The following is a 49,977-nucleotide window of genomic DNA, read 5'->3' on the forward strand; positions in this document are numbered from 1 at the left end:
AGGGGACCGCTGTCTCGGCCTTGGCTCCGCAGTCAACGTCGTCTTCCTCGCAGTCCTCGTCCGCCTCGTCGTCGCCTGCCTCGGCGGCTTCGTCGGTGCGGGTCAATACGGAGAAGCTCGACTCGCTCATGGATGTGGTGGGCGAACTGGTAATCGTGCAAAGCCAGTTGCAAGAGTCGGCGCGCGGGGCGGTCGGAGGCACGGCGGGAGGAGCGTCGGGAGGGGATGGCTCGCCATTGACGCGCAATCTCGCGCAACTGGGCCGGATCACCAAGGAGCTTCAGCGCACGGCGATGGCGTTGCGCATGGTGCCGATCAAGCCGATGTTTCAGCGCATCGGGCGCGTGGTGCGCGATCTTTCGCGCGAATGCGACAAGCGGGTGCGGTTCACGACGAGCGGCGACGAGACGGAAATCGATCGCACGGTGGTCGAGGAGATTGTCGATCCGCTCGTGCACATGGTGCGCAATGCGGTGGACCACGGGCTGGAGTCGGCGGAGGCGCGCGTGGCGGCGGGCAAGGACGCGGTGGGCAAAATCTCGCTGGGGGCGGCGCACGAGGGGAGCACTTTGGTGATCGAATTGCGGGACGACGGGCGCGGGCTCGACTTGGAAAAAATCCTCGCCAAGGCGCGCAAGCAGGGGTTGGTGGCCGGGGATGCACGGCTGGCACCGGAGGAGATCACGAGCTTGATTTTTCTTCCCGGTTTTTCGACGGCGGAGAAGGTCACGTCTGTGTCGGGGCGGGGCGTGGGCATGGATGTGGTGCGGCGCAACATCGAGCGGCTGGGCGGGCACATCACGATTGAGTCGGCGGCGGGCGCGGGTTCGACGTTTCGCATCCGGCTGCCGTTGACGACGGCGATCATCGACGGGCTGCTGGTGCGCGTGGGGCCGGATCACTTCATCCTGCCGAGCACGTCGGTGCGCATGGCGTTGAGGCCGGTGCGCGCCTCGCTCGCCTCGATCCAGGCGCGGGAGGGGCGGCGCGAGGCGCTCGATCATCGCGGGAAAATCCTGCCGCTGCACCGGCTGCACCGGCGGTTTGGCATTGTGGACGCCGTGGAGGACCCGACGGCGGGCATCGTTGTCATCGTGGAAAATGGCGACCGGGCCTATGCGCTGCTGGTGGACGAATTGGTCAACAAGCAGGAGGTGGTCGTGAAAAATCTCGGCGGTTTTCTCCAAAACCTGCCAGGCGCGGCGGGCGTGGCGGGCGGCGCAATTCTGGGCGATGGCAACATCGCGCTCATCCTCGACCCGGCCTCGCTCTACGCGGCATGAGCGCGCTTGCATGGACATGCCAGAAGAACACGCGATGCCCATGAGTCCGCTGGACCTGTCATTGGAGGAGGTTTGCGAACGGGCGTTGCGGCTGCCGTGCGCGCCGACATTGCTGCCGCGCCTGCTCGGTGTGCTGGGGCGCGCGGAGTCGAGCATCGAGGACATGGAGGAGGTGATCCGTCTGGACCCGGCGCTGGGCGGCGCCGTGCTGCGGCTGGCCAACTCGGCGCATTTCGCGGACGCGGGGGCGGGCGTGGATTCGTTGCACGAGGCGGTGCTGCGTCTGGGACAAAAGGAGATTTACCGGCTGGCGGCGTTGTCGATCGCAAGCCGGTGGGCGGCGTATGAGGATTTTGGGTACGAGTGGAATCCGGGGGATTTTTGCCGTGTGTCGCTGGTGACGGCGGTGGCGGCGGAGGTGCTGGCGGAGCGGAGCAGGCGGGTGTCGCCGGAGGTGGCGTACACGGCGGGACTGGTTCAGGGGTTGGGCAAGCTGGCGCTGGCCTACAGTTGCAGCCGGGCGTTCCCGGCGATCCGGCGGCGTCAGCGCGCGCTGGGTTGCACGTGGCTGGAGGCGGAGGCGGATGTGCTCGGGTTCAGCCACGCGATGGTCAGCGCCGGGTTGTTGCGGCGGTGGCGTTTTCCCGAGGCGTTCGCGGTGGTGGCGGCCCACAATCCGCCGACAAAGGCGATCCCGGCCGAGCACCTGCCGCTGGCGGTGCATGTGCATGCGGCCAATTATCTGGCGGCGAGTTTTGGCGTGGGGCAGGGGGAGGAGGGACTCTTGATGGGGCTCAATCCGGAGTTGCTGCTGGAGTGGTCGTTCACGCCTGAATTTTTGGAGGCGGCGTTGCCCGAGGTTTTTTCTCGGGCCACGCGCTTGATGCGTGATCGGTTGCACGAGAAACGGGCGCTGGATGCGGGCTGGTGAAGCCGGCGCGGACGGCCCGGCCCGGTCAGCCCATGGCGGCGGAGCCCCGGCTGCCGATGCGGGAGCCGGGGAAGGCGGTCAGAAAGCGTTCTTCGTCCGACACGCCGCCCACCAGGATGAGTTCGTGATGCGGCTCCAGCAGGGTGTCGGGGCCGGGTGTGATGCGCGTGGATTCGCCGTCCTGAAGCGCCACGACAAAACAGCCGGTGCTCTCCCGGAGGCGCGATTCGGCGAGCCGCTTGCCGTGAAGGACCTTGGGCGTCTTGACGCGAAAGGCATGCACGCCTTCGGCCACCATGGTGAGGTCGCCGCCGGTCAGGAAATTGCAGACGGTGCCGACGGCAATGGTCGTGTAGGCCATGACAAAGTCCGCCCCGGCGCGATGGAGCGTGGCGACGTTGCGCTCGTGCGTGGCGCGGACGATAATCTGGAGATCGGGGCGGATGCGGCGGCAAAAGACAGTGAGGTAGATGTTGGCGTCGTCGTCGTGCGAGGTGATCACGACCGTGCGCGCGCGCAACATGCCCGCGCGACGCATCACGGCCATGTCGGCGGCGTCGCCGATGACGACGCGTTCGGGGTCGAAACCGGAGTCGGGGATGCGGGCAGGGAGGCGTTCGATGAGTTTGCTGTTGATGCCGAGGCGGTCGAGCGTGCGGGCGGTGGCGCGCCCCACACGACCGGCGCCGACGATAATGACGGGGGCGGCAGAGGAGGGCGGAGTGGTCACGGATGCAGGCTCCGATGCGGGCGCAGCCGGGGGCGCGGGGGGGGGCGCGGGGGGGGGGGCGGGGGGGCGTGTGTTGCCTTTCTGGATACGGTCGAAGGTCTGGAACTGGTCGCGCGAACCGGCGAGGAGGATCATCATGTCGCGCTGGATGAGGAGGTCGGGCGAGCCGGGGAGGAAGGTGCCGCGGCTCCAGCAGCCGATAATCATGAGGCCGGTGCGGGCGCGCAGGCCGCAGTCGCGGATTTTTTGCCCGCTGAGGCCGGCGTCGCTGGCGGTGGCCTCGGCGATGAGCAGGGGGCCAAATTCGGCGACGACGTGGGCTCTGGGCGCGCTGGATTCGACGCAGCGGGCGAGGAAGGAGCCGAGCAATTCGTCGAGCCGGAGGATGTGCGTGGCGCCGGCCATGGGGAGGATTTCGCAGGAGGGCAGGTCCTTGGCCGTGGCGATGATGGGCACGTCGGGAGCTTCCTGGCGGACGGTGAAGGTGGCGTTGGTGTTGGCGACGTCGCCGCCGGTGGCGAGGACGAGGGCGGCGTGGCGGGCGCGGGCGTTGGTCCAGGTGGCGGGTTCGTCGGGTGTGCCGAGCATGACCTTGACGCCGAGTTCGTGAAGGCGGGTGGCGGCTTCCTGGTCGGGCACGAGGACGAGGTAGGGTCTTTGGTATTTTTCAAGCCGGGGGATGAGGGCGGCGGTGACGGGGTCGTAACTGGTAAAAATGACGTGGCCGGAGAGGTTTTCGGGAGCGCGTTTGGGGGTCTTGGCAGCGGCTTGGGCGGCCATCCAGGGGGCGTAGAAAAATTCGATGAACGTGAAGGGCAGCAGCATCAGCAGGAAGACGAGGCCGGAGAGCATGACCGTGACGGAAAACATGCGACCGAGAACGCTGTTGAAGGTGATGTCGCCAAAGCCGAGGGTGGTCATGACGGTGAAGGTCCAGTAAACGCCGTCGAGCATGTGAAAGTCCCGCCCTTCGTGCGCCATGATGAAGTGAAAGATGACGCTGAATCCGAGGACCATGAGGGCGAGGACCGCAATGAACTTGAGGAGGAGCCGGACGTTGCGCTGGCGCGGTTGGGTCTGGCGGACGATCTCGGTGATGGTGGCGGGTAGGAATTTCACGTTGGGATGCAGATACCAAAAAGCCTCGCAATTCAGATGAATTGCGAGGCTTTGTTTGAGAGTGGCTGCCCGGGCTGGGATTGAACCAGTGACCAAGTGATTAACAGTTATCTTGTATGCCTATTTCCATCTTTTCTTTTTTCTTCCTAACTATTCCTAATTATGATCCTGTTCTCATAGGTAGAATATTTTGTAACTTATGAATGAAAAAGGAAAGATGGGAAATTTTGAGAATCCAAAAAACGGGACAGTAACGGGACAGTCAAATCTGACTGTCCCGTTTTTTCGTTCCGCCAAGACCCATCAGGATTACTGGAAAAGTCGTATTATTCGCCGACTGTTCGCCACCCGTGACGGCAAACAGGGAATTCCTCCCGAGTATTCAGTCAGAATGCGTCACCTGAAACATGACGTGTGGTTCAATCTCGAAACCGCCAACCAGGCCGTCGCCGCCGGTCAAGGCCCGCGACATTTACCTGTCCCTTGTAAGCGCCGGATGGGATGCCACTCTTGCGAAATACAAACCTTCGCCTATCGCAAAGGCTAAGATCTGCACGGTAGGAGAGTTCCTCGTCGAAGTTCGTGCACGTTCCCACCTCAAGGCTATGACCGTCCGGCGGTATGCCGTGAAACTTCGCAAGATGGTTGCCGACATCGCGAAGATAGACGCCAACGCCAAGAAAAAGCAGCGGCGGGTAAAATATGATCACGTGAGCGGTGGACATGTAGCGTGGCTTGCCAAGGTGGACGGACAGTCACTGGGCCTCCTGACTCCTGAAAGTATCAATGCATGGCGTAACGCCTACATAACCAAGGCTGGCAACAATCCGGTAAAAAGGAAATCGGCAGAGCGCTCCGCGGCATCCTACCTTCGTTGTGCTCGTTCGTTGTTTCGGGAAGAGGTGACTGCTCTCCTGAGAGTCAAATTACCTCCCAATCCCTTTGCCGAGGTGAAAATCAAAGATCCCGGTCCGCAGCGCTACCACTCGGAGGTTAACCCGGAATGGCTCCTTGCATGCGCAGAACGCGAACTGCGCAATGATCCGGAGAGTCGACAACAATACCTTGCATTGTTGCTCTGCCTGTGGGGAGGGCTTCGCCGGAAGGAAGCCGACTTGCTAACTTGGAAGCAAATCGATTTGGCCGAAGGTACTCTCCACATCCGACGGACTCCATATTTTGAGCCCAAGACAGAAGAGAGTGAGCGAGTGGTTGATCTCTCTCCCGGTGCTGTTAAGATGCTGCGTTCGTTCAAGATGCGAGCCAAGGGAGAATTTGTCCTGACAGGCTCTGATCCGCATCCGGAGGCGACTTACGATTATTACCGGTGTGACTGCACATGGCGCAAACTCATCAAATGGATGAAGGGGAAAGGGATTACCCAGACCAAGGCGATTCACTCGCTCCGCAAGGAAAGCGGCAGTCTTATCGCTTCGGATTTCGGCATCGAGGCGGCCCGCCAACATCTCGGACACCGTGACATTAGCACAACCTCCTCTCATTACGTCGCGAAAAAGAAACGGATTGAAGTCAGCCTTCCGACAGGAAGCGCTATAACACAACTGGCAGAAGCACCGGCAGAGAATGCGTCATGAAAATATGGCATTTTCATACCGTTGGCATGTGCCCAACTGCATGGTGTCCGGTGGCATGCCTGCGCTCCGTCTGGTTACCCATGACGGACAGACAAGGCTTGCTGCTAATTCGATGCCAAAGGAAGCTCCAGTTTAAAGAGATAAAACATAGCTTACACCTGAAACATCAACGAATAAGGCTTCTGCCACCATCTGCACGAATCGGAGCACTCCCTTTCTTCATGCACGCTTTCGTCGCCAGCGTTTTTGCGGGAGAGGAAAGCGGGGTTTGGCTAAGCTGGTGGGGTCAGGAACCGCGTCATCGATCAGTGCCGAAGGTTTAATGGTGTAAGCATCGGCAAGACGGTCAACGGTTTCCAACAAGACCTGTTTCTTTCGCCCGGATTCAATTTCCTGATAGTATTTGTAATTGAAACCGGCAATGGCGGCGAATTCCTCCTGCGTCAGTCCATGCTGCTGCCTGAGCAATTTTAGATTTTCGACGAGGCGATGTACGGAACCCACCTCACAAGATTAACAGAAATGAATTTCTTCATTACACCCGGTTATCACTGGTGGCACTCAAGCGCAGGCCATTGAATTAAAAAAATGATCACATGCTGAAATAAAGACCTTTTGCCAATTCCATGGACGATTGATTGGTCGCGATGGAGAGTGCAGACACGGCATGAGATAACATAATACAAATAAATGGATTACATCATTCACAGGTGCCAGTGAAGCACTGGCACAGATTAGGGATGGTGTTTCACACTTTACGCCCTGTCATCGATGGTGCTATTTGGTGTAATCAATCCTCATCTATGAAAATCCATACCCACTCAGGAGGGATACTGCTCCGTCCAAAACCAATAATATCAGTAATTGTTACCCTTATCATGGCGTTTTCATGTCTGACTCAGGCGGCAGTCTCCGCAGACGTAAAGTTTACGTCCATCGCAGCCGGTCATGGTTATAGCCTATTTTTAAGGAGCGACGGAAGTGCTTGGGCTGTCGGCAGAAATAACTATGGCCAGCTTGGAGACGGGACGACGGTTGACCGAAGCAAGCCGGTAAAGGTGATGAGCGAGGTCCAAGCTATCGCAGCAGGCGCGTATCACAGCTTATTCTTAAAAAATGATGGAAGCTGCTGGGCAGTAGGAAGCAATGAATCTGGTCAGTTTGGAGACGGGACGACAGTTGACCAAAGCACCACTCCAGTAAAGGTGATGAGTGGGGTCCAAGCTATCGCAGCAAGCATGTTTCACAGCTTGTTTCTGAAAAGTGATGGCAGTGTTTGGGCTACTGGTTACAATGGATACGGGCAGCTTGGAGACGGGACGACGATTGACCGGAGCACTCCAGTCAAGGTGATGAGTGGGGTAAAGGCGATCGCAGCGGGCCGTGTTCACAGCTTGTTTTTGAAGAATGATGGAAGTGCTTGGCTTGTCGGCGACAGTGGATATGGCAAGCGTAGCGACGTGACGACCACTCCAGTCGAGGTGATGAGTGGGGTAAAGGCGATCGCAGCGGGCACCTCTACCTGCTTTTTCTTGAAAATCGATGGAAGTGCCTAGGCTACTGGTTCCAATGAATACGGGCAGCTTGGCGACGGGACGACGGCTAATCGGAGCACTCCGGTTAAGGTGATGAGCGGAGTCCAGGCTATCTCAGCGCGCGGGGCTCACAGCTTTTTCTTGAAAATCGATGGAAGTACCTGGGCTGTCGGCAGAAATAAATATGGCCAGCTTGGAGACGGGACGACGACTGACCAGAGCAAGCCGGTAAAGGTGATGAGCGAGGTCCAAGCCTCAGTCGCCACAACAATAGAGACCGAAGGGAGCACTCCGATAGAGGCGATGAGCGGATTACCGGCTGTCGCAGCGGGCACGTTTCACAGCTTGTTTTTGAAAAGTGATGGAAGCGTTTGGGTTGTCGGACTCAGTGGATTTGGCCAGCTTGGCGATGGGACGACGGCTGATCGTGGCACTCCAGTCAAGGTGATGAGTGGGGTAAAGGCGATCGCGGCAGGCGGGGCTCACAGCTTGTTTTTGAAAAGCGATGGAAGCGTTTGGGCTGTAGGCCTCAATAATTTGGGCCAGCTTGGCGATGGGACGACGGCTAACCGGATCACTACGCCAGTAGAGGTGATGAGTGGGGTAAAGGCGATCGCAGCAGGCATGGGTCACAGCTTGTTCTTGAGAAATGATGGAAGTGTTTGGGCTGTAGGTCACAATGAATCTGGTCAGCTTGGAGACGGGACGACGGTTGACCGGAGCACTCCAGTTAAGGTGATGAATGGAGTGCAGGCTATCGCAGCGGGCGTGACTCACAGCTTGTTCTTAAAAAGTGATGAAAGTTATTGGACTGTCGGCGACAATGAATCTGGTCAGCTTGGAGACGGGACGACGACTGGCCGGAGCACTCCAGTAAAGGTGATGAGCGGAGTGCAAGCAATCGCCGCAGGCGAGGCTCACAGCTTGTTTTTGAAAAGCGATGGAAGTGCTTGGACTGTAGGATCAAATGGATCTGGTCAGCTTGGAGATGGAACGATGACTGGCCGGAGCACTCCAGTAAAGGTGATGAACGGAGTGCAAGCAATCGCCGCAGGCGAGGCTCACAGCTTGTTTTTGAAAAATGAGGAAGTGCCTAGACTGTAGGCGACAATGGATTGGGACAACTTGGCGATGGGACGACGGTTGGCCGGAGGAGCACTCCGGTAGGCTACACGATCTTGGAACAGAGGCACGCCGGATAACCCTTCCCTCGGAAGACAAGAGAAACCCCTCTTGCTTTTTGTGAGATACCCTCCCTCGTCCACATAGGAGGTAAATATGGCAGAATGGTATCGAAACTGTCCCCCCCCCCCCATTGACCCAACAAGGGCCCAAAGAGGGGTCTCTCTTGCCCATCACAATGGTAAACCCTCCCTCATTTCAAGGAAGGACCCTTCAACAAAAAGAATGCTCCCCCTCCTCCCCCCCCCCCCACACACACCGACATGTCCCTCGTATGCCTCTTCGACACGAACTATTTGCAACTCTTTCATAGATGTAGGATTGAAATGTTGGTGGCCGGGAGGACCCTCCCTCCCTTCCACTGTCCCGATGGAGGGTAGCGTGACGGCAAAGGAGGGTCCTCCCCCAGAGACAGTCCAGGAAAGAGGTGGGGAAGGGTGTACCCTCGCCTGCGCAAGCCACAACCAAGCCCTTCCCCTTGCCGCATACCCCTCCAGTAACTTCTCCCTCCTTGCCTGCCGACACCTCCGTCTCCCACGGCTGTCACGCTTCTCTTCCCATCTCCTCCTCCCGGAGGGTTCTCGCTTGGAAAGGTGGCCCAGATACGAACACCAAATAACTCACCGGTATCCCGTAAACCTATGTGTGGAGTTCAGCTATGTGATCGAGGACCCTTCTCCCGCAGCTTTCGCAAGGGTTTACTTGGCCGACGATGGTGCAGGATTTGATCAAACCCTCCCTCAGCCTCGCAACAGAGACCGGGAGGGATTACCTTTTCCCAAAATCTACGAGGGTATCTTTCGCTGGGGGGGCCAAGGGAAGAAGAGATACCCTCCTGATTAGCACAACATTCTTCTCACTCTTGCCCTCGCACACATCTTTCTCCCATGCAGCGGCTGCGGCATAGACGCCAAACGTGCTCCCTCTTGACCTCACTCTGGCTGACCGTTGGGCGTCTTTCAGCAGCCGGTGCACCCGCGTTCCCTCGGGCAATGACGGGGTGGGATCACAGCCCAGGTAGTCGTCGTAGATGGCTTCCAACCCCACAAAAAAAAAACCTGTTCCGGGCAAGATCCACATATCCTCTGATTTGTTCCTCCATCCGGTGGCCTGGCACCACCCTCGCCATCAGATAACCGGCATCCAGTGCATGCCGATCCTTCACACGATCTTTGTTCCGAGCCTTCTTGGACGAGTGGTAGGACCGACTATTCACTTCGATAATCAGACTACGTTCGGGAAGCACAAAATCGTAGACAAAGCTGCCGAGGACAAACTCCTGCTGGAAGACCTCTCCCATCTGGCGGAGACATCTGGCTGCCTTTTTCTCCACAGGTGAAACCTTGTCCCGTTGGGAGCGATCTATCTTTTTCGTCAACGATTCCTCCTCCAGAAACTTCAGGTGGCTGACACACGGAACGCACAGCCATTTCCTGCAAAGGGTACCCGGCACCACCACACCGCATTTGGCAGCAATGAGGCGGTCACACCGGGAGCATCTCTGTGGTTTCAAATTCATAGAAATGGCAGAACTTGGTCTGCTGGTCAGGAGATTTCCTTCCGTGAGCTGCGCAGTATCACCGCGCACCTGTTCCACATTATGGAAGGGCGGTATGCTCTGCCACGATGAGGGTGAGTTCCCGGGCCACCTTCAACTGAGCCTTTACACTTTCTGCCAGTTTCAGTGCTTTTTTCAGCTTTTCCTGTCCGGTCAGCGGTTCTGCTAGAGCATGTAGTCACGAGATTGAAGCCCAGAGGATGGCACACCTGAATTGGACGGCAGCGAGGAAAGAGGAGGCTCGTTTTGCGTATCGGGTTGCGATGCCGCGCCATTGCTTGAGTCGTAGGAATGCATTTTCTACCAGATGCCTGATCCGATAAAGATAAGGGTCATATTCGCGTTGTTCTATGCGATTGGTCTTTGGAGGAATCTGCGGGCAGATGCCTGCGGCCTGCGCCATTTCGATGATGGCGTTGGTGTCATATCCCTTGTCGGCGATCAGATGGTCTGCGGCAATGCCTTCAATCAACCTGCCAGCCTGTGTGCAATCAGCCGTGGAACCCGCTGTAACAATGACTCGCACCGGCATACCATGCGCATCCACGGCCAAATGTAGTTTGGTGTTTCGCCCCCTTTTGTCAGACCGATCGCCTCGTTTCCACCTCTGGCTCCCGCCGCATGCGGATGGATTTTGACATGACTGGCATCAATCATCAGCCACTCAAAATCGGGCTCGTTCATCAGTTCCGACAACAGGCGCTCCCAATGCCCCTTGTCTCTCCAGCGACAAAAACGCCTGTGCGTGTTGCCCCACCCTCCGTAATCCTCTGGAAGATCCCTCCAAGGCGCACCAGTGCGTAAAATCCACAGAACCGCGTTGAGGAACTTGCGGTTGTCCTCCGCCACCCCTCCCCACGCTCCTTTCCTTCCAGGTAGCAGCGGCTCCAGAACGCTCCAAACTCGGTCCGAAATGTCGTGACGGTGTTGATCTTTCGCCATGCTGACATTCTCCATCACAAAAAAACTCAGTCAATCTTATCTCGTGACTACACGCTCTAGAGCAGAACCGCTGGAAACCGCCTCCGTTACTTCAAAAGCTCCTCCACTGTCCAGCCGCCCCAAGTCGCTGATGACGCCGATCTCCCACCCATTCGACTGCGAACTCTCCTGCGGAGAGTTCCAAGGCATTCGTAACGGCATCGACGAGACACCCGATGAGCTGGTGGCGAACATCGACTGGTAGAGCGAACACGGTGACCCGGAGAGGAAATGGGCCAAGGACAAGGCCGGGGGCAGTGGAAAAGACCTCATTCGGTGCCGCCACCGCCAACCTCCCTGACGTGGAAACTCCCCCGTGGGTGCCCCCGGGCCCCTCCCTCCCTTCGTTCAGCGGCGGCTTCTGCGTTCACTTCTCCGACTTCAAAAATAGTGACGCGAGTGAAGGTGAAGAAGGTGAGGATGCGGAGGAAAACGAAGATTTCCTCGCGGGACCCCCTGCTGAAGAGGATGGTATGGGTGTCGAGGGTCTTCTATCCCCTAGGGGGAACCTCTGGCGGTTTGAAACCGCCAGAACAGGAAACGGAAGGGTAGGAAGTGCATCATGAGAACTTTTGTCAGTGGAGGTGTTGGGCGGGGCAGGGTGTGCCCGCGTCCACGCAAACCACAACCACGCCCACCGCCGTACCATCTCCAGTTCTTCCCTTGCCGTACGGGGTCTGCGGCCACAGGCTTGCCAGATGTCCCCGGGACGTTCCGAGCGCGGGGACTTAGGTGTCCTTCCCGAACGACCCCCGGGCACAGTGCTGACAGGAGAGTGTGTGCCCAGCAATTACCCTGCCCGTAGCCAAGCGTTGAAACACAGGCACTCCAGAATCTAACCGTGAAGTAAACGCGCAAGGTGGCCAACCTTGCAGGTCCGGACAGCGCACCTTTTCACACGAGGGGGTGCGGTGAGAGCCCTATTCGCCTCCAGACTGAAGCCTGGGTATGATCCATGGGAATACCGCATACTCAGGGCAAAACTTTGCGGACGCGCACGCATTGTCACACACGCTGTTATGCCCTGTGATACACCTATGAAGCCGTCTGCATTGTTATAGCTGAACCACTTCCACACCGCCCGGAGGACGCGCCTCGTGTATGCGCTCTGTTCATCGCTCCTGAAGGTAGTTTTACCTAATGCAATGACTCCTTTTAATACGACGCAGCTTCGAGAAAGGGCGTAGTGTAGGCTCTTTAGCCGGAACGAAGCTGCCCGTTGAACATGACCACGTCGTGTGTCCACACACATCGATCCTGTGCTCATGTGGAATCTTTCATGCATGAATAAAAAATATTGAAAAATTGGGAGATTGCCTCTCCCCCGACGAAGATTACCATTCCTCACATGTGCAGGCTACCGCCGAATTCAGAAAACATAATGAATGTTCATATGGAAGCAGCACGGACTGCCCTCGCCGAGTGGCGGCGGATTGGACAGGAGTCCCGTGCGACTTTTGTCGGCGGAGAGTCACATCCTGACTACGCCAGCTTGGAGCTAAGATGGAGGGAACCAAGAGGTTTCGTTTATTTTTCGGTTTACGTTGATGCAAGAGAAACAGATTCAGGTGTCTGTGTGATATTGACAGATTCAGTGGGCGGAGTTGCAAGACAGAGACGGGAGCGCGGTAGTCTCGCCGACTTCGCGAAAGTCGTTCACCAATTTATGAGAATAATTTTCATAGAAGAGTGGCCGGGGGTGGTCGGAATATGGGTCGTCGGGAGCGCTCTCGCTGCCATAGGAGACGTCGACAGGATAGGAATGAACCTCCTGCTTGCGAAGGATGATGAGTGAAAACCATAGGAGTGTTCGACGTAGAGGGCAGGTGCCTCTCTTTTCGATCTGCGGAGAATACCACCCGGTCTGCGGAAAGCGGTGAGGGCTCTTTCATGGAAACTCGGATACCGGAGGACAATTTCAGCGTTTACACCCTTACGTCGCAGGTGCTAACTTAAGGTATCTCCTGTCCTACGCTGGTACCTTCGCCATGCTGGTAATCGGAGACAACGCGCATCAGCATTCATCCGGCTGGTAAAAAATCAGAATAACCTGAAAATCAATAAAATGCCACGACTTGTACGAACTCCAGAAGATGTGCTCAAAGACAGTAAGCGGGATCTCTACTGTATCCGTTTTCATGATGCGCCGCTCATCGTTTCTTGGGAGGACGAGCCCGAAATACCGGGATACCGCGAACTGTGTGACTGGTTCGCACATGAGTTGCCGCATGTCATCATGGAAGACCTTTATCCTCCTCTGAGCATGATTTCCAATTGCGTGGGAGCTTTCCTCCGGGTCGATTTCGACGAGGAGTCCCTCGTCCGGTACTGTGCCGCATGGGAGAACGAGGACGGCTCGGGGAAGGACCCTCGCTGGACCTGCTATTTGTACCCCTATGCGATCTATCTAGAGAAGGTGAAGAGGGTACCCTCCCAGAAAGAGGAGGAAAGCTGGCAACCGGGTTCGGAGGAGGACCCTCCTACTGACCTGCCAACCGTTTCCGAAAGCCCTTTTTCTTTTCTCACGGAGGGTACTCGCAGGCTCGGCAACGAGGGTGTGGCCCTGGTCGCTTGGGCCACAGGCCAGATTCTGGCGGATGCGAGTCTCTCCTACATGATCGTTGGCGGATTTGCCGTCGCCCGGCACGGCTGGATGAGGTACACGAAAGATTTGAATATCGTCGCTGGCGATGCCGGCCTTGTCCGCGAGGCCCTGACTTCATCGGGTCGCTTTACCCTTCACCAGAATCGGCCCATGACCGTGGTATACCCTCCTGCAAATGTCGAGGTGACCATTTTTCAGGCCGGTGCCCAAGATTCCCGTCATGCCCTTCCCCTGCCATCCGCTGACTGTTGTGAGGAGGCCACCGGCATCCGGTTCGTAACCATCGACCAACTCATTAACATGAAGCTGTCCGGTTACCTGTCTTCTCCCGCCTGGTGGATGAAGGACAAGATGGACGTGGTTGAACTCCTCAAACTGATGCCGGAAGGCATTGCCCGTGCTCTCGTGAAGAAGATGCATCCCGCTGTGCGTGAAGAATTCGCAAGTATCGTCAACGGACTCTTCGACGGTGAAGAGTGACTCCTAACCTTAATGCCTTTCGTGGTTAGAGGCTGAGAGCATAAGGTGATTGACTGAAGAGTCTATTGATGTGCGTCAAACAAAGCAGCGAATAGGATTGGAGAAGCAAAGGTAGGGCAGAGATGTGCTGGAGATTATGTCGATTTGTATCGACGGATTTTTACTCCGGGCAGGATGGGAGCGCTGGCGGTCGCCGGCCTCGGTTTCGGCCAAATGCCGCAGGAACTTGCGGTAGCCCCAGTTTTACTGTTCTGCCTGAGTGATGATGCGTTCGTGCTCGTCGGCCATGACGCCGAGGTTGAGGGCGCGCAGCAGCACGGGCAACGCATCGTGCGTTTCGTTTGGTATCTGTTTTTTCATGACGCCACCTCCCTGCAAAGCCGGTCATAGCTGGCCAGTTCTGGGGCAAACTGCTCGCTGCCGGGAGCGCCGCCGGGAACGATGCGCGTCACGAGCCTGTAGCGGCACTCCGCCAAACTCCCACAGCGCCGCCTGCAATCCGGCCTTCAGCGACAGCAGCGACCCCGATGCGCACGGGATCACCCACTCCATGTTGCTGTAGGGCAACACCGCATGGCACAGCCGGTGTGCATACCCCTGCCCACGGATCATCACCCCGAACTCGTCGGCGTGCGTCCAGTCCACCTGCACCGCCTCCCCGGGCTCGCGCACCTGCGGGGAAAACACCTACCGGTCCGTTGTGCTCCCTCCACTCCGCTGGAACGTCCTGATCGCATGGCCCGCAGCTTCCTCTCCGCTCAGATATTCATACAGCGCCTTCGCCCCCAACTCCGGTGCTTCCCTCAGATACCGCTCTTGCACGTTATCACAAACAACCAAACGACACAAACTCCCACGAAGTTGCCCCCCACAAGGTTCGTCAACCCGTCAAACAGTGGTCCCGAAAAACTCAGAACGAGTTCCGCCAAGGTGACACTCGATTCAACATCATCAGCTCCGACTCTTGATTCCACGAAAGGCATTAGGCTCAGGTGTGAGCTCAGGGAATCACTGTGCGATTGGAGAGAGGGAGCCCGTGTTCGTCCACCTCGATTTCAACAGGGATCTGGATGATGCGGCCATCGGCGGTCTGGACGGTTTGCCATTGGCGGACGACGCGGCGGTCGTTGTCGAAAACTTTTATAGACTGGGAGGCAAAACCCTCGCCAACCCCGACTACCGCGCCGGCAACGTTGCCAGCGACAGCTCCGCTGACTGCGCCCACTGCGTTGCCCAGCACGGGACCGGGCTGGCGGGGGTTGGTGAGGCGGGCGTCGCTATTCGACATGCAACCGGTGGTGAACAATGCGAGGAGAGCACTCGCTGCAAGAGGGACAAGAGCGCGGCGCGCGAGATTGTATCGGAGTTTCGGATTCATGAGCCGGTCAAGAGAAGAGTGGGGAGACGATTACCAGCCGACGCTGGCGCGTTTGCCCTGCTTGGTGATGGATTTCTCACCCTCCCAGACGCCAAGGCGGTCCTTCACGGTCGTGAGTGTGAGCTGAAAGACATAGGTGGTCTGCTTCAGGCTGCCGTCGCTGGCTCTTTCCTCAATGATTTTGCCGGAGAGCGTGTAATAGGGATCGCTGCGTGTGGCTCCGGTCCTGCCCATGAAGATTTCCTTCTCGTTTTGTGCGGCGGCTCCGGGGTCGTTGCTGATGGTGACGACCTTGCCGGTTTTCAGGAGAGCTGCGCTGACTTTTTTCGTAAGCAGACTCATTTCGAAATTATTGCTCGTCGCGTTCTTGAAGGAGCTGATCGCCATGATCGCCGGTTGTTGCGGTGCGCGTTCGAGGACGCCGGAGGCAAGGATGTCGGCGACCATGTCGTCGGCGGCCTGATAAAAATCCTGGATGTTGATTTTGTTCAGGGAGACGATGGTGTCTGGCCCTGTGGAATCGACATAGTGCGCGGGTGTGGAGGCGCAGCCGGAGATGAAGAGTGCGCCGGAAAGAGCGGCGGCAGCAAGCAGGAGCTGGCTGAATTTTTTCATAATGGTGATGGTGTAATTGATTTTTGGATGCAAAATTGGATGGGAATATTTTTTGCGATTAGAATCGTCTCCTCGTAGTCATTGTGCCTCGAATTTGAGGCGAAAGTCCGCGACGCGGGGAGTGGTGGCGATGGCGGAGACGGTGGAAATCTCGCGTCCACGCAAGTGGAGGAGACGCCAGCCGGTGCCGCCGGCGGCCATGCCGTTTTCGTCAATCCAGTCGAGTTTGTAACGGTAAGTTCTTTCACCGCTCTTCAGGTTTTCGATAGTGGCCTGTATTTGCAGCAAGTTGCCGCTGGCGAATCCTTGATTGACGGATACGACGCGCAAGGCGCGGGCGAGGGTGGAATCAGTGGCGACGCGCTGGTCGCTCACGTAATTGGGGCGGGACTCGGGCTGTGCGCGCTCAATCGAGTTTACACTCGTGGCGCAGCCGCCCCAAATCGACAAGACGCCAAGAACAAGCGTGGCAGCAAGACAGGTGGATGACTTTGTTTTCATGGCGTGGTTCAGTTGGAATTCCTTTGGGTTTAGGAATGCAATAACGCGTAATATAATGGATTGCGTGATTTTATCGGGAGCCACTGGATTGCGTGTCTGCCATGAGTTGCTCCATCTTCTCGGCAAACAGTTTTACGACCTCGGGGGTACGTTGTTTCAGCGGAAGCGCGTTTAAGGCCGCAACGACCTCCCGCGGTGTTTTCGCTTTTGATAGAGCCAAGCGGAACATTTCCTGAGATGAACCGACGGCGGGTTGCGATGAGGCGGCGGCGGCGAGCTGACTGGTTTTTTCGTATAACAAGTTGCCCGCCATGTCTCTGTCAACGGCGGGAAGCGAGCCGAGTTTCCCGAGCAAGTTCTCGATCTCCGCCGGGGTTTTTATTTTCTCGATGGCGACGCGAAATTCGTCGAGCGACAAGAAGGCAGGTTGCGGAGTAGCAGCGGGCGCGGGTTGGACGGCGGTAATAGAGGGCGTGGCAGTGGCGGAGATAACGGCGGATTGAGCGGTGGCTTGCTCCACGGGCGCGGATGGACTGGGAACGTAGCCGGGCATTGCGCCGCGTCCTCTTAATGTGAACTGGCTGATGAGCGGCGTGACGCCGGGAGCAATGCTTTTGACGTACACGACGTTGACGTTGCCTTCGACGAGTTCAACTTGGTGGGGATTACCGTCTCCGGCGTTGATGAGGAGCGTCCGGTCAGCGGGCGTGGGGATGCGCGCATAATAAAACTCTTTCGGTAGACTGCGCCATTGGCGCGTGTCGGCGATGGTGACTGCGGTTTGCGCGGCGAGAGTTCCGAATTTTGCGAGGAGTTGGAGAGTCCCCTGACCCTTGACGGCCTCCTGTGTCGCGGCATCAAGGATGGCCTTCACGGCGGCTGAGATAATGGTTTTGGTGAGTATCGTAGGCCACTCGTTTTTGAAATCGCGGGCGATGACCGAGTCCATGTTGCAAACAAGCGCCGGCTGGATTTCTCCGCCACCTGCGCCGATACGGATCAACGGAGGTTTCATGTCGTAAAATTTCAGGTAAGGGAAAGCCACGACAACATTGGGGACGGAGCTCTTCGCGAGCAGGGAGATGGGCAATACGAGCTTATACTCCTCGCGGAATGGCGCGGAGCCGCTTTCGTAAATGACATAAGTAAGCCCTGTCGCTGGCGCACCTGCGGTGATATCGGAGAGATCCTGACGGGCGAATGGGTTGGCAGGCACCATTTGAGAAACGCGTTCGAAGGACTTGCGGGCATGTTCCATGTCGTCGTCGTCCAACGCGCAAGCAGAGAAGAAAATGCCGTCAATCAGCACGGAGAAAGGGTTCACGTAGTTGGCGTAGGGATTCGCGGCAGCGGCAGCATCCAGCGCCGCCATGTTCAAGTTTTTCGGGGTATCGGCCTGATTCGTGAAATCGGAAATCGTCTTCGAGGCATCAAAGCCCGTGCCTTTGGTGTCCGCTCCGGAGCGGGCTTTCCCGATTTCCGCCTCGTTCTCCTCAATGCGTTTCGCGTTTTCATCGACGGCGTCACGCTGGCGCTGAAGGGACCGGTTCAACTCGACACGGGCGGCCTCCAAGTCGCCAAGCTGCATGTGGTTGAGCGCCTTGTAGGTATTGAGCATGATCTTATCGTAGGCGCGTCCGCGATATGGGAGGTTGGCGAGGTTGGTGAAGCTCGCGCCGATCTCGGAGCCGACCTTCACTTTTGCCTGTTCCTCCCATTCGTTGATGCGGGCCTCTGCCAGATCAAAGGCTGCATTGGATTTTTTTAGAAAATCCTCAGAGGTGAGGGGGCCAGAGGAGGGTGCCTCATCGCCTTTTTTCGGTTTAAAGGCCGCCGCGTTGGCGACAGACGAGGGGCTGCTGGCGGCGGCGCGGAGGACGGCACCCTGCTCAAGATGCCAGATGATGGAGTCTTTTGGACTGTCGGCGTTTTTCTCCGCCATTTTGTCTGCCTCCTTCACGGCTTCCGTCAGGTTCCCGGCGCGGAAGACCGTGTCGAGCGGAGCGCTTTTTTGGGAATGGGTCTGGCAGCCGGAGAGAATGAGCGCACAGGCGGCGATGGCGGCGACGAGGAAGTATTGGGGAAGCGGATTCTTGAGTCGTTTCATGTGGAGGGAGACGGGTTTTGTGAGTTTTATCTGGATACGAAGTTAAATGAAGGGAGGGAGGCTTACGGAGCCACCTGGCGGGCGATGTTGAGCTTGGCGATGCCGAGGTTTTCGCCCTCGATCTTGCCGGTGGAAAATTTCGGGTTGACGCGGGTGATGCGGATTTTGCCGACGCTGACTTCCTCAGCGCCAAGCTCTGCACCGGTGTCGGGGTCGATGAGTTTTTCGCCGAGCGCGAAGATTTCCCAGAACTGGCCGACGGCGATGCCGGAGCCTTCGCCACGCGCAATGGTGACTTGCGGACCGGTGACACTGAGGACGCGGGCAGGATAAACGACATCCACGACTTTGTTGGCGATCTTCTCGGCGATGCCGCGCGACATTTCGACGAGGAGAGAGTCGGAGAGGTCGCCGTCCTCGGTGACTTGCGCCTGCTTTTCCTCGACGAGGTTTTTCACCTCCTGAAAGTTCGCGGTTTCGATGAGTTTGTTGGTTTTCGCGTCATGAATTTTGCCGACGGCGGAGAGACGGATAACTCGCTTGGTGACCTTGCCGGCCCAGCCGAAATCGCCGGTCTGGGCAACGTCCTGAAAGTCGTCCACGGTGACGGTGAGGAGGTAGTCGGCGTTCCCGAAGGCAAAGGCGCGACCTGTGGCGGCGGCTTCCTCGACGAGGTGGGCTGAGTCAGAGCGAGAGATGACCTCGAAGCGGCGGGTGTTGTGGACGCGGTCGGCGAGTTGCGCGTCGAGGGACTGGGTGACGCGTTGCATGGAGACGCGCTTTTTCGAGGCGGCTTCGGCGGCGGCAGGCGTGGCGGCGATTTTGCCGATGGCGAGCACTTTGAGGCCGAGGGGTTGTGGCACAGAAGTGGTGGCGGGTGCGGATGTTTGCGCGAACAGAGGAATCGGCACAAGGGCAACGAGGAGGAGGAGGAGGAGGGCTGAGCGGAGCGGTTTCATGGCGTTGGGAGAAATTTTTGGATGCCGAGTTTTTGTCCGGTTGCTTTCAGAGGAGGGACTTTTGGGTGACGTTGGGCAGTTCCTTAGCGTCCACTTTGATGTCTACCTTGTAGCCGCTCTGGCGGAGTTTTTGTGCCTCACCTCTGAGCACCTCGGCCTGCGCGTCGGTGAGTTTTTCGCCGTTGCGAAGTCCGCTGACGAACTGGCTGACTTCCTTCCAGCGCTTGAGGCCGGCCTCATCCATTTGCATCGGAGCAACGATTACCTGGCTGTCGAATGCGCTGATGAGGCGTTCCCAAGGCTTGAAGCCTTCACGGGTGAGCCGCAGGCGGCTGAAGCCGCGCCGGAGTTGGAGTTTTCCGGGCGCAGTGCCAACGACCACGCCGTCCACCTCGACGGTGACGTTGAGGATGGAGACCTTGTTTTTGCCCTCGGATAGGGAGACGGTGTTGGTGTTGTCTAGGCGGACCTCGGGCAAGAACACGTCGGCGACGTCGGGGATGAGGGTGATGGTGGCGAGCGCGGCGACGGTGTCGGGCGCGGCGATGCGGTTGTCGGCGACGCGGGCTTGCAAGCCGGCGGTGATTTTTTGCGCGGCGTCGTCGAGTAGTCCATCGAGGATGGCGGCGGCGGCGAGGTCGGCGGAGGCATGGGCGTTGGCCTGCTCAAGGCGGACGGGCTTGACAGTGTCGCCGCTGAGCGCGGCACCGGTGAGGCCGTCGAGGATTTTGTAGGTGACGAGGGCGCTGTATTCGTCGTTTGTCACCTCGACGCCGTAGGCTTTGACGCGGCGGGTTTCCTTGGAGAGGCCTCCGAGGGAGATTTGCAGGAGGTAGTCGGCACCGAGGTTTTGCGCGAGGCGGAGCGCGGAGGACTCGTTGGCGAGCAGGGTGTCGAGGCTGTCCTCGGGGCGGAGGGTGGAGGCAAGTGCCGGATTGAAAGCACGGGCGGCGTCCACGGTGGTCTCGCGGGCGATGACCTGCACACCGGTATCGGCAACGCGGGCGGAGACGAAGTCTTCCAACACACGGATTTTGTCGTCGTATTTTTGTCCGGCGCGATTGGCGACGAAGATGGCGGCACGGTAGGTTTTGATTTCGCTGACGGTCTCGGTGACGGCGTGGGTGGTGATCGTCTCGGTGACGGTTTTGCCGTTCTTCACGTAGGTGCGCGTATCGACTTGGGTAGGGGCGGCTTCGACGGTTTTGGTGGTGGTGACAGAGGAGCGCATGCCGCCAGGACCGTTGCCAACGCCGCCGCGGAGCGCGGGAACTGGTGACGCGTCGGGCGCGGATTGAGCGGAAGCGGGTAGCGATGCCACGAACGCGATGGCAGCGGTGGTAAGCAGATGGCAAAGGAGGGCGGACTTCACCGGGCTCAGGCGGGGGCCGGATGTTTCGTTTCGTTGGATGCGGGAAGCGTAATAAGGGTGCATAATATTATTTTACAGACGGTCTTATGTCAGAAAACAGGGCACACGTCGGAGGGATGGCACGGATGCGTAGGTCGTTTCTTTAACGCTAGGGCTTGCCCTTGGGAAAAGGCTGCATGGCCACTCGTACACGATCTACGACAATGGCGGAAGGATTGCTGGGGATTGGATAACGAGGAACGTTGTAGAGGAACATTCCCCTTCTCGTTAAGGCTTGGCATGCTCATCCAGCATGGAAATAGCACCAGTGATAGCAAGGTGTAAAATCGCAACAGATGAACTTATCTCACTTTGGTTACGTGAGACCCTCTCATTTCTGTTCCAAATTTCCTATGTCGGAGATGACGGTGTGCAGTTCTTCTCTAGAATGGAGAAAAATCAACTTGTCACGTCTGCCACCGAAGGGCTCCGGTATGTCGGAGCCAAAATCCTAGCCCAGCGGTATTCACTCCACCCCAAGACCATCCTTCTCTGGGGACGTCGAGGATGGATTACGCCTCACAAGCTCAATGGTCGTGTCGTCCGGTTCAACGTAGCTGAAGCCGATGCATTCATGAACCAAAATCGAATCGATTGAATTTCGTGTGCGGAGAGATAACCAGCGCTCATGAAGCCAGATGCTGATTGACGGTGATGGTAAGCTTTCCGTCAGTAAGGCTGTACCGTGAGAATCTCCACCACCAACGATTCGATCCGATTGTTTCTGGGCTCTCCAGTCGTCCCCTACATCCGGGTTGGTTGCACCTCAATCTATTCCTTCATCTAATTCCCGGGGCCAACTTCGCTACCAGATATTCAATACAAACTCCCGCAGTTGGTTGAGGCATTTTGAACCTTCCTTTTGGCTGGAGAGGTGCGTTGGGCGTATCCCTGCCCATGATGTTCGGGCAGCATGCCGTCGTCAGTGCCTTTCGGCGGGTGGGTAATTGCACGGGCACGGATATCCGCGGAGGTCGGAGGGAAGTCGTGAAATGGACGTGACAGAGAACAAAATCAGTTCCGTTCGCATGAGCCATCAAAATCCATCTGCGCGATCATTATTCCACGGACATAATTGAGTTATCCCCCCTCTCCTCATCGAATCTTGATCTCCAATAGGGAAAGTCGGGGTAAGACAGGACTCAAAAAACGGGACAGTAACGGGACAGTCACTTTTAAAATAACCCAAAAAAAGGCCTCAAAAACTTTTGTAAGTCTTTGAGGCCAAAATGGCTGCCCGGGCTGGGATTGAACCAGCGACCAAGTGATTAACAGTCACCTGCTCTGCCACTGAGCTACCGGGCAAGGGAGGGGCGAATCAAAGGGGATATCTCGTAAGGTCCACTCTTTTTTTCACCGAACTTTGTTTTTTTGATGTCAGGCGATTTCCTCGTTCGAGAAGACGTGTTGCACATCGTCGATCTCATCGAGGGCGTCGTGCAGTTTTTCGATGCCGGAGGCCACGGAGGCGTCAACGGGGACGGTGTTCGTGGGAATGTAGGCGAGTTCGGCGCTCTCGGTCTTGATGCCGGCTTTGTCGAGCGCGGTCAGAACTTTGTCGAAAACATGCACGTCGCAGCGCACTTCAAATCCGTGTTCGCTGGTGAGCACGTCGTCGGCTCCGGCGTCGAGCGCGACTTCCATGAGGGCGTCCTCGGTGGTCTGGTCGCTGGCAATGAGAAACTGGCCGGCGTGCGTGAATTGGAAGGCCACGGCTCCGGTGCTGGCGAGGTTGCCGCCGTGCCGGGCAAAGACGGAGCGCACTTCCTGGGCGGAACGGGTTTTGTTGTCGGTCGTGACTTTGACGATGAAGGCGACGCCGCCCGGGCCGTAGGCTTCGTAGGTGATGTCTTCGTAAACGACGCCGGGGAGTTCGCCGGTGCCCTTCTTTATGGCGCGGTCAATGTTGTCCACCGGCATGTTGGCTTCGCGCGCCTTGAGCAGGAGGGTGCGCAGGCGGGCGTTGCCTTCAGGGTCGCCGCCGCCGGCTTTGGCGGCGAGGGTGATGTCGCGCGAGAGGCGCGAGAAGACTTTGCCCTTGCGGGAGTCGGTGATGGCTTTCTGGCGTTTGACTTTGGACCATTTGTTGTGACCGGCCATGGCGGGGGGATGGGTTGGGTTGGTGTGGGTTGGGTGAGACTCTGAATTTTTTAACCACTAATGCACACTAATGGGCACTAATGAAAAGCATAACAGACCGAGGTAACAGCTGATTCCATTAGTGTTCATTGGTGGTTAAACGCGGGGGGGGGGGGGGAGGATGGCTCAGAAGCGTTTTTTAGATGGCGTTACGTTTTTGATTGTTTTGCCGCCGATGGGACGGCTGCCGGGGCCGTTGCCTTTGGCGGCGGCGGCGGGGCTGGCAGGGTCGTCGTCCTTGGTGAAGCGGTTGACGGCGAGTTGTTGTACGATCGTGTAAAGGCCGTTGATCGTGGAGTAGAGGGCGAGGGCACAGGAGAAGTTGTAACAGATGATGGTGAAGATCCAGGGCATCATCTTAAAGATCTTGGCCTGCGCGTTGTCCACGGAGGGGGAGGGGGTGAGGCGCATCTGGAAGACCATCGTGGCACCCATGAGGAGGGGCAGGATGTTGATCGGGAGTGTCATGAAGCCGAGGGGGATGCGCGCGATGGTGTCGGGCGCGGAGAGGTCGCGCGCCCAGAGGAAGGATTGGAAGCGGAGTTCGGCGGTGCCTTGCAGCATGGCGAAGAAGGCGACGAAGAGCGGGATCGTGATGAGCACGGGCAGGCAGCCGCCCATGGGGTTGACTTTGTGCTCTTTGAAGAGGGCCATGACGGCCTGGTTTTTCTTGGTGGGGTTGTCCTTGTACTTCTCGTTGATCTCCTTCATCATCGGCTGGAGCTTCTGCATCCGCTTGGCGGAGCGGGAGGCGGCGAGGGTGAAGGGGAGGGTGACGGTCTTGAGGATGAGCGTCATGAGCACGATGGCCAGGCCCCAGTTGCCGACGAAGGCGTGGATGCCGTTCATCATCATGTTCATGAAGGGGGCAATGACGCCGCTGAGGAAGATGCGGTTGAAGAAGTAGCGGTCAAATTGCATGACCTTGTCCTCGCCGCGGGTGAAGTTTTTGAGGCGGGTGTATTCCTTGGGGCCGACGTAGAGTTTGCCGGTGAAGGTGGCGGTGCCTTGGGGGGCGATGGCGGGGAGTTCGACCTTGGCGGAGGCGGTAAGGCCGATGTTCTCGGTCGTGGTGCCGGGGAGGGGGGCGGCGAAGCTGACGCGGCGCACAGTGACGCCTTCGATGAGTTTGTCGTCGGGGGTGTAGATGCTGGCGAAGAACTGGTTTTTGACGGAGGCCCATTGGACGGGACCGGGCTGGATGATGTAGGCCTTGGGGTTGGGGTCGCCCATGCCCATGGAGGCGAAGAAGCCGCCGCCTTTGAGTTCGTTGCGGTCGGTGAACTGGGCTTTGTCGCCGTTGTAGGAGGCGACGTTGAGGTAGAAGCCGGTGTCGTTGGCACCCATCAGCGCGGCGGTGCCGAGGCTGAGGTTGAGCGAGGTGACGGGCGTGGTGTGATCGGCGAGGTTTTTGACGGTGGTCTCGTGCAGGATGCGATAGGGGTCGCGGCTGCTCTTGTCGCCGGTGGCGGGGGCGAGGACGTAGCGGCGGGTGACTTCGAGGCGTTTTTCAAAGACGGCGCGGAAAACGACTTCGTCGGCGGTGGCGCTGACGAGTTCGAAGCGGGCTTCCTTGTCGAGTCCGGCGATGTCGGTGAAGCCGAGGATCGGGTCGGCGTGCTCTTCGTTGAAGACGAAGGGTTTTGCCGCGCCGATGGCGGCGGGGTATTTTTTGAGGGCAACGTCGCGGATGGCGCCGCCGAAGTTGGTGAAGCGCACTTCAACGTAGTCGTTGGAGAGCGTGGTGATGGTCGCCTCGGTTTTGTTGGAGGCGATGGGAGCAAAGGTGGTGTTGGCCGGCGCGGCGGTGGCGGCGGACGCCAGCGGGTCGCCAGCCGTGGCGGGCGCGCTCACCGTGGGCGCGGGGGAGGGGGGGGCGGGGGGCCGCTGCTGGGATTGCTGGCGTGAGCTGTAAAGGAGGGCCGCAAACGCGGCCACCAGGAAGGTGACGCCAAGGATAAGGTTTTTTTTGTCCATTTAACGAAAGTGAAAGGTGTGAGTGTGGTGAGTAGTGGAAAATCAGATGCGCGTGCAGACCGGCGTGCGCATCCGGCGTGGTTGCGCGTGGCGGGGGGGGGGGGGGGAGGGCGGCACGGGGTCGAGGCCGCCCGGGTGGAGTGGATTGCAGCGCAGCACACGGCAGACCGTCAGCCAGGAGCCGCGCAGCGCACCGTGTTTTTGCAGGGCCTCGGCGCCGTAGTGCGAGCACGAGGGATGAAAACGGCACCCGCAGGTGGGGCCGAAAACCGCCGGGAGCACGGGCGACAGCGTGCGTTGGTAGATCCGGATGCCGAGCAGGAGCACGCGGGAGGGAAGCCGCGTGGCAAAGGCAAACAGGGAACTGGCGAACGTGTCAGGCATCGAAGGCGGTTGGATCAGTCGGATCGGACAGCGAAGAGTTTCCGGCAGGCCCCGACGAACCTTTTTTCCACGTCGGCGAAAGCCTGCGTATTGAGCGAGCGGCGGGCCACGAGGAGGACGTCTTGATCCGCAGGCACCAGATCTTGGTGCGTCCGGAAAATCTCGCGCAGGCGGCGTTTGGCGCGGGCGCGGGCGATGGCGTTGCCCACGGCGGCACGCGAAGCGACAACACCCAGACGGGCGGCGGCGGGACCGCCATCGGAGAGGCCGGAGGCCGGAGGCCGGAGGCCAGACTCTGGCTGCGGAGCCTTTTTCGTATTCTGTCCTCCGTCTTCCATCTTCTGGTCTCTGGACTCTGACCTCTGGACTCTGGCCACCGTCGGTGGACGGCGAACTGCGTACCACAACACAAAGGCGCCGCAATCGAAGCGGCGCCCTTGGGTGCGCACATGCTGGAAGTCGCCCTGGCGCTTGAGGCGTTGCCCGGCGCGGAAGCGCATGGCGGGAAAAACGCGCGGACCGCTCAGGCGACGGTCAGCCGTTTACGGCCTTTGGCGCGACGGGCGGCGATGACCTTGCGGCCTCCTTTGGTGGCGATGCGGGCGCGGAAGCCAATTTTGCGGACACGCTTTTTGCGGTGCGGACGGAAAGTGGGTTGCATGACGTTTAAGTGATTAAGAGTTGACGGAAGTGCAGGACTGCCCGGCCCGTGTCAAGGGGAGTTTCGTCCAACATCGAACATCCAACAAAAAGAATGCCGGACGAAGACTCTGAACAGGACAAATCCATCGTTGCCTGCGCTATTTTCGTTGGAGCCTGGACCTTGGATGTCCGATGTTGGACGTTCTTTTCTTCAAGATGGACTCTTCCGCCAATCGCCACGCTCAGGCCACGCAACTCCTCCGGCAGAAACTCGGCCCCCGCGTCGTGCTCACCGACGACGCCTCCCGCTACGCCGCCTCGTTCGACAGCAGCCGCCTTTCCTTCCTCCCCGCCGCCGTCATCAAACCCCGCCGCCGCGAAGACATTGGCGTCGCCCTTGCCCTTGCCAACGAGCACCGCGTGCCTGTCACCCCGCGCGGACGCGGCACCACGCTCATGGGCTCGGCCTCGCCCATTGCGGGCGGCTGGGTGCTCGACCTGCTCGGACTCGACGCCATCAAAATCGACGCCGAAGCCGGCCTCGCCCACGTGCAGGCGGGCGCGACCGTGGCCGCCATTCAGGACGCCGCCGACGCCCTCGGCTGGTTTTACCCGCCCGATCCCTCCTCCAAACAATACTGCACCATCGGCGGCAACATCGCCTGCAACGCCGGCGGCATGCACGGCGGCAAATACGGCGTCACCCGCGATTTTGTCGTCGCGCTCAAAGGATTTCTCCCCACCGGCGAATGGGTCGAGTGGGGCGCCGCCACCAAAAAATTCTCCGCCGGCTTCAACCTCCGCGACCTCTGGATCGGCGGCGAAGGCATGCTCGGCGTGGTCACCGACGCCATCCTCAAACTCATCCCCAAACCCGCCGCGCGCTGGACGCTCCTCACGAGCTTCCCCGACGAGATCGCCGCCTTCCGCGCCGCCCGCGCCCTTTTCGCCGCCCGCGTGCAGCCCGCCATCTGCGAATTTCTCGACCGCTACAGCGTGCAATGCGCCGAGAGCGCGATGAAAACCACCATCTTCCCCGGTCAGGCCGGACGCCCCGTGATCTTGCTCGAACTCGCCGGCACCGCCGCCGAAGTCCGCGAAACCAAAACCGCCGTCCTCGCCTGGGCCCGCGAACACGCCCTCGGCCACCGCGCCGCGCGCAACCGCGACGAAGCCGAGACCCTCTGGGCCGTGCGCCGCAAGTGTTCCAGCGCGATGTTCCAGATGGGCGACGCCAAGCTCAACGAAGACATCACCGTGCCCCTGAGCGCGTACGAGACCTTTGCCCGATTCCTCGAAAAATTAAGAAAGACCTCGCGCCTTGCCATTCCCACCTTCGGCCACCTCGCGGACGGCAACCTGCATGTGAACATCATGTATCACAAAACCAATGACAGCGAGTGCGTCGCCGCCGAGAAAGCCGTTCTCGCCCTCATGGAAAAAGTCGTGTCGCTCGGCGGTGCGATCTCCGGCGAGCACGGCATCGGACTCGCCAAAACGCCCTTCCTGCGCATCCAGCACAACGAGGCGCAAGTCCGCGCCATGCGCGCCGTGAAAGACGCGCTCGACCCGCGCGGCATCCTCAATCCGGGGAAAATGTTCGACGTTTTCGAAGTCTGGAAACACCCGCGCGTCACTGTCGCCTTCCCTTGGGATCACAAATAATGGCAAAAACGCACGAAAACCGCGCCGTTTTACCCGTTTTTGACCGATTTTCGGTCGGTTTTTCCCTGATTTTGCGATTTTTCGCGCTGTTTTCGCGCATTTCTTGCCAATCTTTAGGCCGTATCCATCTGTCCATTGCACTGACTGGCGACGGTTACTAACCGCTTAACCCATCTAGGTCTTGAAATAATCATGAAGCTCCCATTCCGCACACTGACGGCCGATGAAGCGGCTGCCCTTATCAATCACGGAAACACACTCGGCGTGAGTGGTTTCACCCCAGCCGGCGCTGCCAAGGTCGTGCCCAAGGCGCTCGCCGCCCGGGCCAAGGCGGAACACGCCGCCGGCCGCCCCTTCAAGGTCGCCGTCGTTTCCGGCGCCTCCACCGGTGACTCGCTCGACGGCGAACTCGCCCGCGCCGACGCCATCTCCTGGCGCACGCCCTACCAGAGCAACAAATCGCTCCGCGAAAGCATCAACAGCGGCAAAACCCGCTTTTTTGACATGCACCTCTCGCACCTTGCGCAGCAGGTGCGGCGCGGCTTCCTCGGCAAGTTCGACTGGGCCATCGTCGAAGCCTGCGACGTGAGCGCCGACGGCGAGATCGTGTTGACGACCTCGGTTGGCACCTCGCCGACCTTCCTCAACACCGCCGACAAAGTCATCATCGAACTCAACCGCTACCACTCGCCCCAACTCCGCGGCTTCCACGACATCTACGAACCCCTCGATCCACCCTTCCGCAAAGTCATCCCCATCGAACGCTGTTCCGACCGCATCGGCGCGGCCGTGGTCAAAATCGACCCCAAGAAAATTGTTGGCATCGTCGAAAGCGACAAAGCCGACGAAGTGGGCGGCTTCGATCCCGCCGACGAACTCACCAACAAAATCGGTGCCAACGTCGCCGAGTTCATTGCCAACGAAATCCACGTCGGTCGAATCCCGCGCGAATTTCTCCCCCTCCAGTCCGGCGTGGGCAACATCGCCAACGCCGTCCTCGGCGCGCTCGGAGCCAACCCTGACATTCCCAACTTCGAGATGTTCTCCGAAGTCATCCAGGACTCCGTCATCGGCCTCATCCGCTCGGGCAAGTGCAAGTTCGCCACCGGCACCTCGCTCACCATCGCGCCCGACCTGCTCAAGAGCGTTTACGAAGACCTCGAATTTTTCCGTCCCAAGCTCATCCTCCGCCCGCAGGAAATCACCAACAATCCCGAGATGGTGCGCCGCCTCGGTATCATAACGATCAATACAGCGATCGAGGTGGACATTTTTGGCAACGTGAACTCCACGCACGTCATGGGCAACAACCTCATGAACGGCATCGGCGGCTCCGGCGACTTCACGCGCAACGCCTACATTTCCATCTTCACCTGTCCTTCCGCGGCCAAGGGCGGCAAGATCAGCACCATCGTCCCGCTCGTCTCGCACATGGACCACAGCGAGCATTCGGTGCAGGTGGTCATCACCGAAAATGGCATCGCCGACCTGCGCGGCAAGGACCCGAACGAACGCGCCAAGCTCATTGTCGAAAAGTGCGCGCATCCCGCGTTCAAGGATCAGCTCCTGCGTTACTGCGAGATGGCCAAGCATGGACACACCCCGCAGACCCTTGCCAACGCCTTCCGCATGCACCAGCAGTTCCTCGAAACCGGCGACATGCGCGGCACTACCTGGGTGGGCTGACGCGCGTGGTGAAGTGGCGGAGTGGATACAAAAAAGCACGGACCCGAAAGTCCGTGCTTTTTTTGTGGCGTTGAGTGAACGGATGGCCTTGCCGGAGCGGCGACGTCCTCGTCGCCGGACGGACCGGCAGGTCCGCCAAAAGGAACACCTTGCGTGCTGCCGCACGTCCGGCGGCAGGGACGCCGCCGCTCCGGCAATAGTGCCCTTCTTGTTCGTAAATGGTATTAGAACTGCCAGTTGACGAACGGAAATACCGGGAACAGGTCGGAGTTCTTTGCGTAGTTGATCAGGCCGATCTGGAGACCTTCGAGATTCTCGGCCCAGTTGACGAAACCGAGTTGGAGGCCGCGGACGGATTCGGCCTTGTTGAAGAAGCCGAACTGCACGCCGTGAATGCTGCCATCGACGAGGCCGACCAGCGAGGTTTGCAGACCGGTGGATTCGCCGTTGAGGCGGCCGATGAGGGCGCTCTGCCAGCCGGCGAACTTGCCATCGACATTGCTATAAAAACCCTGCCAGAGCACGCCGGAGGCATCACCGTTCGTGGAGCCGCCCCAGCTCCAGGCGAAGCCCTTGAAGTTGCCCGTCGTCACGCCGACGCCGAGGAAACCCCAGTCGAAACCGGTGACGTTGGCATTTTCGCCATAGATGAGGTCGATGCGGAGGCCGTTGACGTCTTCGTTGGCTGGGACGATCTGGAGATCGGGCGCCCAAAAGCTGAACTGGAATCCGCTTTCGGCGTGCGCGGTCACGGAGGACAGCGCGAGCGTGGAGATGACAGCGAGAGAACTTAGGAGTTTTTTCATACGGAGCGCACGGTGCGCCTGCCTAAAGAATACCGTCAATGCAATTACCCTTCGCTTGGATAAGCAACGGCAGGCTGAAAACGCCTGCCTTCACGAGCGCCCGGCGCGATGGCTTTTCAGCACCTCCAGAAAATTCTTCACCAACGGCGAGGTCTCGTCGGACCTCCAGATGGCATGCAACTGAAACCGCAGGTCGGGCCCCTTCTCCTTGATCGACAGGGCCGAGAGTCCTTCGCGTGAAGAAATGCGGCGGATTTTGGGGAGGAGCGATGCCTCCTGTCCCGCGGCCAGCATGGCGAAAAAAGACTCGGAACCCCCCACCATCTTCACGGGTCCCGGCGTGACCCCTCTGTGCCGCAGCAAAGACAGCATGTACTCGGCGTGCATCGAGCTCTTTGTATGTTTCCCGGCTGCCAGCAACCGCACGCCCGCCAGGTCCGCCAGCGATATGCGCCGCTGCGCGGCCAGCGGATGCGTGTCGGCCACGACGACCTTGAGCAACGTGTCGAGCACTTGGAAATGGCGCAGCCCGGTGAGCGTCAGCGTCGCCGGCTCGAACGCAAAGCCGATCTGGAATTCGCCCTTGTCGAGGCTTCTCACGCACTGCTCGTCCACGCCGATGTCCACCAGCGTCACATCGACGTCCGGAAAACGCTCCCGATAGGTGTTCAGTGAGGCGGACATGAACTCGTAGGAGAGTTCCCCCACGTTGCCGATTCTCAGCGTGCCGCGCCGCCCGCGCGCCGCATCCTGCGTGACGGTCACCGAGCGCTGCACCTGTTCCAGCAACGCTTTCGCTTCGGCCAGAAAAACCTCCCCGGCGACCGTCAGGCGCACCCGCGTCGTATCCCGTTCCAGCAGGCGTGCATCGAGTCGGTCTTCCAAGTCTCTGATCTGCACGCTCAAGGTCGGGGCCGAGATGTGCAATAGCTCCGCCGCCCGCCGGAAATTCAACGCCTCGGCCACGGCCACGAAATATCGGAGATGCCTCAGTTCCATCAGTCATCTGCTGTTAGGTGCGAGCTAACAAGATGCAAGGAACAAAGTAATTCCGCCCATTGAGGGACGGTGTTATGGTCAAGGCGTTCCGACCGTGACCCGACTCTCTACCACACCCATCACCGCGGCCATCCGGCCTGCGTTTTGCGCCTCCCGACCCGCGACATGAATTCTACCATCGATCCCATCCAGGAGGCCCTCCGCCACCGCGCCTCCCAGTGCGCTGGCAAGAACGAACCCCGCTGCCGCACCCTGCTCGCCCTCCTCGCCACATCGCAACGGCTTCGCTCCTTCCTCAAGCACAGCCTTTCAAAACAGAAGCTCACCGAAACCGGGTTTAAGATACTCGCCTCCCTTTCCGCCCACGAGGAAGCTCCGCTGTCGCCCACGCAGATTGGCAATCTCACCTCCATGTGGCCGCCCACCGTCACCGATGTGCTCTCCCGCCTGGAGGTATCCGGGCTCATCGTGCGCGAACGCAGCCGCATCGACCGGCGCCTGACGCTGATCCGCATGACTCCGGCCGGGCGCAGGCTCTACACCGTCGCCGTCACCCACTTGGTGGGCGACATCGTCCGGCTCGCCGAGCCGATCGCGCCGACCGAGTTTGCCGCACTGCGCACGGCCTGCGATATGCTCGACTCCCAGGTCGCCCAACTCGTGGAGGAAGAGAGACTGCGCAACGCGCCCACGCTCGACCACTTGCTTTCCCCCCGGACGGAGGCCCGCGCACGCGTATGAAGCGCACTATCACCGCATCCGGTCCTTCACCCGTTGCCGCTCCCGACGGGGGGAAAGCATTCGATGGGGCGTGTCCCGACCGCCATCCTCTGCACGCCCTGGCGCATCTCATCCGCCGGGGCAGCCTGCGCACTTCGGAAGGATATGCCATCCTCGTCACCCTGCTCGTCACCAGTCGTCTGATTCGCGGCTATTTCGAACCGCTGCTCCGCCGCCTCGGCCTCTACGAGACCAAGCTCGGCGCTCTTATCGTCCTCCATGCCTTCGATCCCGAATCCGTCATCCAGGCGGACCTCGCCGCCTACACCCAGGTCAGCCAGGCGACCATGACCGATGTCATCGACGTCCTCGTCTCGGAAAAACGGGTGACGCGCAACCCCGATCCTCTCGACCGCCGCGCCCATCGCATCCGGCTCACCTCCGAAGGTCGTGATTTTTTGAATACCACCGTGCGCCCCGCGCTGGCCGCCCTGGAACATTGCACCCTCGGCCTCACTTCCGAAGAACGCCACATCTTCGCCCGGGTCTGCGCCCGCATCTGCGCGCAGTTCTCCTTCCAGCCGGACGGCGTCCCCGCCGCCCCGGGCAGTCCGTAAAACCGCCACGCCCGCACCCGGCCCCTTTCCACCATGCACCTTCTCATGCAGATAGCCCGCAGGACCGACCTCTCCAACCCGGAGGTCTGCGCTCCTGTTCTCGCCCTTCTTGCGACCGCCCGCGTCATGCACACCCACGTCGCACATGTGCTGGCGGCCCTGAACATCACGGAAGATCAACTCGCCACCCTGCTGGTTCTCCACGGCCATGACCCCGATCGCCTTGGGCTCAACGAACTCGTCCGGACCACAGGCCTCGATCCGGTGGACGTGGAGGATGCCCTCGATTTTCTGATACAGACCGATCGTGCGGCGCCCGCCCTCGCGCCCGACTCGGTCAAAGCGGCGGATGACGCCGCCGTTTCCCTTGAAAGCGGGACGGACGACAACCCGCATTACCGGCTCACGCCCGCCGGCCGCAGCTTCATCACGCGCACCGTGCAGCCGTTTTTCAAGACGCTCGAACACTGCGCCCTCGGGCTCACCTCCAGCGAGCGCCACACCCTTTCCCACGCCTGCGCCCAACTCTGTGCGGAACTGGCCGCCACTCCCCGTCAACCCGATTTCACCTGAGCCGACTTTTCCACATGCCAAGCAACCATACTGTTCTCGTTCTACTTGCCCTCGCCGGTCCGCTATTTGTCGCCGGTTGCGGCAAACGCAAGGATTCCGCCGTCGCCTCCGCCGCTCCGGCCGCCGTCGAGGTCGGCGTCGTCACTCTCGGCACCGCTTCCACCGCCCAGACCCGCGAACTTCCCGGACGCACCGCCGCGCACCGCGTCGCGCAGGTGCGCGCCCGGGTCAATGGCATCATCCTCAAACGCCTGTTCGTGGAAGGCGCCGACGTGAAGGAGGGCGAGTTGCTCTACCAGATCGACCCGGCCCCGTATCAGGCCATCCTGGACAGCGCGAAAGCCAGCCTCGCCCGCGCCGAGTCCAATCTGAAGACTGCCACCCTCCAGGCCGGGCGCTACAAGGAGCTCGTCGCCGTCAACGCCGTCAGCAAACAGCAATACGACGACGCTGTCGCCGCCGTCGGCGCCTATGCGGCCGACATGGCTTCCGCCCGCGCCGCGATTACCTCGGCCGGGATCGACCTCGGCTACACGAAAGTCACCTCTCCCATCGCCGGCCGCATCGGCCTTTCCGAAGTCACCGAGGGCGCCTACGTGCAGGCCGGGCAGGCCACGCTCATGGCCACCGTGCAGCAACTCGACCCGATCTACGTCAACCTCGTGCAACCCAGCGCGGAGGTTTCGCGCCTCAAGCGCGCCATCGAGAAAGGCGTCCTCCAGGCCGGGGCGGAAAAAGGCCAGACTCCCGTCCAGCTTATTCTGGAGGACGGCACCGCCTACGATCACACCGGCGCGCTCCAGTTTTCCGACGTCACGGTGGACCGCACCACCGGCTCCGTCACTCTGCGCGTCCTCTTCCCCAACCCGAGCGGCGACCTCCTGCCCGGCATGTTCGTGCGCGCCCGGTTCGACGAAGGCATCAACCCGCGGACGCTGCTCGCGCCGCAGCAGGGCGTGAGCCGCAATTACCGCGGCCTGCCCACCGCTTGGATCGTGACGGCGGACAACAAGGCCGAGAACCGCGTCATCGAAACCGGACGCACGCATGGCGACCAGTGGATCGTCACCGGCGGACTCCAGGCTGGCGACCGGATCATCGTCACCAATATCCAGCGTATCCGAGGAGGAACTACTGTGGCGCCCGTTCCCTGGACGCCCGGGGAGAAGGCTGTAACGAGCGAAAACGACAGCCTGCCAAGGCTGAAAAACTGAAGGCCGAAAAGGAATACACCAGTCGTTCGTTTCACGCATCACACGCACCGCATCACCCATCCACCTTCAGCCTTTAGCCTTTCAGTCTTCAGAACTTTTTCATCATGGCCAAATTTTTCATCGACCGCCCGGTCTTCGCCTGGGTGCTCGCCATCCTCCTTATGGGCGCGGGCCTGCTTGCCATCCGCACCCTGCCCGTTTCCCAGTATCCGAACATCGCCTCGCCCCAGGTGGAGATCACCGCGTTTTATCCCGGGGCCTCCGCCGAGACGGTGCAAAACACCGTCGCGCAGGTCATCGAACAACAGATGACCGGCATCGACCATATCCGCTATATGGAGACGCGCAGCGATTCCGACGGCCGGGTCACCATCACCATCACCTTCAACAACGAGGCTGATCCCGACATCGCCCAGGTGCAGGTGCAGAACAAGCTCCAGCTCGCCGACCCGCTGCTCCCGCAGGAAGTCCAGCAGCAGGGCGTCACCGTCAAGAAATCCGTCCGCAACTTCCTCATCGTTTATTCTTTCTACACGGAGGACGGCTCCCTCAACAAGGACGACATGGCGGACTACGTTTCCGCCAACCTCAAGGAGCCGATCAGCCGCATCAAGGGCGTGGGTGACGTGACTCTCTTCGGTTCGGAATACTCCATGCGCATCTGGCTCAACGCCGACCAGATGACCAACTACGGCATCACCGTGACCGAAATCGCGAGCTCGCTCGACGCGCAGAATGCGCAGATCTCCGCCGGCCAGTTTGGCGGCGCGCCCGCCGCCCCGGGCCAGCGTCTCAATGCCAACATCACCGTCCGCACCCGGCTCCAGAGCCCGGAGGCGTTTGCCGAAGTGCTGCTCCGCGTGAACGAGGACGGTTCCCTTCTCCGCCTCGGGGACGTGGCCCGGATCGAGCTCGGCAGCGAGATCGCCGCGATCTCCGCCTTTTACAATGGCCACGAGACCTCCGGCCTTGCCGTCAAGCCCGCCACCGGTGCCAACGCGCTGGAAACCGTCCGTCTGCTCAACGAATACATCGCCACACAGGAGCAGTTCTTCCCGCCCGGCATGAAGGTGGTCCCCGCCTACGACACCACACCTTTCGTCCGCATTTCGATCGAGGAGGTCATCAAGACGCTCATCGAGGCTATTGTCCTCGTGTTCCTCGTCATGTTTTTGTTTTTGCAGAACATCCGGGCCACGCTCATCCCCACCATCGCGGTGCCCGTCGTGCTCCTTGGCACCTTTGGCATCATGGCCGCGTGCGGCTTCACCATCAACACGCTCACCATGTTCGGCCTGGTGCTCGCCATCGGCCTGCTGGTGGACGACGCCATCGTCGTGGTCGAGAACGTCGAGCGCATCATGAGCGAGGAAGGGTTGTCGCCCCGGGAGGCCACCCGCAAATCCATGGAGCAGATCACCGGCGCCCTCGTCGGCATCGCGCTCGTGCTCGCCGCGGTGTTCCTCCCCATGGCGTTTTTCAGCGGGGCCACCGGCATCATTTACCGCCAGTTCTCCATCACCATCGCCACCGCCATGGCGCTCTCGGTTTTCGTGGCGGTCACGCTGACCCCGGCGCTCTGCGCGACGATGCTCAAGCCCATCCCCAAGGGGCACCACGAGGAGAAACGCGGCTTCTTTGGCTGGTTCAACCGCATGTTCAACCGCAGCACCGCGCTCTACGCTGGCGGTGTTCGCCGCACCATCCGGGGTTGGGGCCGTTCGCTCCTCGTCTATGCCGGCATCATCGCGGTCATGGTCTGGATTTTCGGCAAGCTGCCCACCGGCTTCCTCCCGGAAGAGGACCAGGGCGTGCTCCTGCTCCAGATTCAGCTCCCTGCCGGCTCCACCCAGGAGCAAACCGTGGCGGTGTCGGAAAAGGTGCGGGACTACTTCCTGACCCAGGAAAAAGAGGCCGTGGAATCGGTGATGAACGTGGCCGGAGTCAGCTTCGGCGGACGCGGCCAGAACGCCGGCCTCGGCTTCGTCAAGCTCAGGGACTGGGAAGAGCGTCCGGGCAAGGAACTGCGGGCCAACGCCATCGCCGGCCGGGCTATGGCGCATTTCTCATCCATCAAGGAGGCGCTCATCTTCGCCTTCCCTCCGCCCGCCATCATCGAACTCGGCACCGCCAACGGTTTCGAGTTTCAACTGATCGACCGTTCCAATCAGGGGCACGAAGCGCTCATGGAGGCCCGCGGACAACTGCTGAAGCTGGCGGGCGAGGACCCCGTCCTGTCCAACGTCCGCCCCTTCGGCTTTGACGACGTGCCCGAATACCGGCTCCACATCGACGAGGGGAAGGCCGCCTCTTTCGGCCTCTCGCTCGGCCTGATCAACCAGACGCTCGCCGCCGGCTGGGGTTCCACCTACGTCAACGACTTCAACCACCGCGGGCGCGTCAAGAAAGTTTACCTTCAGGCGGACGTCCCGTTCCGCATGCTGCCCGAGGATTTTGAACGCTGGCACGTGCCCTCCGCCAGCGGCGACCCGGTCCCGGTGAGCGCCTTCACCTCGGGAGAGTGGAGCTTCGGCTCCCCGCTTCTGGAGCGCTTCAACGGCCTGCCCTCCATCGCCATTCAGGGCGAGGCTGCGCCGGGAAAAAGCTCTGGCGACGCCATGAACGTCATGGAACGCCTCATGGAAAAGCTGCCCGAAGGTTTTTCCCATGCGTGGACAGCGCTCTCCTACGAGGAAAAACTCTCCGGCGCGCAGGCCCCCGCGCTCTACGCCATCTCGCTCGCCATCGTCTTCCTCTGCCTGGCGGCGCTCTACGAAAGCTGGACGGTGCCCATTTCCGTCATGCTCGTCGTTCCGCTCGGTGTGATCGGCGCGGTAATGGCCGTCTGGCTGCGAGGGATCAACAACGACGTATATTTCCAAGTCGGCCTGATCACGACCATCGGACTCTCCGCGAAAAACGCCATCCTCATCGTCGAGTTCGCCAAGGCCGCCTACGATCAGGGTACGGACCTGATCGAGGCGACCATCCAGGCTGCCAGGCAGCGTCTGCGGCCCATCCTCATGACCTCGCTCGCCTTCGGCTTCGGCGTGCTCCCGCTGGCTATCGCCAGCGGCGCAGGATCAGGTTCGCAAAACGCCATCGGCACCAGCGTGCTCGGCGGCGTTATCGCAGCCACCTTTCTGGCTATCTTCCTCATCCCGGTGTTCTACGTGACCGTCACCTGGCTCTTTCAAGGACGAAAAAAGCAAAAGCCTGAAGGACTGAAGGCTGAAGGCTGAAAAACAAACACGTATCACGCATCCGACTACACAAACCATGTCTGCCAAACTTTCAGCCTTCAGTCTTTGCTCCTTGCAGCCGGCCCTCCGGGCCATCGCCTCCGGCGATGCCATCTCCGCCCTTCGGGCTCCGTCAGCCTTCCGCCTTTTGACAGCGGTCTTCGCCGCCGCCCTCGCTGGCTGCACGCTCGCGCCCGACTACGAGCGCCCCGCCGCGCCCGTCGCCGACGCCTGGCCCACCGCCACCTCCGCGAACACGACTACCACGCACGCCGCCGACATCCCCTGGGCCGACTTCTTCGGCGACCCGCGCCTGCGCGCCCTCATCCAGACCGGCCTCGACCACAACCGCGACCTGCGCACCGCCCTCCTCCGCGCCGAACAAACTCGCGCCCAATACCGGATACAGGCCTCGTACCTGTGGCCCACGATTGGTGGCGACGCCGGCATGGTCCGCGCCCGAACGCCTGCCGACCTCTCCGCCACCGGCCAGTCCGTCACGGCCAGCCAATATAGCGTGGGCGGCACGCTCGCCGCCTACGAAGTCGATCTTTTCGGTCGTATCCGCAGCCTCAAGACAAGCGCCCTCGAAACATGGCTCGCCACCGGGGAGGCCCGCCGCGCCGCGCAACTCTCCTTCGTCTCCACGCTCGCCACCCAGTACCTCGTCGAGCGCTCCGCCGCCGAGCAGCTTGCCCTCGGACGCCAGACTCTCGCCCTCGTCGAGGACTCGCACCGGCTCATCAAGCACCGCTACGACAACGGCGTGGCCACCGAACTCGACCTGCGCACCGCCGAGGGGCAGGTGGCCGCGGCGCGCGCCACCGTGGCCGAATACACCCGGCTGCTTGAACAGGCGGGCAACAGCCTCGCCTATCTTATCGGCGCACCGCTGCCCGACGATCTGCCGCCGCCGCTTCCATTGACCGGACAAAATCTCATCGCCGATCTCCCTGCGGGCCTGCCCGCCGACCTCCTCCAGCGCCGGCCCGACATCCTGCAAGCCGAGCATACGCTCCGCGCCGCCAACGCCAGCATCGGCGCCGCCCGCGCCGCCTTTTTTCCGCAAATCACGCTCACCGCCTTTGGCGGCACTCGCAGCGCCGACCTCGACGGCCTCTTCAAGAGCGGCTCCGGTGCCTGGAGCTTCGCCCCGCAGATCACGCTCCCGATCTTCACCGGCGGACGCAACCGCGCCACCCTCGACGTCGCGCAAATCCAGAAACGCATCGAGATTGCCGCCTACGAAAAAGCCATTCAGGCGGCCTTCCGCGAGGTGGCCGACGGCCTCGCCGCCCGCGCCTCCTACGACGAACAACTCGCCGCCCAGCAGGCCCAGGTCGCCGCCGAGCAAGGCCGCTACAACCTCTCCGATCTGCGCTACAAAAACGGCGTCGCCGACTACCTCACCGTGCTCACCGCCCAGCAGGATCTCTTCGCCGCGCAGCAAAATCTGATCCGCTCCCGCTCGCTGCACCTCATCAGCCTTGTGGACCTCTACCGCGCCCTCGGCGGCGGATGGCAGGAAAAGCCTGAAAGTCTGAAAGCTGAAGGCTGAAACCAAACCACGAATACAAGTATGCCGCATCCTCCCACTTTCAGCCTTCAGCCCTTCAGCCTTTCCCATAATGACCACCCATAACCAGATCGATCCGTTCCATATTCTGCGTGAGGCGCAGGCCCGGTCCGCGCAGGAACAGCAACTGCTCTCGGGCCGCGACTGGCTGAGCGTCACCGCCCTCGTCCAGTTCCTCACCGCGCTCTATCCCCTCTACCTGTGGGTGTCTTTCGACCTGCTCGGCTACCGCCTGGCCAGCACCGATCCCCTCGTGTCGATTCTCCGCCTCACCGCCCTGGTCACCTTCGGCATCGGGTTCGTGTTCCTGCTGCTGTCATGGTGGGCCAAATACGCGCCCTTTCGCGCCGCGACCCTCGCCCTCGTGTTCTACACCGCGCTCAACGTCTTTTTCGCCCTGACGCGCCCGCAGCACTTCATGGACGGCATCGCGTCGCGCATGTTCGTGTTCCTCGGCCTCATCATGGCCGTTCGCACCGGCTTCCACCGGCACCGGGCAAAGTGAGGACAACCCCAATCCGACAAACTAACCGCGAATGAACGCGAATAAAACACACCAAAGCCCTCTTCAAATAATCATGTGTTTCATCAGTTTTTCTGAATTCGCGTCTATTCGCGTTCATTCGCGGTTAAAAAAGAATGAAGTCCCCGTAATTTTTCCATGAATACGCCTGTCCTCCTCCGTCCCGACCCTGTCCACGCCGTGCCCGACGCCGGTCCCTATCACCGCGGTGGCTGGCTGGTGGCGCTCGCCTCGCTTTTCCTGACCCTGGCCGCGCTTGCCACCGGCTCTCTTGTCAGCAACCGGCACCCGGCCTTCGTCTGGATTCCGGTTCTGATCCTGGGTGTGCCCGCCGCCTGGGGCTGGTGGTGCGTGTGGCAGGCGTGGCGAAACAAGGACCCGTTGCCCCGCTCGCATTCGCTCCTCGCGGGCACGCTTGGCTTCGACCTGCGCTGCACGAGTTGCGGCGTCGCCGCCACGACGTTTTTCCTGCATGACAAGGCCCCCGCCGGCGGCGTGACGCGCCTGCTTTTATTTCTGGAAAACTACGCCTCGCGCCAGCGCATCGCCGAGGTGCGCATCCTGCGTCACCCCGGCCTCGGCCTGCCCGAGAAGAAAAAACTCCTGCTCCATCTCTCCCCCGGCCAGGCCGCGGTCTATGAAATCCCCCTGCGGGTTGCCGCCGACCTCGCGCCCGGCTTGCATTCCCTGCCCGTCATCATCCAGGTGAGCCGCCCCAACGGTCGCGGCGTCCGCCTCCCCGGCTCGCGACGCCATCTCTACGACATCCATCGCTTCCGTTACGCGGCGCCCTTTGAGGTGACGCCTGCGTCCGCGCCTCCCGACCCGGCCTCCCCTGGTCCCCTGCCGCTGCCGGCCTTTCGCACTCTCGCCTCGGTGACGGACGCCGAGCCCCGCCTCGATATTCTCCAGCAGATCATCAGCGACGCCGGCCCCCGGCCCGACGCCGCAAGCCTTGGTTGACGCGGCGAGCCCGCCGGCCAGCCGCCTTTTTCTCTCTGTCAGCACACCCAACCATAAAACCAAAAACAAACCATGAACCACAACAGTCCTCCCTGGCTTCCCAAAGCCGAACTCGAATTTGTCCGCTGGACGCAAAACTTCGTCACCCGCCTGACCGTCACCGCCCCGACCTATGGCATCACGCCGGCCGAGGTTTCGCTGGTCACGCAACGGCATGCGGCGCATCAGGCGCTGCTGACACAATCCGAAAGCCTGTCGGCCTGGTCCAAAACTCTGACCGCCGCGCGCCGCCAGTTGGTGGACGGGGTGGAGGGGGGCGAGGTGCTCCTGCCGGACCGCCCCTCTTCGGAGGAGATGACGCTGAGCACCGGGCTGCGCAAGCAGATCATCCGGCTGGCCGCGCAGATCAAGAAGAGCACCTTCTACTCCCCCGCCGCGGGCAAGGAGCTGGGCATCGAGGCCGAGTCCCGGACACCGATCGACTGGAGCAAGCAGCGGCCCGAATTGCGGTTCGAGATCGTCGGCGGGGTGCTGGTGCGCCTCCACTGGAAAAAGGGCCCCGCCGAAGGCATCCGGCTGGAGGTCAATCGCGGCGCCGGCTGGGGGCCTTTGGCCGACGACACGCGTTCTCCCTACGATGACCCGGCGATCCTGCCCGAGACCGCCACGGTATGGCGTTACCGCGGCACTTACCTCTACAAGGATCAGCAGGTGGGCAACCTCAGCCTCGAACTCGCTGTCCCCGTGCAAAGCGCATAAACACTCCGGTTCCCCGGAGCCTGGGAAGCATTCCCCGGCGTTGCGGGGAACTCCCCTGGTTGTCCGTGGAAGTCGCAGGATTCTGGAAGAGCGCCGCGAACAATTGGGGGAGTTTCCCGCAACGCCGGAGGATCTCCTCCAACGGCTCAAGGGACTCCCTTGGTTGTCCGCGAAACGATCCACGAGGGATTGAGGGAATGCCGCGAACGATTGGGGGAGTTCCTCGAATCCTTGGGGGACCTCCCCCGGCTCTGGGTGGAACTCCTTTAGCCGTTGGTGGACTTCTTCCAACGCTTGGAGGAGTCCCGCCAACCCTTCGGAGAACTTCCCTGACGGCTCGGAGACTCTAATCTGTTTTTTGGGGAGTTCCCCTAAACGTTGGAGGATATCCTCCGATTCTTGGTGGAACTCCTCCAAGGGCAGGAGGAATCTCACCCGGGCTTCGGGGAACTCGCAAAAAATTATCCATTATGACACTCGAATCAAAAACCATTCTCCGGGACGAGGCGGGGGTGATCGCCCGTTTCATGATCTACAACTTCATTATTCTCGGTGTGGCGGGAATCATGACGGTGGATGCAAACAGCGGTCCCGGGAGTTTTTTGGAAACATCGTGGGTGGAAATCACCCAGCTTGCCGTGCTCCTGACGGCATCCGTTCTGTGCCTGTTCATCCGTCGCCACCCGGCGGGCCATCCCCATGCCGCGCTGCTGCTCTTCGGGTTCCTGGGCGCGTCGTTCATCCGCGAATGTGATGCGTTCCTGGATACGTATGTCTTCGATGGCTGCTGGCAGTTGCTGGTGATATTGCTCGTGGGCGGGGTTCTCTGGCTCACATGGAAAAACCGGCTGGATTTCATCATCGAGATGAAAACCTACCTGCGCTCCCTGGCCTGCGGGTTGTTCATGAGCGGATTCCTGACCACCTATGTCTTCTCGCGGCTGTTTGGCCGGCAGCATTTCTGGCAGGCGGTCATGGGCGAGGGGTACATCCGGGTCGTGAAGACCGCCGTCGAGGAGTGCACCGAACTCCTTGGCTACGCATTCCTGTTGTTCTCGGTGATCGAACTGGCGATCATGGCCCGAAACCGTCACAAACAGAAAGGAAGGCCGCAGGGAGCCCCGGATGCCGCCCGGGGATGACCGACGACAGGCGACGTATGGATGCAGTCATTTTAACGGAGAAAACCCTGCAGTTAAAGGGACGGACGCCTTTGAACGGAGGCGGGAACCGGCTTGTCTTTGCGCATCCCGACGATCCCTCTCTCGTGATCAAAGTGATCCGGCCCGATGCCCGGTTCGAAAACCAAAAAAATCCACCTTGGCGCAAACGGTTTTTCCGGCGCTTCAAACACTACAATGCCTTTGTGCGCGAGGTGGGCGAACACATCGCCGCCCACGTGAAGAACGATGCGCCGCCCCCTTTCCTCCAGCGATTTTGCGGCTTCGTGGAAACGGATTTCGGCCTGGGGTCCGTCACCAAAGCCGAGCGCGAGCACGACGGCAACTATGCGCCCACGCTGGTGGAGATCATCAAGCGAGGGGACTTCACCGAGTCGGTGCGCTCCGACTTGCGCGACTTCATCCGGCAATTTCTTGAGCACGACGTCATCGCGGGAGATTTTCATGCGGGCAACATCGTCCATGCCTGGGATGAGACCCACGGCTCGCACTTCGTCATCATCGACGGGCTGGGAGAGAAAAACGTCATCCCCCTGTGCAGTCTGTTTCCCTGGATCAACCGGCACTACAAGCTGAGAAAAATCAGGCGGATGAAGGCGGAGATCGATCTGCTGGTGAAAACGTTTGCTCGGACGGCGCGCGCTCCCGACGGTTCGGAAAGGAATTTTCAATTATGACACTCGAATCAAGGATGCCTCATTCCCCATCTCGATCCACTGTTGCCGGGCGGGCCGGTGACGCGCCGGCACGGTCCTCCTGTTTTTACGGGTGCTGCGGGGCGGTCGGCCTCGTCGTGCTCCTGACCGTGGCAGGCTTGCTCTTCATGGGGAGGCCGGGGGCTGCCGGGCTGCTCAAGGAGAACGGGCCCATCGAAATGATGTCCGCGGCGGGATACGTTGTGGCCGTGGTTTTCTTCCTGATAAAATTTCGCCGGAGCGCGACAGCCCTGTGGTATTTCCCGCTGCTCATGCTCGCCATGGGCCTGCGGGAACTGGATTTTCATGTTCGCTTCACGACGATCAACATGACCAAGGCCCGGTATTTTTTTACCGAGGGCGTGCCGCCGGGGGAAAAGGCCGTGGTGGCGGCGGTGCTGCTGGTGCTGGCATGCGCGGGCGTGACGATGCTCGTGAAGGAGGGCCGGGCATTCTGGACCAGCTTGAAACAACGTCAGCCGGCGGGAGTGGGCGTGTCGCTGGCGATCATGCTGGGGGTCTGTTCCCTGGTCCTGGATGCGTTGCCCCGCAAGCTGCTGAAGTGGGGGATTACCGTGTCCGATTTCCCTTCGTTTGCCATCAGCGTGCTGGAGGAAGTGGTGGAACTGGGCATCCCCTTGATGCTGCTGGTGACTATCGCCTTCGTGAGGGCTCCGATCCCCAAAACAGCCGTGGACCAAGCAGGGGACTCCCAAGGTCAATGTGTTCCCCGTTGATCGTTGTGCGTAGCTTGCCGGGTGTCATGGGTGCGATTCAAACCGATGTCAGCGTCTGGAAGGGCGTCGCTTGCGACGCCCGCGCGCGCCATTCGATGCCACGTCCTGCATACGCGGGCTTCGCAAGCGAAGCCCCTACGCGTGGCGCGGGCGTCTCGCCCGCTTCGGAACAGAATGCGGGCGGGACGCCCGCGCCACTTTGCCATCAGCACGATGCCGGCAGGATGCCGGCGCTCCCAGGCGCTATCGCGCCAGATCCAACCTTTTCCGCCTGTCCCTCCCCCCCCCCCCCCCCTCGCTAAACAGTTACCCGAGGCCTCCGCCGTGCGTGGTGTGAGAATCCGAAATTCGTAGGTAGATGGAGCGTGCTTTCGGAGGCCTCGGACGGAGCGCAGCAGCGCGGAGATGGCATCGCCAAAGGCGATGGCCCGAAGGGCTGCCCTCGGCAGAGGGCACAAAGGCCTCCCTACCGTTAAGACGACGGCTACATCTCAACTTAAAACGCTCTAGGGGGCCGCGTCGCAGCCGGGGCGGGTGGAGTCGGCAGGTTTTTGGGCGGCGAGGCGGGTGACAAGGCGGTCGAAATAGAGATAAACAACGGGAGTGGTGAAGAGGGTGAGGAGCTGGCTGAGGGCGAGGCCGCCGACGACGGCATAGCCGAGGGGCTGGCGGAGTTCGGAGCCGTCACCGTGGCCGAGGGCAAGGGGGATGCCGCCAAGCATGGCGGCGAGCGTGGTCATGAGGATGGGTCGAAAGCGTTTGAGGGCGGCTTCGTAAATGGCCTCGGTCGCAGGCAGGTGGCGCGTTCGCTCGGCGTCGATGGCGAAGTCGATCATCATAATGGCATTCTTTTTCACGATGCCGATGAGGAGTAGTATGCCGATGATGGCGATGACACCAATGTCGTGTCCGAAGGCCCAGAGGGTGAGGAGCGCGCCGAGTCCGGCGGAGGGGAGGGTGGAGAGGATCGTGAGTGGATGGATGAAACTTTCGTAGAGCATGCCGAGGATGATGTAAATGGCGACAATGGCGGCGGCGATGAGCCAGGGTTGCGAGCGGAGCGAGGTTTGGAAGGCTTGCGCGGTGCCTTGGAAACTGCCGGTGAGGGTGGCGGGCGTGCCCATCTCGGCGTTGGCGCGTTCGATGGCGGCAACGGCGTCGCCAAGGGCGACGTCGGGCGCGAGGTTGAAGGAGAGGGTGACGGCGGGGTATTGGCCGAGGTGATTGATCGAGAGGGGTTTTGTGGCGTTGCGGTTGAAGGTGACGAGGGCGGAGAGGGGGACCTGGCCTCCGGTGAGGGGGGAGCGGATGAAGAGTTTGTCGAAGGTGGCGGGGTCGGCCTGCAATTCGGGGGGGACTTCGATGATGACTTTGTACTGGCTGACCTGGGTGTAGAATTGGGTGATCTGACGCTGACCAAAGGCGTTGTAGAGGGCGGCGTTGATGGCCTGGGCGGGGATGCCGAAACGGGAGGCGGCCTGGCGGTCGATTTCGAGATTGAGGGCGGGGGCGGTGGATTGCTGGTCGGTGGTGACGTCGCGGAGTTGGGGGAGTTTTTCGAGGCGTTCGAGGATGCGGGGAGCCCAGGTGTTGAGTTCGTCGATGTCGGCGTCGCGGAGGGTGTATTGGAACTGGGTCTTGCTGGAGATGCCGCCGACGTTGAGGTCTTGCTGGGCCTGGAAAAACATCGTGAGGCCGGGGATGCCGTCGGTGGCGCGGCGGAGGCGGGCGATGACGGCGGTGGCGGAGTCGCGCTGGTCGCGGTCCTTGAGGGTGATCCAGTACCGGCTTGTATTGGAACCGCCACTACTGCGTCCGCCGCTGCCGATGCGGTTTTGGAAGGCGAGGACGGCGGGGTCGGCCTTGATGATCTCGCCGATGCGCAGGGCGTGTTCGCTCATGGCGGCAAAGGAGATGTCGGGCGCGGCTTCGGCGGTGGCGTTGATGAAGCCGGTGTCCTGCTGGGGGAAAAAGCCCTTGGGCATTTTGATGAAGACGAAGACGGTGAGGCCGATGGTGAGGAAGAGGGAAAAGAGGGTGGCGCGCTGGTGGCGGAGGACGAAGCGGAGGGCGCGGGCGTAAGAGCGTTCGATGGCGGTGAAGAAGGTTTCCAGCACGCGGTCGAGGCGGGCGCGGAGGGAGAGCCGGGTTGTGGTTCCTGGGGCGGGGGCGGGCGGTGTGTGATGCTGGCGGAGGAAGCGCGAGCACATCATGGGGACGAAGGTGAGGGAGACGAAGCCGGAGACGAGGACGGTGGCGGTGACGGTGACGGCGAATTCGCGGAAGAGGCGTCCGACGATGCCGCCCATCAGTAGTACGGGGATGAATACGGCAACGAGCGAGATGCTGATGGAGAGGATCGTGAAGCCGATCTCCCCGGCGCCTTTGAGCGCGGCTTGCATGGGAGGCATGCCGTCCTCGATGTGGCGGTAGATGTTTTCGAGCATGACGATGGCGTCGTCGATGACGAAGCCGACGGAGATGGTGAGCGCCATGAGGGAGAGGTTGTTGAGGCTGAAGCCGAGGGCGTGCATGATGGCGAAGGTGGCCACGATGGAGATGGGGACGACGGCGCTGGAGATGAGGGTGGCGCGGATGTTGCGCAGGAAAATGAACACGACGCCGGTGACGAGGGCCATGGTGAGCACGAGGTGAAACTCGACTTCCTGGACGGAGGCGCGGATGGTGCGCATGCGGTCGCTGAGGACGTCGATCGTGATGGCGGGGGGCATGGCGGCCTGGAGTTCAGGGATGAGGTCGCGGATGCGCTGGACGGTTTCAATGACGTTGGCGTCGGCTTGCTTGCGGATGATGATGCCGACGCCGCGCTGGTTGTTGACAAGGGCGGCGGAGCGGAGGTTTTCGGGGCCGGCGACGGCGTGGCCAACGTCGCGCACGCGGACGGGGGCGCCGTTGCGGTAGGCGAGGATGAGGTCGTTGTAGGGGGCGGCGTCGAGGAGTTGGTCGTTGGCGTAGATGGCGAAGCTCTGGCGGGGGCCGTCGATGCTGCCTTTGGGGGTGTTGATGGTGGCGGAGGCGATGACGCCGCGAACGTCGTCGAGGCTGAGGCCGAGGGAGGCGAGCTTGACGGGATCGACTTGGACGCGGACGGCGGGTTTTTGTTCGCCCATGATGTCCACTTGGGCGACGCCGCGGAGTTGGGAGAGTTGCTGGGCGACGACGTTGGCGGCGTAGTCGCTGACTTGGGTGAGGGGGAGGACTTCCGACACGACGCTGAGGAGCATGATGGGGGAGTCGGAGGGGTTGACTTTGCGGTAGGTGGGGGGGCTGGGGAGTTCGGTAGGGAGTTGTCCGCCGGCGGCGTTGATGGCGGACTGGACTTCCTGCGCGGCGGCGTCGATGTCGATATCGAGGTCGAACTGGATGGTGATGGAGACGCCGCCGAGGGAACTGGTGGATGAGAGTTGGGTGATGCCGGGAATGAGGGCGAGTTGGTTTTCGAGGGGCGTGGCGACGGACGAGGCCATGGTCTCGGGGCTGGCACCGGGGAGGCTGGCGGAGACTTGGATGGTGGGAAATTCGACTTGGGGGAGCGGCGCGACGGGGAGCAGGGGGAAGGCGACGATGCCGATGAGGAAGATGCCGATGGTGAGGAGCGCGGTGGCGACGGGGCGCTTGATGAAGGGGGTCGAGATGCTGAGTTGGGTGGCGGGTGTCATTGGGCGGCCTCCGGTTTGTTTTCAACGACGGCGATGCGGGAGCCGGGTTTGAGTTTGTTGTGGCCGTCGAGGATGACGCGGTCGCCGGGGGCGAGGCCGTCGTCGATGATGGTAAAACCGTCCACGGTGGGGCCGGGGCGGATGGGGCGGGGGGTGACGGTGTCGTCGGGGTTGACGAGGTAAACGTAGGGTCCGTCGAGGCCGGGTTGCACGGCGGGGGAGGGGAGAACGGTGGCGGCGCGGCGGGTGTCAACAAGGATGCGCGCGGAGACAAACTGGCCGGGCCAGAGGGCGAGGTCGTCGTTGGGGAAGGTGGCTTTGAGGCGGAGGGTGCCGGTGGAGGTGTCGATCTGGTTGTCGATGAGTTCGAGGCGTCCGGCGGCGAGGCGGGTGGCGTCGTCGGCAATGGCTTCGGCGGGGAGCGGGGTGGCTCCGGGTTGCATGTGGGGGCGGAGCGCGGGGAGGGTGGTCTGGGGGAGGGTGAAGAGGATGGAAACGGGTTGTAGTTGGGTAATGACTACAAGGCCGGCGCCCTGGCTGGCGGTGACGATGTTGCCGGCGTCGAGGAGGCGGACGCCGGTGCGTCCGGTGATGGGGGCGCGGATGGTGGTGAAGTCGAGGTCGAGCTGGGCGGCTTCGAGCGCGGCCTGGTCGGCCTGGACGAGGGCGGCGAGTTGGGCGACGGCGGCTTCCTGCTGTTCGAGGAGGCGGCGGCTTTCGGCTTCGCTTTCGACGAGGGTGCGGATGCGGGCGAGGTCGAGGCGGGCGCTGGCAAGGAGGGCTTCGTTTTGGGTTTTGCGGGCGCGGGCTTGTTCGAGGGTGGCGCGGTAGGGGCGGGGATCGATTTGCGCGAGGATGTCGCCGGCGGTGACGGTCTGGCCTTCGGTGAAGTTGACCTGGTCGAGCGAGCCGCTGACGCGGGGACGGACGGTGACGGTGTTGGAGGCTTGCACGGTGCCGATGCCGGTGAGCCAGATGGGAACGTCGCGCCGGGTGGCGGTGGCGAGGTGGACGGGGATGGCGGTGGCGGCGCCGGGTCTGGAGTTTGGGGTTGTTGGGGATTTGGGGTTGGCGGTGACGTGCCAGGCGATGATCGCGGCGAGGGCGAGGAGGATGAGGAGGACGAGGAGCCGGCGTGGTTTCATTGGTGAAAGGGAGTCAGGAATCAGGAGTCGGGGGGGGGGGGGGGGGAGGGGGTGTGGTCCCAGCCGCCTCCGAGGGCTTTGATGAGGAGGACGCTGGAGATGAGTTGCCGGCCGCGGACTTGGACGGCGAGGCGTTCGTTGGCGATGGCGGTGCGCTCGGAATCGGTGACGTCGAGGTAGCCGATCTGGCCGGCGCGGTAGCGTTCGAGAACGAGGTCGGCGGCGCGGCGCGAGGAGACGACGGCACGGTCAAGGATGGCGCTGCGTTCGGCGAGGCGGCGGAGGTCGGAGAGGGTGGTCTCGACTTCCTGAAAGGCGGTGAGGACGTTCTGGCGGTAGTTGGCGAGGGCTTCGTCGTAGGCGGCCTGGGCGCGGCGGTAGTTGGCGGTGTTGCGCCCGCCTTGGAACAGGGGGAGTGTAATGCCGGGGCCGATACTCCATTCGCGGCTGCTCCAGTCGAGGAGCGTGCCGGTGGTGTTGCTGGCGTAGCCGGCGGAGCCGAAGAGGGTGATGGCGGGGAAGAAGGCGGCCTTGGCGACGCCGATTTGCGCGCTGGCGGAGGCGAGGGTGCGCTCGGCGGTGGCGATGTCGGGGCGGCGTTCGAGGAGTTCGGAGGGGAGGCCGAGGGGGATGGCGGGGGGGGGGGGGAGGGGCGGGGCGAGGAGGGGGGAGGGGGGGGGGAGGTCGAATGTCTCGGGGAGTTGTCCGCAGAGGACGGCGAGGGCGTGGCGGAGGGCGGCGCGGTTTTGGTCGATTTCGACGAGGCTGCTTTCAGCGGTGGCGAGTTCGGTTTCGGCGAGGCTGGTGTCGAGGCGTCCGGTGGCGCCGAGGGCGTAGCGCCGGCTGACGATTTCGAGGGAGCGGCGGCGGCTTTGGACGTTGCGGGCAACGAGGTCGCGTTCGGCGTCGAGGGCGCGGAGGGAGAACCAGGTGCGGGCGACGTCGGCTTGCACGCCGAGGAGGATGTTGTGATAGGCGGCGTCGCCGGCGTCGGCGAGGGCAAGGGCGCTTTCGCTGATGCGGCGGGCGCGGCCCCAGAGGTCGATTTCGTAGTTGAGGTCGAGGGGGAGGGTGAAGGTGTTGT

44 protein-coding genes, 1 tRNA gene and 1 pseudogene are annotated in these 49,977 nt (G+C 61.1%); 25 read left to right on the forward strand and 21 right to left on the reverse strand.

Annotated features, from left to right (window positions below):
* Positions 1-202, reverse strand: a 202-nt coding sequence (locus tag OBACDRAFT_RS29195) for a hypothetical protein (protein ID WP_232766577.1), incomplete at its 3' end; no start/stop codon positions are given.
* Here OBACDRAFT_RS29195 and OBACDRAFT_RS02155 point away from each other — a divergent pair.
* Together OBACDRAFT_RS02155 and OBACDRAFT_RS02160 are read left to right on the forward strand one after the other, a co-directional pair.
* Positions 129-1,283, forward strand: coding sequence for a chemotaxis protein CheA (locus OBACDRAFT_RS02155; RefSeq protein ID WP_232766567.1), 1,155 nt, complete (start codon positions 129-131; stop codon positions 1,281-1,283). The genes OBACDRAFT_RS29195 and OBACDRAFT_RS02155 overlap by 74 nt on opposite strands.
* A 40-nt stretch (positions 1,284-1,323) precedes the next feature.
* Positions 1,324-2,214, forward strand: coding sequence for an HDOD domain-containing protein (locus tag OBACDRAFT_RS02160; protein ID WP_088179272.1), 891 nt, complete (start codon positions 1,324-1,326; stop codon positions 2,212-2,214).
* A 25-nt stretch (positions 2,215-2,239) separates the two neighbouring features.
* Here OBACDRAFT_RS02160 and OBACDRAFT_RS02165 read toward each other — a convergent pair whose 3' ends face one another.
* Positions 2,240-4,063: a potassium channel family protein gene (locus tag OBACDRAFT_RS02165; RefSeq protein ID WP_052360876.1), complete on the reverse strand. Its 1,824-nt coding sequence runs from the start codon at positions 4,061-4,063 to the stop codon at positions 2,240-2,242.
* A 199-nt stretch (positions 4,064-4,262) separates the two neighbouring features.
* Here OBACDRAFT_RS02165 and OBACDRAFT_RS27805 point away from each other — a divergent pair, with 199 nt between their 5' ends.
* On the forward strand, positions 4,263-4,610 hold the full coding sequence (locus OBACDRAFT_RS27805) for a hypothetical protein (RefSeq protein ID WP_157836880.1): 348 nt from the start codon (positions 4,263-4,265) through the stop codon (positions 4,608-4,610).
* A gap of 79 nt (positions 4,611-4,689) precedes the next feature.
* Complete coding sequence (locus OBACDRAFT_RS02170; protein WP_157836881.1) at positions 4,690-5,658, forward strand: tyrosine-type recombinase/integrase; 969 nt, start codon at positions 4,690-4,692, stop codon at positions 5,656-5,658.
* A 219-nt stretch (positions 5,659-5,877) separates the two neighbouring features.
* Here the strand turns inward: OBACDRAFT_RS02170 and OBACDRAFT_RS02175 are convergent, their stop codons facing one another.
* Positions 5,878-6,162, reverse strand: a complete 285-nt coding sequence (locus tag OBACDRAFT_RS02175; RefSeq protein ID WP_052360878.1) for a helix-turn-helix domain-containing protein — start codon at positions 6,160-6,162, stop codon at positions 5,878-5,880.
* A 299-nt stretch (positions 6,163-6,461) separates the two neighbouring features.
* On the opposite strand from OBACDRAFT_RS02175, the gene OBACDRAFT_RS24830 reads away from it, so the two are divergent.
* The 3 genes and pseudogenes from OBACDRAFT_RS24830 to OBACDRAFT_RS24835 all read left to right on the forward strand — a co-directional run bounded on the left by OBACDRAFT_RS24830 (position 6,462) and on the right by OBACDRAFT_RS24835 (position 8,297).
* Entirely contained in the window at positions 6,462-7,214 is a 753-nt protein-coding gene (locus tag OBACDRAFT_RS24830; RefSeq protein ID WP_157836882.1) for an RCC1 domain-containing protein, read from the forward strand.
* 18 nt (positions 7,215-7,232) lie between these two features.
* Positions 7,233-7,325 (forward strand): annotated as a pseudogene (locus tag OBACDRAFT_RS31175) (hypothetical protein); the annotation flags it as partial.
* Positions 7,326-7,334: 9 nt separating this feature from the next.
* Positions 7,335-8,297 (forward strand): RCC1 domain-containing protein, encoded by a 963-nt coding sequence (locus OBACDRAFT_RS24835; RefSeq protein ID WP_198529835.1) that lies wholly within the window; start codon positions 7,335-7,337, stop codon positions 8,295-8,297.
* 1,814 nt (positions 8,298-10,111) lie between these two features.
* On the opposite strand, the gene OBACDRAFT_RS26140 is transcribed toward OBACDRAFT_RS24835, so the two are convergent.
* A protein-coding gene (locus OBACDRAFT_RS26140; RefSeq protein WP_088179267.1) for an IS5 family transposase occupies positions 10,112-10,875 on the reverse strand; the annotation gives its coding sequence in 2 pieces (ribosomal slippage) (positions 10,112-10,503 and positions 10,503-10,875; 765 coding nt in all).
* 1,420 nt (positions 10,876-12,295) lie between these two features.
* On the opposite strand from OBACDRAFT_RS26140, the gene OBACDRAFT_RS02210 reads away from it, so the two are divergent.
* A complete protein-coding gene (locus OBACDRAFT_RS02210) occupies positions 12,296-12,709 on the forward strand; it encodes a hypothetical protein (protein WP_125069516.1) in 414 nt (137 codons plus the stop codon).
* Positions 12,710-12,979: 270 nt separating this feature from the next.
* Complete coding sequence (locus OBACDRAFT_RS02220; RefSeq protein ID WP_157836883.1) at positions 12,980-13,999, forward strand: hypothetical protein; 1,020 nt, start codon at positions 12,980-12,982, stop codon at positions 13,997-13,999.
* A 1,000-nt stretch (positions 14,000-14,999) separates the two neighbouring features.
* Here OBACDRAFT_RS02220 and OBACDRAFT_RS02230 read toward each other — a convergent pair.
* The 6 genes from OBACDRAFT_RS02230 to OBACDRAFT_RS02255 all read right to left on the reverse strand — a co-directional run bounded on the left by OBACDRAFT_RS02230 (position 15,000) and on the right by OBACDRAFT_RS02255 (position 20,994).
* On the reverse strand, positions 15,000-15,377 hold the full coding sequence (locus OBACDRAFT_RS02230; RefSeq protein WP_052360884.1) for a hypothetical protein: 378 nt from the start codon (positions 15,375-15,377) through the stop codon (positions 15,000-15,002).
* Positions 15,378-15,407: 30 nt separating this feature from the next.
* On the reverse strand, positions 15,408-15,992 hold the full coding sequence (locus OBACDRAFT_RS02235) for a membrane protein (protein ID WP_043582508.1): 585 nt from the start codon (positions 15,990-15,992) through the stop codon (positions 15,408-15,410).
* 78 nt (positions 15,993-16,070) lie between these two features.
* Positions 16,071-16,493, reverse strand: a complete 423-nt coding sequence (locus OBACDRAFT_RS02240) for a YcfL family putative periplasmic lipoprotein (protein WP_043582480.1) — start codon at positions 16,491-16,493, stop codon at positions 16,071-16,073.
* A gap of 70 nt (positions 16,494-16,563) precedes the next feature.
* The gene (locus OBACDRAFT_RS02245; protein ID WP_052360886.1) at positions 16,564-18,600 is read right to left on the reverse strand and encodes a COG3014 family protein; all 2,037 of its coding nucleotides are present in this window, start codon (positions 18,598-18,600) and stop codon (positions 16,564-16,566) included.
* A 62-nt stretch (positions 18,601-18,662) separates the two neighbouring features.
* On the reverse strand, positions 18,663-19,559 hold the full coding sequence (locus tag OBACDRAFT_RS02250) for a hypothetical protein (protein ID WP_043582481.1): 897 nt from the start codon (positions 19,557-19,559) through the stop codon (positions 18,663-18,665).
* A 46-nt stretch (positions 19,560-19,605) separates the two neighbouring features.
* A complete protein-coding gene (locus OBACDRAFT_RS02255) occupies positions 19,606-20,994 on the reverse strand; it encodes a PEGA domain-containing protein (RefSeq protein WP_052360888.1) in 1,389 nt (462 codons plus the stop codon).
* Positions 20,995-21,223: 229 nt separating this feature from the next.
* Here OBACDRAFT_RS02255 and OBACDRAFT_RS02260 point away from each other — a divergent pair, with 229 nt between their 5' ends.
* Positions 21,224-21,568: a hypothetical protein gene (locus tag OBACDRAFT_RS02260; protein WP_043582482.1), complete on the forward strand. Its 345-nt coding sequence runs from the start codon at positions 21,224-21,226 to the stop codon at positions 21,566-21,568.
* A 632-nt stretch (positions 21,569-22,200) separates the two neighbouring features.
* Here OBACDRAFT_RS02260 and OBACDRAFT_RS02265 read toward each other — a convergent pair.
* From OBACDRAFT_RS02265 to rpmH, 6 genes are all read right to left on the reverse strand, one after another.
* Positions 22,201-22,275: transfer RNA gene (locus OBACDRAFT_RS02265), tRNA-Asn, on the reverse strand.
* A gap of 72 nt (positions 22,276-22,347) precedes the next feature.
* Positions 22,348-23,070, reverse strand: a complete 723-nt coding sequence (locus OBACDRAFT_RS02270; protein WP_043582483.1) for a YebC/PmpR family DNA-binding transcriptional regulator — start codon at positions 23,068-23,070, stop codon at positions 22,348-22,350.
* Positions 23,071-23,235: 165 nt separating this feature from the next.
* Positions 23,236-25,086: a membrane protein insertase YidC gene (gene yidC, locus OBACDRAFT_RS02275; protein WP_043582484.1), complete on the reverse strand. Its 1,851-nt coding sequence runs from the start codon at positions 25,084-25,086 to the stop codon at positions 23,236-23,238.
* Between the two features lie 42 nt (positions 25,087-25,128).
* Complete coding sequence (gene yidD / locus OBACDRAFT_RS02280; RefSeq protein WP_043582485.1) at positions 25,129-25,470, reverse strand: membrane protein insertion efficiency factor YidD; 342 nt, start codon at positions 25,468-25,470, stop codon at positions 25,129-25,131.
* A gap of 14 nt (positions 25,471-25,484) precedes the next feature.
* Positions 25,485-25,970 carry a ribonuclease P protein component gene (gene rnpA, locus OBACDRAFT_RS02285; RefSeq protein WP_043582486.1) on the reverse strand — a complete coding sequence of 162 codons (486 nt, stop codon included), beginning with the start codon at positions 25,968-25,970 and terminating at the stop codon, positions 25,485-25,487.
* Between the two features lie 23 nt (positions 25,971-25,993).
* Positions 25,994-26,131: a 50S ribosomal protein L34 gene (gene rpmH, locus OBACDRAFT_RS02290; protein ID WP_043582487.1), complete on the reverse strand. Its 138-nt coding sequence runs from the start codon at positions 26,129-26,131 to the stop codon at positions 25,994-25,996.
* A gap of 197 nt (positions 26,132-26,328) precedes the next feature.
* Between rpmH and OBACDRAFT_RS02295 the strand changes: the two genes are divergently transcribed.
* Entirely contained in the window at positions 26,329-27,777 is a 1,449-nt protein-coding gene (locus OBACDRAFT_RS02295; protein WP_043582511.1) for an FAD-binding oxidoreductase, read from the forward strand.
* Between the two features lie 192 nt (positions 27,778-27,969).
* On the forward strand, positions 27,970-29,463 hold the full coding sequence (locus OBACDRAFT_RS02300; RefSeq protein ID WP_043582488.1) for a butyryl-CoA:acetate CoA transferase: 1,494 nt from the start codon (positions 27,970-27,972) through the stop codon (positions 29,461-29,463).
* 224 nt (positions 29,464-29,687) lie between these two features.
* On the opposite strand, the gene OBACDRAFT_RS02305 is transcribed toward OBACDRAFT_RS02300, so the two are convergent.
* Both OBACDRAFT_RS02305 and OBACDRAFT_RS02310 read right to left on the reverse strand, forming a co-directional pair.
* Positions 29,688-30,269 (reverse strand): LA_2272 family surface repeat-containing protein, encoded by a 582-nt coding sequence (locus OBACDRAFT_RS02305; RefSeq protein WP_043582489.1) that lies wholly within the window; start codon positions 30,267-30,269, stop codon positions 29,688-29,690.
* A gap of 90 nt (positions 30,270-30,359) precedes the next feature.
* Positions 30,360-31,268, reverse strand: coding sequence for a LysR family transcriptional regulator (locus OBACDRAFT_RS02310; RefSeq protein ID WP_043582490.1), 909 nt, complete (start codon positions 31,266-31,268; stop codon positions 30,360-30,362).
* 165 nt (positions 31,269-31,433) lie between these two features.
* On the opposite strand from OBACDRAFT_RS02310, the gene OBACDRAFT_RS02315 reads away from it, so the two are divergent.
* The 13 genes from OBACDRAFT_RS02315 (at position 31,434) to OBACDRAFT_RS27810 (ending at position 44,370) form a co-directional block, all read left to right on the forward strand.
* Positions 31,434-32,009 carry a MarR family winged helix-turn-helix transcriptional regulator gene (locus OBACDRAFT_RS02315; protein WP_081721766.1) on the forward strand — a complete coding sequence of 192 codons (576 nt, stop codon included), beginning with the start codon at positions 31,434-31,436 and terminating at the stop codon, positions 32,007-32,009.
* Positions 32,006-32,605, forward strand: coding sequence for a MarR family winged helix-turn-helix transcriptional regulator (locus OBACDRAFT_RS24840; RefSeq protein WP_052360892.1), 600 nt, complete (start codon positions 32,006-32,008; stop codon positions 32,603-32,605). Before OBACDRAFT_RS02315 ends, OBACDRAFT_RS24840 begins: the two co-directional genes overlap by 4 nt.
* 33 nt (positions 32,606-32,638) lie before the next feature.
* Positions 32,639-33,178 carry a hypothetical protein gene (locus tag OBACDRAFT_RS29200; protein WP_043582491.1) on the forward strand — a complete coding sequence of 180 codons (540 nt, stop codon included), beginning with the start codon at positions 32,639-32,641 and terminating at the stop codon, positions 33,176-33,178.
* Between the two features lie 14 nt (positions 33,179-33,192).
* Positions 33,193-34,392 carry an efflux RND transporter periplasmic adaptor subunit gene (locus tag OBACDRAFT_RS02330; protein WP_232766573.1) on the forward strand — a complete coding sequence of 400 codons (1,200 nt, stop codon included), beginning with the start codon at positions 33,193-33,195 and terminating at the stop codon, positions 34,390-34,392.
* Between the two features lie 104 nt (positions 34,393-34,496).
* On the forward strand, positions 34,497-37,634 hold the full coding sequence (locus OBACDRAFT_RS02335; protein WP_043582492.1) for an efflux RND transporter permease subunit: 3,138 nt from the start codon (positions 34,497-34,499) through the stop codon (positions 37,632-37,634).
* A gap of 37 nt (positions 37,635-37,671) precedes the next feature.
* A complete protein-coding gene (locus tag OBACDRAFT_RS02340) occupies positions 37,672-39,192 on the forward strand; it encodes an efflux transporter outer membrane subunit (RefSeq protein ID WP_081721767.1) in 1,521 nt (506 codons plus the stop codon).
* A gap of 70 nt (positions 39,193-39,262) precedes the next feature.
* Complete coding sequence (locus tag OBACDRAFT_RS02345; RefSeq protein WP_043582493.1) at positions 39,263-39,715, forward strand: hypothetical protein; 453 nt, start codon at positions 39,263-39,265, stop codon at positions 39,713-39,715.
* Between the two features lie 156 nt (positions 39,716-39,871).
* Positions 39,872-40,696, forward strand: coding sequence for a hypothetical protein (locus OBACDRAFT_RS02350; RefSeq protein ID WP_043582494.1), 825 nt, complete (start codon positions 39,872-39,874; stop codon positions 40,694-40,696).
* Between the two features lie 72 nt (positions 40,697-40,768).
* Positions 40,769-41,455: a hypothetical protein gene (locus OBACDRAFT_RS02355; RefSeq protein WP_043582495.1), complete on the forward strand. Its 687-nt coding sequence runs from the start codon at positions 40,769-40,771 to the stop codon at positions 41,453-41,455.
* Positions 41,456-41,925: 470 nt separating this feature from the next.
* A complete protein-coding gene (locus OBACDRAFT_RS02360) occupies positions 41,926-42,597 on the forward strand; it encodes a hypothetical protein (RefSeq protein ID WP_043582496.1) in 672 nt (223 codons plus the stop codon).
* Between the two features lie 17 nt (positions 42,598-42,614).
* Complete coding sequence (locus OBACDRAFT_RS02365) at positions 42,615-43,313, forward strand: YrbL family protein (protein ID WP_232766575.1); 699 nt, start codon at positions 42,615-42,617, stop codon at positions 43,311-43,313.
* Between the two features lie 116 nt (positions 43,314-43,429).
* Positions 43,430-44,068: a hypothetical protein gene (locus OBACDRAFT_RS02370; protein ID WP_043582499.1), complete on the forward strand. Its 639-nt coding sequence runs from the start codon at positions 43,430-43,432 to the stop codon at positions 44,066-44,068.
* Positions 44,069-44,163: 95 nt separating this feature from the next.
* A complete protein-coding gene (locus OBACDRAFT_RS27810) occupies positions 44,164-44,370 on the forward strand; it encodes a hypothetical protein (RefSeq protein ID WP_157836884.1) in 207 nt (68 codons plus the stop codon).
* A 204-nt stretch (positions 44,371-44,574) separates the two neighbouring features.
* On the opposite strand, the gene OBACDRAFT_RS02375 is transcribed toward OBACDRAFT_RS27810, so the two are convergent.
* From OBACDRAFT_RS02375 to OBACDRAFT_RS02385, 3 genes are all read right to left on the reverse strand, one after another.
* Positions 44,575-47,748 (reverse strand): efflux RND transporter permease subunit, encoded by a 3,174-nt coding sequence (locus OBACDRAFT_RS02375; protein WP_043582501.1) that lies wholly within the window; start codon positions 47,746-47,748, stop codon positions 44,575-44,577.
* Positions 47,745-48,893, reverse strand: a complete 1,149-nt coding sequence (locus tag OBACDRAFT_RS02380; protein ID WP_043582502.1) for an efflux RND transporter periplasmic adaptor subunit — start codon at positions 48,891-48,893, stop codon at positions 47,745-47,747. Before OBACDRAFT_RS02380 ends, OBACDRAFT_RS02375 begins: the two co-directional genes overlap by 4 nt.
* Before the next feature lie 20 nt (positions 48,894-48,913).
* A partial coding sequence (locus OBACDRAFT_RS02385; protein WP_043582503.1) for an efflux transporter outer membrane subunit occupies positions 48,914-49,977 on the reverse strand: 1,064 nt, incomplete at its 5' end.

Source organism: Geminisphaera colitermitum TAV2 (assembly GCF_000171235.2).
GTDB classification, from domain to species: Bacteria; Verrucomicrobiota; Verrucomicrobiia; order Opitutales; family Opitutaceae; genus Geminisphaera; species Geminisphaera colitermitum.

Coding starts and splice junctions, on each gene's coding strand:
- OBACDRAFT_RS02155 (WP_232766567.1), top strand. CDS start 129: ATGGATGTGGTGGGCGAACTGGTAATCGTGCAAAGCCAGTTGCAAGAG.
- OBACDRAFT_RS02160 (WP_088179272.1), top strand. CDS start 1,324: ATGAGTCCGCTGGACCTGTCATTGGAGGAGGTTTGCGAACGGGCGTTG.
- OBACDRAFT_RS27805 (WP_157836880.1), top strand. CDS start 4,263: ATGAATGAAAAAGGAAAGATGGGAAATTTTGAGAATCCAAAAAACGGG.
- OBACDRAFT_RS24830 (WP_157836882.1), top strand. CDS start 6,462: ATGAAAATCCATACCCACTCAGGAGGGATACTGCTCCGTCCAAAACCA.
- OBACDRAFT_RS02210 (WP_125069516.1), top strand. CDS start 12,296: ATGAATGTTCATATGGAAGCAGCACGGACTGCCCTCGCCGAGTGGCGG.
- OBACDRAFT_RS02220 (WP_157836883.1), top strand. CDS start 12,980: ATGCCACGACTTGTACGAACTCCAGAAGATGTGCTCAAAGACAGTAAG.
- OBACDRAFT_RS02230 (WP_052360884.1), bottom strand. CDS start 15,377: ATGAATCCGAAACTCCGATACAATCTCGCGCGCCGCGCTCTTGTCCCT.
- OBACDRAFT_RS02235 (WP_043582508.1), bottom strand. CDS start 15,992: ATGAAAAAATTCAGCCAGCTCCTGCTTGCTGCCGCCGCTCTTTCCGGC.
- OBACDRAFT_RS02240 (WP_043582480.1), bottom strand. CDS start 16,493: ATGAAAACAAAGTCATCCACCTGTCTTGCTGCCACGCTTGTTCTTGGC.
- OBACDRAFT_RS02245 (WP_052360886.1), bottom strand. CDS start 18,600: ATGAAACGACTCAAGAATCCGCTTCCCCAATACTTCCTCGTCGCCGCC.
- OBACDRAFT_RS02250 (WP_043582481.1), bottom strand. CDS start 19,559: ATGAAACCGCTCCGCTCAGCCCTCCTCCTCCTCCTCCTCGTTGCCCTT.
- OBACDRAFT_RS02255 (WP_052360888.1), bottom strand. CDS start 20,994: ATGCACCCTTATTACGCTTCCCGCATCCAACGAAACGAAACATCCGGC.
- OBACDRAFT_RS02260 (WP_043582482.1), top strand. CDS start 21,224: ATGGAAATAGCACCAGTGATAGCAAGGTGTAAAATCGCAACAGATGAA.
- OBACDRAFT_RS02270 (WP_043582483.1), bottom strand. CDS start 23,070: ATGGCCGGTCACAACAAATGGTCCAAAGTCAAACGCCAGAAAGCCATC.
- yidC (WP_043582484.1), bottom strand. CDS start 25,086: ATGGACAAAAAAAACCTTATCCTTGGCGTCACCTTCCTGGTGGCCGCG.
- yidD (WP_043582485.1), bottom strand. CDS start 25,470: ATGCCTGACACGTTCGCCAGTTCCCTGTTTGCCTTTGCCACGCGGCTT.
- rnpA (WP_043582486.1), bottom strand. CDS start 25,970: ATGCGCTTCCGCGCCGGGCAACGCCTCAAGCGCCAGGGCGACTTCCAG.
- rpmH (WP_043582487.1), bottom strand. CDS start 26,131: ATGCAACCCACTTTCCGTCCGCACCGCAAAAAGCGTGTCCGCAAAATT.
- OBACDRAFT_RS02295 (WP_043582511.1), top strand. CDS start 26,329: ATGGACTCTTCCGCCAATCGCCACGCTCAGGCCACGCAACTCCTCCGG.
- OBACDRAFT_RS02300 (WP_043582488.1), top strand. CDS start 27,970: ATGAAGCTCCCATTCCGCACACTGACGGCCGATGAAGCGGCTGCCCTT.
- OBACDRAFT_RS02305 (WP_043582489.1), bottom strand. CDS start 30,269: ATGAAAAAACTCCTAAGTTCTCTCGCTGTCATCTCCACGCTCGCGCTG.
- OBACDRAFT_RS02310 (WP_043582490.1), bottom strand. CDS start 31,268: ATGGAACTGAGGCATCTCCGATATTTCGTGGCCGTGGCCGAGGCGTTG.
- OBACDRAFT_RS02315 (WP_081721766.1), top strand. CDS start 31,434: ATGAATTCTACCATCGATCCCATCCAGGAGGCCCTCCGCCACCGCGCC.
- OBACDRAFT_RS24840 (WP_052360892.1), top strand. CDS start 32,006: ATGAAGCGCACTATCACCGCATCCGGTCCTTCACCCGTTGCCGCTCCC.
- OBACDRAFT_RS29200 (WP_043582491.1), top strand. CDS start 32,639: ATGCACCTTCTCATGCAGATAGCCCGCAGGACCGACCTCTCCAACCCG.
- OBACDRAFT_RS02330 (WP_232766573.1), top strand. CDS start 33,193: ATGCCAAGCAACCATACTGTTCTCGTTCTACTTGCCCTCGCCGGTCCG.
- OBACDRAFT_RS02335 (WP_043582492.1), top strand. CDS start 34,497: ATGGCCAAATTTTTCATCGACCGCCCGGTCTTCGCCTGGGTGCTCGCC.
- OBACDRAFT_RS02340 (WP_081721767.1), top strand. CDS start 37,672: ATGTCTGCCAAACTTTCAGCCTTCAGTCTTTGCTCCTTGCAGCCGGCC.
- OBACDRAFT_RS02345 (WP_043582493.1), top strand. CDS start 39,263: ATGACCACCCATAACCAGATCGATCCGTTCCATATTCTGCGTGAGGCG.
- OBACDRAFT_RS02350 (WP_043582494.1), top strand. CDS start 39,872: ATGAATACGCCTGTCCTCCTCCGTCCCGACCCTGTCCACGCCGTGCCC.
- OBACDRAFT_RS02355 (WP_043582495.1), top strand. CDS start 40,769: ATGAACCACAACAGTCCTCCCTGGCTTCCCAAAGCCGAACTCGAATTT.
- OBACDRAFT_RS02360 (WP_043582496.1), top strand. CDS start 41,926: ATGACACTCGAATCAAAAACCATTCTCCGGGACGAGGCGGGGGTGATC.
- OBACDRAFT_RS02365 (WP_232766575.1), top strand. CDS start 42,615: ATGGATGCAGTCATTTTAACGGAGAAAACCCTGCAGTTAAAGGGACGG.
- OBACDRAFT_RS27810 (WP_157836884.1), top strand. CDS start 44,164: ATGCCACGTCCTGCATACGCGGGCTTCGCAAGCGAAGCCCCTACGCGT.
- OBACDRAFT_RS02375 (WP_043582501.1), bottom strand. CDS start 47,748: ATGACACCCGCCACCCAACTCAGCATCTCGACCCCCTTCATCAAGCGC.
- OBACDRAFT_RS02380 (WP_043582502.1), bottom strand. CDS start 48,893: ATGAAACCACGCCGGCTCCTCGTCCTCCTCATCCTCCTCGCCCTCGCC.